At 62.1% G+C, this 56,199-nt stretch carries 52 protein-coding genes and 1 pseudogene (2 of these 53 only partly in view); 37 read left to right on the forward strand and 16 right to left on the reverse strand.

Annotated elements, in window-relative coordinates; all coding sequences use genetic code 11:
• A protein-coding gene (locus HKK54_RS24010) for a monovalent cation:proton antiporter-2 (CPA2) family protein (RefSeq protein ID WP_169388065.1) crosses the window boundary here: on the reverse strand, positions 1–1,290 show its 5' portion. 519 nt of this gene lie to the left of the window's left edge; the window shows 1,290 of its 1,809 coding nt (coding positions 1–1,290); it begins with the start codon at positions 1,288–1,290; the stop codon falls past the left edge of the window.
• Positions 1,291–1,691: 401 nt separating this feature from the next.
• On the opposite strand from HKK54_RS24010, the pseudogene HKK54_RS24015 reads away from it, so the two are divergent.
• The 3 genes and pseudogenes from HKK54_RS24015 to HKK54_RS24025 form a co-directional block, all read left to right on the forward strand.
• A pseudogene (locus HKK54_RS24015) lies at positions 1,692–1,907 on the forward strand (type II toxin-antitoxin system RelE/ParE family toxin); the annotation flags it as partial.
• On the forward strand, positions 1,900–2,205 hold the full coding sequence (locus HKK54_RS24020; RefSeq protein WP_169388066.1) for an XRE family transcriptional regulator: 306 nt from the start codon (positions 1,900–1,902) through the stop codon (positions 2,203–2,205). The pseudogene HKK54_RS24015 and the gene HKK54_RS24020, both read left to right, overlap by 8 nt.
• Positions 2,206–2,321: 116 nt before the next feature.
• Positions 2,322–3,218 (forward strand): LysR family transcriptional regulator, encoded by an 897-nt coding sequence (locus tag HKK54_RS24025; protein ID WP_029616015.1) that lies wholly within the window; start codon positions 2,322–2,324, stop codon positions 3,216–3,218.
• Here HKK54_RS24025 and HKK54_RS24030 read toward each other — a convergent pair.
• Positions 3,208–3,609: a RidA family protein gene (locus HKK54_RS24030; protein WP_169388067.1), complete on the reverse strand. Its 402-nt coding sequence runs from the start codon at positions 3,607–3,609 to the stop codon at positions 3,208–3,210. The two genes, HKK54_RS24025 and HKK54_RS24030, sit on opposite strands and share 11 nt — an antisense overlap.
• 181 nt (positions 3,610–3,790) lie before the next feature.
• Between HKK54_RS24030 and HKK54_RS24035 the strand changes: the two genes are divergently transcribed.
• Positions 3,791–5,344, forward strand: a complete 1,554-nt coding sequence (locus tag HKK54_RS24035; RefSeq protein WP_169388068.1) for a DUF726 domain-containing protein — start codon at positions 3,791–3,793, stop codon at positions 5,342–5,344.
• 41 nt (positions 5,345–5,385) lie between these two features.
• On the forward strand, positions 5,386–6,705 hold the full coding sequence (locus HKK54_RS24040; protein WP_010173255.1) for an Nramp family divalent metal transporter: 1,320 nt from the start codon (positions 5,386–5,388) through the stop codon (positions 6,703–6,705).
• Between the two features lie 10 nt (positions 6,706–6,715).
• Here HKK54_RS24040 and HKK54_RS24045 read toward each other — a convergent pair whose 3' ends face one another.
• The 3 genes from HKK54_RS24045 to HKK54_RS24055 form a co-directional block, all read right to left on the reverse strand.
• Complete coding sequence (locus tag HKK54_RS24045) at positions 6,716–7,093, reverse strand: type II toxin-antitoxin system VapC family toxin (RefSeq protein ID WP_010173254.1); 378 nt, start codon at positions 7,091–7,093, stop codon at positions 6,716–6,718.
• Positions 7,090–7,461, reverse strand: coding sequence for a type II toxin-antitoxin system Phd/YefM family antitoxin (locus HKK54_RS33675; RefSeq protein WP_237150982.1), 372 nt, complete (start codon positions 7,459–7,461; stop codon positions 7,090–7,092). Before HKK54_RS33675 ends, HKK54_RS24045 begins: the two co-directional genes overlap by 4 nt.
• Before the next feature lie 111 nt (positions 7,462–7,572).
• Positions 7,573–8,505 carry a LysR family transcriptional regulator gene (locus HKK54_RS24055; RefSeq protein WP_029616014.1) on the reverse strand — a complete coding sequence of 311 codons (933 nt, stop codon included), beginning with the start codon at positions 8,503–8,505 and terminating at the stop codon, positions 7,573–7,575.
• A gap of 118 nt (positions 8,506–8,623) precedes the next feature.
• Here HKK54_RS24055 and HKK54_RS24060 point away from each other — a divergent pair, with 118 nt between their 5' ends.
• The 3 genes from HKK54_RS24060 to HKK54_RS24070 all read left to right on the forward strand — a co-directional run bounded on the left by HKK54_RS24060 (position 8,624) and on the right by HKK54_RS24070 (position 9,832).
• Complete coding sequence (locus HKK54_RS24060; protein WP_029616013.1) at positions 8,624–9,109, forward strand: DMT family transporter; 486 nt, start codon at positions 8,624–8,626, stop codon at positions 9,107–9,109.
• Positions 9,110–9,113: 4 nt separating this feature from the next.
• Positions 9,114–9,569, forward strand: a complete 456-nt coding sequence (locus tag HKK54_RS24065) for a DMT family transporter (RefSeq protein ID WP_088425290.1) — start codon at positions 9,114–9,116, stop codon at positions 9,567–9,569.
• 92 nt (positions 9,570–9,661) lie between these two features.
• Positions 9,662–9,832 (forward strand): metallothionein, encoded by a 171-nt coding sequence (locus tag HKK54_RS24070; protein ID WP_008437063.1) that lies wholly within the window; start codon positions 9,662–9,664, stop codon positions 9,830–9,832.
• Between the two features lie 117 nt (positions 9,833–9,949).
• Here HKK54_RS24070 and HKK54_RS24075 read toward each other — a convergent pair whose 3' ends face one another.
• Positions 9,950–10,192, reverse strand: a complete 243-nt coding sequence (locus HKK54_RS24075) for a DUF6555 family protein (protein ID WP_003208104.1) — start codon at positions 10,190–10,192, stop codon at positions 9,950–9,952.
• Positions 10,193–10,309: 117 nt separating this feature from the next.
• Between HKK54_RS24075 and HKK54_RS24080 the strand changes: the two genes are divergently transcribed.
• The 3 genes from HKK54_RS24080 to HKK54_RS24090 all read left to right on the forward strand — a co-directional run bounded on the left by HKK54_RS24080 (position 10,310) and on the right by HKK54_RS24090 (position 12,327).
• A complete protein-coding gene (locus HKK54_RS24080; RefSeq protein ID WP_169388069.1) occupies positions 10,310–11,074 on the forward strand; it encodes an AraC family transcriptional regulator in 765 nt (254 codons plus the stop codon).
• An 89-nt stretch (positions 11,075–11,163) separates the two neighbouring features.
• Entirely contained in the window at positions 11,164–11,337 is a 174-nt protein-coding gene (locus tag HKK54_RS24085) for a DUF1427 family protein (RefSeq protein WP_169388070.1), read from the forward strand.
• 30 nt (positions 11,338–11,367) lie between these two features.
• Positions 11,368–12,327 (forward strand): quinone oxidoreductase family protein, encoded by a 960-nt coding sequence (locus HKK54_RS24090; protein WP_010173242.1) that lies wholly within the window; start codon positions 11,368–11,370, stop codon positions 12,325–12,327.
• Positions 12,328–12,453: 126 nt separating this feature from the next.
• Here the strand turns inward: HKK54_RS24090 and HKK54_RS24095 are convergent, their stop codons facing one another.
• A complete protein-coding gene (locus HKK54_RS24095) occupies positions 12,454–13,491 on the reverse strand; it encodes a purine-nucleoside phosphorylase (protein WP_010173240.1) in 1,038 nt (345 codons plus the stop codon).
• 20 nt (positions 13,492–13,511) lie between these two features.
• Complete coding sequence (locus HKK54_RS24100; RefSeq protein WP_029616012.1) at positions 13,512–14,468, reverse strand: nucleoside-specific channel-forming protein Tsx; 957 nt, start codon at positions 14,466–14,468, stop codon at positions 13,512–13,514.
• A 224-nt stretch (positions 14,469–14,692) separates the two neighbouring features.
• On the opposite strand from HKK54_RS24100, the gene HKK54_RS24105 reads away from it, so the two are divergent.
• Positions 14,693–15,502, forward strand: a complete 810-nt coding sequence (locus HKK54_RS24105; RefSeq protein WP_169388071.1) for an aminoglycoside phosphotransferase family protein — start codon at positions 14,693–14,695, stop codon at positions 15,500–15,502.
• On the opposite strand, the gene HKK54_RS24110 is transcribed toward HKK54_RS24105, so the two are convergent.
• Positions 15,472–16,419, reverse strand: a complete 948-nt coding sequence (locus HKK54_RS24110) for a helix-turn-helix domain-containing protein (RefSeq protein ID WP_169388072.1) — start codon at positions 16,417–16,419, stop codon at positions 15,472–15,474. The two genes, HKK54_RS24105 and HKK54_RS24110, sit on opposite strands and share 31 nt — an antisense overlap.
• A gap of 214 nt (positions 16,420–16,633) precedes the next feature.
• On the opposite strand from HKK54_RS24110, the gene HKK54_RS24115 reads away from it, so the two are divergent.
• The 3 genes from HKK54_RS24115 (at position 16,634) to HKK54_RS24125 (ending at position 19,461) form a co-directional block, all read left to right on the forward strand.
• Positions 16,634–17,944, forward strand: coding sequence for an ABC transporter substrate-binding protein (locus tag HKK54_RS24115; RefSeq protein WP_169388073.1), 1,311 nt, complete (start codon positions 16,634–16,636; stop codon positions 17,942–17,944).
• A 22-nt stretch (positions 17,945–17,966) separates the two neighbouring features.
• Positions 17,967–18,740: an L-iditol 2-dehydrogenase gene (locus tag HKK54_RS24120; RefSeq protein ID WP_169388074.1), complete on the forward strand. Its 774-nt coding sequence runs from the start codon at positions 17,967–17,969 to the stop codon at positions 18,738–18,740.
• A gap of 61 nt (positions 18,741–18,801) precedes the next feature.
• On the forward strand, positions 18,802–19,461 hold the full coding sequence (locus HKK54_RS24125) for an isochorismatase family protein (protein WP_010173227.1): 660 nt from the start codon (positions 18,802–18,804) through the stop codon (positions 19,459–19,461).
• Positions 19,462–19,527: 66 nt separating this feature from the next.
• On the opposite strand, the gene HKK54_RS24130 is transcribed toward HKK54_RS24125, so the two are convergent.
• Positions 19,528–20,958 carry a serine hydrolase domain-containing protein gene (locus HKK54_RS24130; protein ID WP_169388075.1) on the reverse strand — a complete coding sequence of 477 codons (1,431 nt, stop codon included), beginning with the start codon at positions 20,956–20,958 and terminating at the stop codon, positions 19,528–19,530.
• 25 nt (positions 20,959–20,983) lie between these two features.
• Positions 20,984–21,898 (reverse strand): LysR substrate-binding domain-containing protein, encoded by a 915-nt coding sequence (locus HKK54_RS24135; RefSeq protein WP_003208132.1) that lies wholly within the window; start codon positions 21,896–21,898, stop codon positions 20,984–20,986.
• Between the two features lie 389 nt (positions 21,899–22,287).
• On the opposite strand from HKK54_RS24135, the gene HKK54_RS24140 reads away from it, so the two are divergent.
• From HKK54_RS24140 to HKK54_RS24180, 9 genes are all read left to right on the forward strand, one after another.
• The gene (locus HKK54_RS24140; protein WP_010173223.1) at positions 22,288–23,847 is read left to right on the forward strand and encodes an ABC transporter substrate-binding protein; all 1,560 of its coding nucleotides are present in this window, start codon (positions 22,288–22,290) and stop codon (positions 23,845–23,847) included.
• Between the two features lie 2 nt (positions 23,848–23,849).
• A complete protein-coding gene (locus HKK54_RS24145) occupies positions 23,850–24,791 on the forward strand; it encodes an ABC transporter permease (protein ID WP_003208135.1) in 942 nt (313 codons plus the stop codon).
• The gene (locus HKK54_RS24150) at positions 24,788–25,666 is read left to right on the forward strand and encodes an ABC transporter permease (RefSeq protein ID WP_003208137.1); all 879 of its coding nucleotides are present in this window, start codon (positions 24,788–24,790) and stop codon (positions 25,664–25,666) included. The genes HKK54_RS24145 and HKK54_RS24150 overlap by 4 nt, the downstream gene beginning before the upstream one ends.
• The gene (locus tag HKK54_RS24155) at positions 25,663–27,306 is read left to right on the forward strand and encodes an ABC transporter ATP-binding protein (RefSeq protein WP_169388076.1); all 1,644 of its coding nucleotides are present in this window, start codon (positions 25,663–25,665) and stop codon (positions 27,304–27,306) included. The genes HKK54_RS24150 and HKK54_RS24155 overlap by 4 nt, the downstream gene beginning before the upstream one ends.
• A 112-nt stretch (positions 27,307–27,418) precedes the next feature.
• Positions 27,419–28,672, forward strand: a complete 1,254-nt coding sequence (locus HKK54_RS24160; RefSeq protein ID WP_010173219.1) for an OprD family porin — start codon at positions 27,419–27,421, stop codon at positions 28,670–28,672.
• 207 nt (positions 28,673–28,879) lie between these two features.
• Positions 28,880–29,998 carry a succinylglutamate desuccinylase/aspartoacylase family protein gene (locus HKK54_RS24165; protein ID WP_169388077.1) on the forward strand — a complete coding sequence of 373 codons (1,119 nt, stop codon included), beginning with the start codon at positions 28,880–28,882 and terminating at the stop codon, positions 29,996–29,998.
• Between the two features lie 149 nt (positions 29,999–30,147).
• Positions 30,148–31,341: an ornithine--oxo-acid transaminase gene (gene rocD, locus HKK54_RS24170; protein WP_169388078.1), complete on the forward strand. Its 1,194-nt coding sequence runs from the start codon at positions 30,148–30,150 to the stop codon at positions 31,339–31,341.
• Positions 31,338–33,989 carry an aconitate hydratase AcnA gene (gene acnA / locus HKK54_RS24175; RefSeq protein ID WP_169388079.1) on the forward strand — a complete coding sequence of 884 codons (2,652 nt, stop codon included), beginning with the start codon at positions 31,338–31,340 and terminating at the stop codon, positions 33,987–33,989. The genes rocD and acnA overlap by 4 nt, the downstream gene beginning before the upstream one ends.
• The gene (locus HKK54_RS24180) at positions 33,982–34,695 is read left to right on the forward strand and encodes a transporter substrate-binding domain-containing protein (protein WP_169388080.1); all 714 of its coding nucleotides are present in this window, start codon (positions 33,982–33,984) and stop codon (positions 34,693–34,695) included. The genes acnA and HKK54_RS24180 overlap by 8 nt, the downstream gene beginning before the upstream one ends.
• Here the strand turns inward: HKK54_RS24180 and HKK54_RS24185 are convergent.
• Entirely contained in the window at positions 34,692–35,054 is a 363-nt protein-coding gene (locus tag HKK54_RS24185) for an NUDIX hydrolase (RefSeq protein ID WP_169388081.1), read from the reverse strand. The two genes, HKK54_RS24180 and HKK54_RS24185, sit on opposite strands and share 4 nt — an antisense overlap.
• Before the next feature lie 141 nt (positions 35,055–35,195).
• On the opposite strand from HKK54_RS24185, the gene HKK54_RS24190 reads away from it, so the two are divergent.
• Both HKK54_RS24190 and HKK54_RS24195 read left to right on the forward strand, forming a co-directional pair.
• Positions 35,196–36,176, forward strand: a complete 981-nt coding sequence (locus HKK54_RS24190) for a Gfo/Idh/MocA family protein (RefSeq protein WP_169388082.1) — start codon at positions 35,196–35,198, stop codon at positions 36,174–36,176.
• Positions 36,177–36,212: 36 nt separating this feature from the next.
• A complete protein-coding gene (locus HKK54_RS24195; RefSeq protein ID WP_169388083.1) occupies positions 36,213–36,851 on the forward strand; it encodes a ribonuclease T2 family protein in 639 nt (212 codons plus the stop codon).
• A gap of 6 nt (positions 36,852–36,857) precedes the next feature.
• Here HKK54_RS24195 and HKK54_RS24200 read toward each other — a convergent pair whose 3' ends face one another.
• The 3 genes from HKK54_RS24200 to HKK54_RS24210 are packed head-to-tail and all read right to left on the reverse strand — an operon-like array spanning position 36,858 to position 40,150.
• Positions 36,858–37,700, reverse strand: coding sequence for a metal-dependent hydrolase (locus HKK54_RS24200; RefSeq protein WP_010173206.1), 843 nt, complete (start codon positions 37,698–37,700; stop codon positions 36,858–36,860).
• Positions 37,701–37,715: 15 nt separating this feature from the next.
• Complete coding sequence (locus HKK54_RS24205; protein ID WP_010173205.1) at positions 37,716–38,615, reverse strand: SDR family NAD(P)-dependent oxidoreductase; 900 nt, start codon at positions 38,613–38,615, stop codon at positions 37,716–37,718.
• Positions 38,612–40,150 (reverse strand): flavin-containing monooxygenase, encoded by a 1,539-nt coding sequence (locus HKK54_RS24210; RefSeq protein WP_169388084.1) that lies wholly within the window; start codon positions 40,148–40,150, stop codon positions 38,612–38,614. Before HKK54_RS24210 ends, HKK54_RS24205 begins: the two co-directional genes overlap by 4 nt.
• A gap of 302 nt (positions 40,151–40,452) precedes the next feature.
• On the opposite strand from HKK54_RS24210, the gene HKK54_RS24215 reads away from it, so the two are divergent.
• From HKK54_RS24215 to HKK54_RS24260, 10 genes are all read left to right on the forward strand, one after another.
• Positions 40,453–41,451 carry an alpha/beta fold hydrolase gene (locus HKK54_RS24215; protein ID WP_169388085.1) on the forward strand — a complete coding sequence of 333 codons (999 nt, stop codon included), beginning with the start codon at positions 40,453–40,455 and terminating at the stop codon, positions 41,449–41,451.
• A 317-nt stretch (positions 41,452–41,768) separates the two neighbouring features.
• On the forward strand, positions 41,769–43,049 hold the full coding sequence (locus tag HKK54_RS24220) for an alkane 1-monooxygenase (RefSeq protein WP_169388086.1): 1,281 nt from the start codon (positions 41,769–41,771) through the stop codon (positions 43,047–43,049).
• A 146-nt stretch (positions 43,050–43,195) separates the two neighbouring features.
• On the forward strand, positions 43,196–43,690 hold the full coding sequence (gene praA / locus HKK54_RS24225) for an alkane oxidation protein activator PraA (protein ID WP_010173198.1): 495 nt from the start codon (positions 43,196–43,198) through the stop codon (positions 43,688–43,690).
• A 131-nt stretch (positions 43,691–43,821) separates the two neighbouring features.
• Positions 43,822–44,325 carry an alkane oxidation protein activator PraB gene (praB, locus tag HKK54_RS24230; protein ID WP_010173196.1) on the forward strand — a complete coding sequence of 168 codons (504 nt, stop codon included), beginning with the start codon at positions 43,822–43,824 and terminating at the stop codon, positions 44,323–44,325.
• Between the two features lie 125 nt (positions 44,326–44,450).
• The gene (locus HKK54_RS24235; protein WP_169388087.1) at positions 44,451–45,857 is read left to right on the forward strand and encodes an outer membrane protein transport protein; all 1,407 of its coding nucleotides are present in this window, start codon (positions 44,451–44,453) and stop codon (positions 45,855–45,857) included.
• 290 nt (positions 45,858–46,147) lie between these two features.
• Positions 46,148–48,685 (forward strand): acyl-CoA dehydrogenase, encoded by a 2,538-nt coding sequence (locus HKK54_RS24240; protein ID WP_169388088.1) that lies wholly within the window; start codon positions 46,148–46,150, stop codon positions 48,683–48,685.
• 158 nt (positions 48,686–48,843) lie between these two features.
• On the forward strand, positions 48,844–50,187 hold the full coding sequence (locus HKK54_RS24245; protein ID WP_169388089.1) for a 3-oxoacyl-ACP reductase: 1,344 nt from the start codon (positions 48,844–48,846) through the stop codon (positions 50,185–50,187).
• A 3-nt stretch (positions 50,188–50,190) separates the two neighbouring features.
• Positions 50,191–51,078, forward strand: a complete 888-nt coding sequence (locus tag HKK54_RS24250; RefSeq protein WP_169388090.1) for a MaoC/PaaZ C-terminal domain-containing protein — start codon at positions 50,191–50,193, stop codon at positions 51,076–51,078.
• On the forward strand, positions 51,078–52,376 hold the full coding sequence (locus HKK54_RS24255) for an acetyl-CoA C-acetyltransferase (RefSeq protein ID WP_169388091.1): 1,299 nt from the start codon (positions 51,078–51,080) through the stop codon (positions 52,374–52,376). The genes HKK54_RS24250 and HKK54_RS24255 overlap by 1 nt, the downstream gene beginning before the upstream one ends.
• A gap of 31 nt (positions 52,377–52,407) precedes the next feature.
• The gene (locus tag HKK54_RS24260) at positions 52,408–54,111 is read left to right on the forward strand and encodes an AMP-binding protein (RefSeq protein ID WP_169388092.1); all 1,704 of its coding nucleotides are present in this window, start codon (positions 52,408–52,410) and stop codon (positions 54,109–54,111) included.
• 154 nt (positions 54,112–54,265) lie between these two features.
• Here HKK54_RS24260 and HKK54_RS24265 read toward each other — a convergent pair whose 3' ends face one another.
• Positions 54,266–55,162, reverse strand: coding sequence for a MurR/RpiR family transcriptional regulator (locus HKK54_RS24265; protein ID WP_010173178.1), 897 nt, complete (start codon positions 55,160–55,162; stop codon positions 54,266–54,268).
• Positions 55,163–55,465: 303 nt separating this feature from the next.
• Between HKK54_RS24265 and HKK54_RS24270 the strand changes: the two genes are divergently transcribed.
• Positions 55,466–56,199 carry the 5' end (the start) of a bifunctional 5-dehydro-2-deoxygluconokinase/5-dehydro-2-deoxyphosphogluconate aldolase gene (locus tag HKK54_RS24270; protein WP_169388093.1) on the forward strand. 1,204 nt of this gene lie beyond the right edge of the window, so only the first 734 of its 1,938 coding nucleotides appear in the window; the start codon lies at positions 55,466–55,468; the stop codon falls past the right edge of the window.

A 56,199-nucleotide genomic window follows, 5' to 3' on the forward strand; every position in this document is an offset into this window, starting at 1 on the left:
GATGTTTTGTGCCCGCAGGATCCGCGCCACGATCTGCCCCATACGGCCCATCCCGGCGATCACCACCCGTGGCGAATCGCTTTCGATGGCGCGGTATTCCTCGGGCACTTCCACAGGCTTGACCTTGGGCTTGAACAGCTTCGGGCAGAGCAACAGCAGCAGTGGCGTAACGGCCATGGACAGGGTGATGGTCAGCACCAGGATGTCGTAGAGGTGCGGCTCGAACAGGCCCTGGTCGCGGCCGATCTTGAACACCACGAAGGCGAACTCACCGCCGGCTGCCAGCACCACGCCCAGGCGCAATGCGCTTTCACGGTTCAGCTCACCGGCCAGGCGCCCCACGCAAAACAGCAGCGGCAGCTTGATGGCGATCAGCAGCAGGGTCAGGCCCAGCACGATCACCGGCGCGCTGAACAACAGGCTGATATTGGCGCCCATGCCCACGCTGATAAAAAACAGGCCCAGCAGCAGGCCCTTGAACGGTTCGATTTGCGACTCCAGCTCATGCCGGTATTCGGAGTCTGCCAGCAGCAGCCCGGCAAGGAACGCGCCGAGGGCCATGGAGACGCCCACCAGTTCCATCAGCCAGGCAGTGCCGATCACTACCAGCAACGCGGTGGCGGTGGACACTTCCCGCAGCCCGGTCTTGGCCACGATGCGAAAGACCGGACGCAACAGATAACGCCCGCCGATGATCACCACCGCGATGCTGGCCAGCACCTGCAGGCCATGCTCCAGCCCCTGGGAGGCGGTGGTGGGGTGATCGCTGCCCGCGAGCAACGGCACCATGGCGATCAGCGGGATGGCCGCGATGTCCTGGAACAACAGAATGGCAAAGGCCAGGCGCCCGTGGGGCTGGTTGAGTTCCTTGCGCTCGGCCAGGCTTTGCAGGCCAAACGCGGTGGAGGAGAGCGCCAGGCCAAGGCCCAGTACAATCGCACTGTTCCAGGATTGGCCAAACACAAACAGCGCCACCACGCCGATCACTGTACCCGTCAGCAACACTTGCGCCAGGCCCACGCCGAACACCGCCTTGCGCATCACCCACAAGCGTTTCGGTGACAACTCAAGGCCAATGATGAACAGCAGCAACACCACCCCAAGCTCGGAAAACTGGCTGACGCTTTGCGGGTTGCCCACCAGGCCCAGCACTGACGGGCCGATGATCACCCCGGCCAGCAAGTAACCCAGCACGGCGCCCAGTTGCAGGCGCTTGGCCAGGGGCACGGTCAGTACGGCGGCGAACAGGAACACAACCGCCGCTTGTAACAGGTTGCCTTCATGGGGCATTGGGGACTCCAGGATCTTTTTGCCGAATCAACAGGTTTTACTGTAGGCGCGAGCCCTACAGGGGTAACACAGGGCGCTATTAGAGCGCTTTTTTACGTTTTGAAATCTGAATTTTTACAGGGGCCAACCCTTTCTCCTGAGCGTTCATTGGAGGGCGCCCGGTTCTTCCGAGGCAATCGGGAAAGTATTAATACCATTTATTTCAATGACTTTTAGGTTCCCTTCAACCGTCCGAAAGGGCGGCTTTTTTGATCGGTCCTACGCGCTACGCAGGAATGCAGCCTGGGATGCTCTGCGTCCCGCTCCGCTCCGCCAATAATCATGCGGGAATAATCTACAAACACTTTCCCGGGAAGAACGGGAGGTTGTGTGCCTCCCAAGCCTCTACAGTTATGTCCTTGAGTTTATATTCCATTCTGCGAGAGCTGCGGGTACAGCACGCGGGGCGACCTTATCGTGTTCTGTATGCATTTGATCCACGCCGGTGTGCCTTATTGTTGATAGGCGGGAACAAAACCGGACGAGGCCGTTGGTACGACGAATACGTCCCTCTGGCTGAGAAGTTGTATGACGAACATTTGGAAACACTGCGTATAGAGGGCCGTAACCATGGCTAAAAAATTTAGCGAGCTCCAGGCTCGCATGACACCGCAAGCCCGGGCCGATGCGGAGCAGATCCTCCAGCAGCATCTGAAAGAAATGCCTCTGCATGAACTGCGCAAGGCGCAACAGATGAGCCAGGACACCTTGGCCAAGGCGCTGAATATCAACCAGGCGGCGGTGTCCAAAATGGAGCGGCGCACAGACATGTATATCAGCACGCTGCGTAATTACATTCGCGCCATGGGAGGGGAACTGGAGATCGTCGCCACGTTTCCTGATTGCCAGGTAAAGATTGAGAACTTTGCCAACTGAATCATTCTTTCCATCAAAGCCCGGCCATGCGCCGGGCTTTTTGTTATTTGATTGGTTGTCGCTATTGTGCAGTTTTATGGACAATGCTCGCCATTCTCGCCCCATCGGACATCACTGTGAACCAACTCCTTGCCATGCGCGCCTTCGTCCGTGTCGTCGAAACCGGCTCCTTCAGCCGCGCATCCGACCAACTGGCGCTGCCACGCTCCACTGTCAGCAAGCTCATCACCGACCTGGAGAAGCACCTTGGCGTCAAGCTGATGCATCGCACCACCCGTGCGCTGGCGGCTACACCGGAAGGGTTGGAGTACTACAATCACGCGCTGTGCCTGGTGGCCGAACTCGACGAACTGGACAACGCCCTGCGCGGGCAGAAGCTCAAACCCGGTGGGCACCTGAAGGTGGATGCTCCGGCGTCCTTCGGCAATTGCCTGCTGATCCCGGCGCTGGTGGATTTTCATCGTGAGTATCCCGATATCACCATTGCCCTGGGCATCAGCGACCGTGCCGTGAATATCGTAGGGGAGGGGGTGGATTGTGTGCTGCGGGTTGGCAAGCTGGATGACATGGCGATGATCGGGCGCAAAGTCGTGGACCTTGAGTACGTCACCTGCGCCGCGCCGGGTTACCTGGAGCGCATGGGCACGCCCGTGTCGCCGGAAGACCTTGAACACAATCACCTCAAGGCCGGCTATTTCTTTGCCGGGTCGGGCAAGCCGGAGCCGTTGATTTTCGAGAAAGGCGCGGTCCGTCATGAAATAGGCAACTGTGCGTTTTCGACCAACGAAGGTAATGGCCTCAAGGAGATGCTGCTCGCCGGCCTGGGCGTCGGGCAGCATTTCAAGACCATCGTCGACTACTACGTGGAGGCCGGCCAGTTAGTCCCGGTACTGGCGGACTGGACCCGGCCGGCAACGCCGTTGCACATCATCTACCCACCCAACCGCCATCAAAATGCCCGGTTGAAGGTGTTTATCGACTGGGTGATCGAGCGGTTTGGCGTCAGGCAATAATTGCCGTCACGCGGATTTCAATGCGCATCGCCGGCAATCCCAGGGCCTCTACCCCCAGTTCGGTCCAGATCGGCGTGTGGTTGGGCATGTAATGGCGGTACCACTTGAGCATCTGCTCGTTCACTTCGGGAGGAAAACCGCCCACGTGGTAGGAGTTGACGTGGATCACGTGCTCCCAGCCGGCGCCGGCGTGTGCCAGGGTGCGGTCCAGGTTTTGAAAGGCCAGGGCGATTTCGTCGCTGAGGGATTCGGGAATCTGGAATTCGTCGTCCCAGCCGCCCTGGCCTGAGGTCTCAACGCGGTTTCCGATTTTGACGGCCTGGGCGTAATGCAGGGTGTCGCGTGCGATGTCGCCATAGCCGGGAGTGATGAAAAATTCGGGCTTGCTCATGGTATTCCTCGGTTTCAGTGGTTGACCGGGCAAAGGCTAATGGACTGAAAGACCGAACAAAATCCGTGTTTTCTGTCATCACTGTGCATCGCTGTGGACAGTCCGGGTATCAGTTTTTCACATTCCCGGGCCTCACCCTTTGTTACTATCGCCCTCCGTCGTCACCAGGAGTCACCGCCACATGCAACACCAGTGGGATGAAATGCACCGCACCCGCAAGCCCACGTTTGTGTTGTGTGGCGAGCCCCAAGGGGATGTGCTCAATCTCTATGTCCATGGTTATTCGGCGTTCTTCAACCAGCAGCAACTGGGCAATTTCTCGCAGCAACTGGCAACCATCGAAGGCTCGACCAACCTGATGCTGTTCTGGCCGGCGGGGCATTTCCTGGAAAACCTGTTTGCGCCGTTCAAGGACGTGATCACCTCAATGCTCGGCGGCGGTAGCCTGGGCGCGGCGACCATTGGGGTGGGCAAGGCGATTGCCTATTTCCTTGACCACTACAAAAGCGTCGAGGCGCGGGTGGATGAAGTTGCCAAAAGCCTGTTGCCCGAATTGGCCAACTACCTGCACGGCGAGTCGATCAAGGTGCGCCAGATCAACCTGATCGGTCACTCCCTGGGCGCGCGGATTCTGGTCAAGAGCGTGCTCGCAAGCCCCGAAGTGGCCCGTGAGCTGCCGCTGAACAACCTGTTGCTGATGGGCGGCGCCATTTGTACGTCCAGCCCGTGGGACCTGGTGTCGGCGCCGCTCAAGGGCCGGGTGATCAACTGCCACTCCAGCAAGGATTGGGCCCTGGCGCTCAAGCCCGACACCGAGCGCTGCATTGGTCGTTATGCCATCCCGCTGACACCCGCGCTCAAGGCCAAGGTTGCCAATGTGCACCTGGCCACGTTCGACCATGCCGCTTACTGGCCGCAGTTGAAAACGGTGGTGCAGTACACCGACTTGCTGCAGGAGCGCCGGGGCATGATCCGCGCCGATCAGCGCAGCAGCGAAGTTCGGTTTGCCGAAGAGGATGTCGACCTGTTCCCGCTGTTGGTTCAGGCGCGCCCGGAAGAGTTGAAGTTCTTCGCCGAATTGATGGCGCAGAAGCGCAGCGCCTCGATCGACGCCACGGTGCGCGAGCCCTTGAAACTGGCCATCGAACTGCAACGCATGGGCGGCGACACCTTCATGAACCTGGCACGCGGCCATGGCGTGAGCTACCGCGAAATCGCCCAGGATGTGGCGCAGCGGGTGGGCATCAAGTTCGATGAGCCGATTGAGCAAGTCGCACTCGCGGATCTGGAACTGCAAGTCGCCGAGCGGCTGATCGAGCAATACAAGGACAAACTCAGCCAGGCCGACCGCCAAGTGTTCGAGGCAGAGTTGAAGGCTGCGGCACAGAAGGAACAGGGTTTTTTCAATCGTTTCGATGTCGGGCGTTCAGCCACTACTGCCCTGAGCGGCACGGCGCTGGCCGGGCTCACCGGGTTTATCCTGCGCCGGGGCGCGGCCACGGCGATTCCGGTGGTAGGGCAGGCGTTGGCGGCGGCGATGCTGCTGGTGACCGGGGTGCGGGCATTTTCCGGCCCTGCGTATTCCATCACCACCCTGGCGGTGCTGGTGATCGGGGTGATTCGCGAACGCATGGAGCGTGAGGCGCTGAACCAGGAGCTGGATCTGGTGGTCCAGGTGGTAGAGGCATTTGATCTGCCTCGGGAGACGGTGATGCGTACCGTGACGTCTGACTGATAAGCTGCGTAAACGTCTTGTGTGAAAGCCTGGTACCCCGCGTGAAATTCAGCCTGCCCAAAATCGCTACCGCCCCGTTCTGCCCGCCGGAAGTCGCCGGCACCATCGCCGTCGACCCCAGGGCTTCGTTTTTCAAGCGCGTGTTGAAATTTGCCGGCCCAGGCTTGCTGATCTCCATCGGTTACATGGACCCGGGCAACTGGGCCACGGCCATCGAAGCCGGCTCGCGGTACGGCTACAACTTGTTGTTTGTGGTGCTGCTGGCCAGCCTGGCGGGGATGGCGGTGCAGTGCCTGTGCTCCCGGCTGGGCATCGCCACCGGCAAGGACCTGGCGCAATTGAGCCGCGAGCGCTACAGCCGGCGCTCGTCGTTGGTGCAGTGGGTTCTCGCGGAAATCTCGATCATCGCCACCGACCTCGCCGAAGTCCTCGGCTGCGCCCTGGCGTTTCACCTGTTGCTGGGCGTGTCCCTGACCACCGGGATTGTCATCACCGCCTTCGATACGTTGTTGATCCTGGCCCTGCAAAACCGCGGTTTCCGCCGACTGGAAGCGATCATGCTGGCGCTGGTGGCAACCATCGGCGTGTGTTTTTTCATCGAACTGGTGCTGATCAAACCTTACTGGCCCGACGTGTTTCGTGGCTTCACGCCGTCGCTGTCGGCCATCAGCGATGCAGCACCGTTGTACCTGGCCATTGGCATCCTGGGCGCCACGGTGATGCCCCATAACCTGTACCTGCATACCTCCATTGTGCAAACCCGGATGTTCGGCAAGGACCTGGCCAGCCGCCAGGACGCGGTCAAGCTGGCACGTATCGACACCATTGGCTCCCTGGCCCTGGCGCTGCTGGTCAACGCGGCCATCCTGATACTGGCCGCCGCGGCGTTCCACCAGACCGGTCACACGGACGTGGTGGAAATCCAGGACGCCTACCACTTGCTGGACCCGCTGGTGGGCGGCGCCTTCGCCAGTGTGCTGTTCGGTGTCGCGCTGCTGGCGTCCGGCCAGAGCTCCACATTCACCGGCACCATCGCCGGGCAAGTGATCATGGAGGGCTACCTCAACCTGCGTATTCCCTGCTGGCAGCGGCGCCTGATCACCCGTGGCCTGGCGCTTATCCCGGCGTTCCTCGGGGTGTGGCTGATGGGGGACGATGCCATCGGCAAGTTGCTGATTCTCAGCCAGGTGGTGTTGAGCCTGCAGTTGCCGTTTGCGCTGTACCCGTTGATCCGCATGACGGGCGACAAGCGCCTGATGGGACCGTTCGTTAACCGTTTGCCGACGCGACTGCTGGCCTGGGGCTTGTTTGTGGTGATCAGCGGGGCGAATGCCTGGCTGATCGGGCAGTGGTTGTTCTGAACGAAGTGGTTTACGCCAACACGGCCAGCGATGTGTATTTCGCCACTATCGGGTCCGCCGTTAACAGCTTCATCGGTTCGATGATGGCCGTCGCGATGATGAGTCGATCAAACGGGTCCCTGTGATGGGCCTCAAGGTCCTTGACCGCGATAGCGTGTTCGGAGGTGATGGGTAATTCCACGTAGCCGCTTTCAAGGCAGTACTCGCGGATTTCCTCCAGGTTTACGTTGAGCTTTCCGAGACCGACCTTTATTGCCAGCTCCCAGAATGTGGCGGCGCTGACGTAGATTTCTGCCGCGTTCTCGATCAGCTTCCTGGCCCTGGCAGACAGTTTCGGATCATCGCTCAGGGCCCAAAGCAGGATATGGGTATCCAGCAATACCCTCATGGGTGATTTCCCTCGAACGCGTCCAGCATGTCGTCTGGCAATGGCGCATCAAAGTCGTCCGGCACCACCAGTTTTCCTTTCATGGCGCCGATACGCCGGCCTGTCGGTTTCCCGACGGGGACAAGGCGAGCCATGGCGCGCCCATGCTTGGCGATGGTGATGATTTGGCCGGAGGCGGCATCATCGACCAGTTTTGACAGGTTATTTTTTGCTTCGCCCAACGGTACGGTAATCATGTGGTCTTCCCCGGATTTTGGCCAAATATAGCCAAAATTTCGTAGGCAGGCAAAGATCAGCCGACTGCTGGTTGAGGGTGATTTTTGCGGGAGTTGTTGTGTGTTTCCGAACGGGTAATGACTGGCATCCATGACGTCTCTCCTGAAGGAAGTTGTCGGAGTCTGCCGGAGTGCAAGTGGAATTGGACCTGTGTTTCATAAAAACAGACAGGCCTTACGGGGAGGGGGATTTTTCCTGACACCTCATCGATCCCAGTACGGCACCGTCCCAAAACACTCGACGAAGTAGTCGATCACCGTGCGCACCTTCAACGACAACCGCCGGCTACCCGGCCAAAGCGCTGCAATCTGTTGCGGCTCCAGCGTCGTCGCCACTTCATAGTCGGTCAGCACCGCCTGCAGCGTGCCGGCGCGCAGGCCTTCGCCGATCAACCACGATGGAAATACCACCAGCCCCAGGCCTTGTTCGGCGGCGTGGGTCAGGGTGTCGGCGTGGTTGCCGGTGATCGGGCCCTTGACGCTGTAGGACGTCCAGTCACCCTGGTCGCGGCGGAAGAACCAGCGCTGCTGGCCCGTCACGCCCTTGTAGGCGAGGCATTGGTGGTTGGCCAGCTCGTCGGGATGTTGAGGGGTACCGAAACGCTTCAGGTAGCCGGGGCTGGCGGCGAGGCGAAAGCGTTGGGGTGCGAAGATTCTCGCCTGCATGCCGGAATCGTTCAGCACGCCAATGCGAAACAGCAGGTCTGTACCGTCCTGCAACGGGTCGACATAGGTGTCAGTTTGCTGGATATCCAGTTGCAGCTTCGGATAACGCCGGCACAACTCCCCCAGCCACGGCGACAGATGGCGCTGGCCGAATACCATCGGCGCATTGATGCGCACCAGGCCACTGGGTTCGCTTTCCTGTTCCTGCAGCGCCTGGCCGGCGGCTTCCAGTTGCTCCAGCATCAGCCGTGCATGGCGGCCCAACAGGCGCCCGGCTTCCGTAGGGCTGACCGCACGGGTATGCCGATACAACAGCTGTTGGCCCAGGGCCTGTTCCATCAACTGGATTTGCCGGGAAATGGAGGAGGGCGCCAGGCCCTCGCGGCGTGCGACCTCAGAGAAACTGCCGTAGTCCAGCACGGCGACAAACAGGCGAAGTGCCTTGAAACTCAGTTCGTTCAAGCCCTGCATCATGACTCCGTTCTGTGCGTATTGCGCAAAGGTGTTGTCGGCATGCTCCCATTTATCGCACAGCAGTGCCACCGGATAATGCGCGCCATTGTTCCTCTCTCTAACGCGCAGGTGATGTATGCAGGCTTCTTCAACGGCGACTGTGGCTCAGGCCCGGCCCAAGACATTTCTTCGATTACTGTTGCTGCCGCTGGTGATTTTCGCCGGCATGGGTTTGTCGGTAGAGGCCGGGTTGCTGGGCCCGCTGGGTGTGCAGGTCGGGCACTTGTGGGCGACCTTGAGCATCTTCGGCGTTGGCTCGGCGATTTTGTTTCTGCTGTTGCTGTTCAGCGGCCCGCAAAAGGGTCCGGCGTTGACCGATCTGCCGCGCTGGCAACTGGTGGGTGGGTTTCTGGGGCCGATGTACGTGGTCGTGCTGACCCTGGCAACGCCGCATATCGGCATCGCGATGACCATGATTGCGATTTTGTCGGGCCAGGTGGGCAAGAGCGTGCTGATTGATCACTTCGGCTGGTTCGGCACCGCCCGCAAGCGGGTCAACGTGGAGCGCTGGATCGCATTGGGGTTGATTGTGGTGGCACTTGTTTTGATTGCGCGGGGTTAAGGCGATGAATCTGATTCTGTTGTTGGTAGTGGTCGTGGCCGCCGGTGCGGTGTTGAGTGTGCAGGCCGCCATCAACGGCCGCCTCGGCCAGGCGGTGGGTGTATTGCGCAGCAGTCTGCTGACGTTCGTGGTGGGGGCGATCAGCACCGGTTTGCTGATTCTTTTCTTCGAACCGGCCCATGCGGTCAGCCTGTTGGACGTGCCGAAATGGCAACTGACCGGGGCGTTGTTCGGCGTGGTGTACATGATGGTGATGGTTGGCGCGGTTCCGATTGTGGGCACTGCGGTGGCCACGGTGGCGGTGATTGTCGGCCAGTTGGGCATGGGCATGCTGATCGACAACTTCGGCTGGCTCGGCAACCCGGCCATCGAGTTATCGGGCAGCCGGATCGTGGCGATGCTCTGCCTGGCGCTGGCCCTGGTGTTCATGTACCGCAGCAACGCTCGTCGGGCTGACTGACGGGTCTTTGAACCTTGCATGATTGCCTATAGTCATTCCTTGAGGTGCCGGCGTTCGCCACACCTGGACGACCACGAAAAAGGAGTCTGACCATGCAAGAGAAAACATGCGCCTGCCCTCACTGCAACTGCCAGTTGGGGAAAAACGCGGTGATGAAGGATGGCAAGGGCTATTGCTGCCAAGGCTGCGCCGAGCACCATGCCCATGGTGAGCCTTGTGCTTCGGCGACCGGGTGCGAGTGTGCCAAGTCGGCGCACGGCTAACGCAGGCTGCCCTCCGTAGGAGCGAGCTTGCTCGCGAAAAAACCGAGAGCGACGCGGGGCACCAGGTGCCCCGCGTCATCGTTAACGAGCTTCGCGAGCAAGCTCGCTCCTACAGTTTCACGCGCTGGGGCGCGCATCCGAGCGGCGCCATTGCACGTTTTCGATGCCGAATTTCTCGGCCTGGGGCTGGCTGGTCTTCTTCACCTGCTCCCGGGCAAAGCGCCCGATACGACCCACGCCCGCGTCGCAGCTCGCCCAATGCCAGGCTTCGGCATTGTCGAGTTTTTCCAGGCGGATGATGAATGACTTGGGCTGGCCATGCAGCGTGTAGTCGATCACGAAAAGTTTTGCGTTAGTCATGGATCCGTTAACCCTCCTTGTGTCTTTAAGTGACCCTCCCCAGGCGGTAAAAATTCACTCGGATTATCCGGCACGGGTCATTACCATAGCTGTCCATCCTTGACCGATGTGCCTTCCATGGCCCTGGCCGCACCCCCCGACCTCAGTGATCACGCCGTCCCCGTGCAACCCTTGGCGCGTACCTACCCGCGTGGGTTGTACGTTGAGCCTCATCAACACGATTGGGGCCAGTTGCTTTATGCGATGAGCGGTGTGATGTGGGTCGAGACGCCGCAGGAGGCGCTGGTGGTGCCGCCCCAGCGCGCGGTGTGGTTGCCGCCGGGTGTCGAGCACGGGATTCGCGTGGTGTCCGACTTGCAGATGCGCAACATCTACCTGCGCCCGGCGCTGGCTGCGACCCTGGACAGCCAGGTGCAAGTGATTGAGGTGGGCGGGCTGCTGCGCGAACTGATCGTGGCGTTGGTCGAGCAGGGCGACCAGGGTGATCAGGCCTACTACGAGGCGGTGGTCGGCCTGGCCCTGCTGGAGCTGCAGCGGGCCCGGCGCTCGCCGATCCGCATTGCCTTGCCGGTCGGTGCCGACCGACGCCTGATGAGTGCCTGCCAGGCAGTCATGGCGTCGCCTTCCCTGGACATTCCCTTCGAGCAGCACGCCGAAGCCTCCGGCGCCAGCGTGCGCACCCTGGCCCGGCTGTTCCAGAACAGCCTGGGCATGGGCTTTGCCGAGTGGCGCCGCCAGGTGCAGTTGGCCACCGCCGTGGCCGAGCTGATCCAGGGCCAGTCGGTCAGCGCCATCGCCCGCTCCCTGGGCTATTCCCCCAGCAGTTTCAGCGACATGTTTCGTCGCGAATTGGGAATGGCACCATCGCAGTACCCCGTCTGAGGCTTGGCCGAAATTCTGAAGCAGTTGGCCGATGCTTCGGATTTGGGGCCCCTACACTGACCGCATCAACCCTTGCTGCGGAGTGTTCCATGAATTACCTGATTTCCTTGGCCATCGGCCTGTTGGTCGGCGTGATTTACGGTGGCCTGGACTTTCGTTCGCCCGCGCCTCCGGCCATTGCCCTGGTAGGGCTGATGGGCATGTTACTGGGGGAAAAGCTCTGGCCTATGGGCCGGCAGCTGGTCAGCGCCTGGTTGTCCTGAAACCCTTTTTAACCTCGATGGATATTGGCCATGAAAGCACTGCAATTTTCCGCCTCCGGCGATCTCGCTGCCCTCGCTTACGTTGACGTCGCCACCCCGGTGCCGGCTGCCGGTGAAGTCCTGGTACACATCAAGGCCGCCGGGCTGAACCCCAGCGACGTAAAGAACGTACTCGGGCGCTTCCCCTACACCACCTTGCCACGCATCCCCGGCCGGGATTTTGCCGGGGTGGTGGTGGAAGGCCCGCAGGAGCTGGTAGGCCAGGAAGTCTGGGGCACCGGCCGCGACCTGGGCTTTTTTGCCGACGGTTCCCACGCCCAGTACCTCACCGTGTCGGCCAAGGGCGTGGCCCACAAGCCGAGCCATCTGAGCTTTGCCCAGGCTGCCAGTCTCGGCGTGCCGTACACCACAGCGTGGGATGCACTTGAGCGCAGCGGTGTCGGCCAAGGCACGCGTTTGCTGGTGATTGGCGCCAATGGAGCCGTAGGCAGTGCGGCCCTGGCCCTGGCGAAAATTCGTGGGGCCCAGGTGCTCGGGGCGGTGCGTCGGCCGGAACAGGTCGAGGCATTGCGCGAGCAGGGTTTCGAGGGGCTGTTACTGGGCCAGCCAGAAGCGCTGGGCGGGCAGGTCAATGCGCTGTTTGGTGCGGGCGCCGATGTGATTTTCGATACCACCGGTTTCTGGCTGCCGGCAGCCGTGGCGGCGCTGGCACCCTTCGGCCGGATCGCGATCATTGCCGCACCGGTGGACGGGCACGTACAACTGCCGGCCCTGGCGTTGTACCGCAAGGGCGGTTCGGTGGTGGGGATCAATTCGTTGCTCTACAACTGCGAGCAATGCGCGGTGATGCTGGAGCAGTTCGGGCGGTTCTTCGATGAAGGCTTGTTGCCGCTGCCGACCGGCTTGCGGGAAGTGTCGCTGGCCGACGGTGTGAAGTGCTTTGAGGAAGTGAACCAGGGCAGTGCAGACAAGATTATCTTCCTGCCCTGATCAATACCCTGTAGGAGCGAGCTTGCTCGCGAAAAACCTGAGAACGACGCGGGGTACCAGATGCCCCGCGTTATCGTTAACCATCGTCGCGAGCAAGCTTGCTCCTACAGACCTGCGGCGTAGTCTTTACTCTTGCGGAACGCCTTTCTCCCACGCCGACCAGTTCTTCAGAATCGCCTGCACCAGCGGGTTACCGGTGCGGTACAGGTTCTCCAGCGCCGGTACAAAACCGCCCTGGTCCGCATACTTCAACAGGTTGTCCACTTCGCTGTAACCCGGGTATGGCCGATCAAAGTCGGAGCCGGCCCGCACGACGGCCAAACGCTTGATATCCACCAAGCCTTCGCGGCTGGCTCGCAGCAACGCCTCATAGGTGGAGTTGTCTTCCTGCTGGGTGGTGCAATACACGCCTTTATTGTCCGTCAGCAACTTGGTCCAGACTTCCGCGCGCTCACTCAGGCGCGTCCCGGAGAACCAGGTATTGCCCGCCAGGGTGTCACACCGGGTAACTTGCGGCGGCTGGTTGGCCGGCGCGTACGGGTAGTGTTTGCGCCAGGCCGTGGACTCCTTGCTTTCGCTGAGTTCGACTTTCTGCGACAGCGCAAACGCCTTGGCCTGCAGCTTGGGATTGAGCTCAAACACTTCGGTCTTGTAGTCCAGCGGCGGCTTCTCGTTCGGCCCTTTGGTGTTGATGCCGATGTAACCGGTCGGCCAATCCTTCGGCGCATCCCGTGAATCCAGTTCCCACTGGGTGCCGAACTCCACCAGGTAATGGGCCCACGCGGCGGTGCCGATGGTGCCGTGGTGCGGGTTGATCCCGGCAATCCCGGCGATCAGGAAGTAGCTCTGGCGCAGGTCGAACTTGGGCGACAACGCCAGCGCCAGGGTCGAGGCCGCTGCGTTGGTCTGGCCCATGCCGGTTACCAGCAGGCACACGTCCTGGGTGTTGCAGCGGATCACCGGGTACTCGGCCGACAAGCCCGGCACGCGTACTTCCTGCTTGAGCTCCAGGCGGTCGATCCAGTTCTGCGCCTCGGGGGCGAACATGGTGATCAGCATCACCTTGGGCTTGATCGGGGCCGGCGTATCGGCCAACGCGACCTGCGGCAACAGCGCCCCGGCGGCCAGGCCGATGGCGATAGAAAGGCGGGTAAAGGTCTTCATCTACTGCTCCTTGTTCACACTCAGAATTGATAGCCCACACCGGCGTAGTAACCCCAGCCGTTGGAGCGGGCGCGGAAATTACCGTCGCCAAAGTTCAGCTCGCTGCCGTCTTCCCAGTTGCCGCCGTTGTGGAAGTAACGGCCGACCAGGGTGAAACGCAAGTGAGTGAACGAATACAACAACACGTTTGTTGCAACCAGGGAGTTGGCGGTGCGCGCGGGGTTGTCTTTGTGCAGGTCCGAGCCGAAATCGTAGTTGGTGAAGCCGATATAGGTCAGCGAGGCACCATTGTCGAAGCTGCCGATGGGCACGATGTACTTCATCTGCGCCCGGTAGCCGTCCCACGAGTATTCGTTGCTGGCGCCGTAGTTTTCCCACTGGTAGCGGCCATAGAAGTTCGCCGACAGGTTCACCCGCGAGTGGGTCTCGATGTCGGTGCCCAGGCCGCTGTACAAGGTGTTGGCGCGGTTGGCCTTGTTGCTGCCGTGGTCGTAGATCCAGTCAAACGCCACGTACCATTCCTTGAACGGCCCGATGGCCAGGCTGCGGCCGGCCAGGTAGTCGATGGAGATACGCGGTTCGTGTTCCATGAACACCGGGGAACCGTGGTCCCAGGCACCTTTGTCATTGCTGTTGCCGATGCCGAAGATCTTCGGGATATCGATGTAGCCATACAGTTCGAACGGGCCCTTGCGGCCGAAATATTCGTACTCCAGGTAAACGTCATCGGCGGGTTTGGGGCCGAAGCTGATGTCTTTGCTGCCGATGACCGTCAGGTCCTGGTTGAACCAGTCCGACAGGTACACGCCTTTTTTCGAGGGGCTGGCTTCCGGGGCCAGGGTTTCGCCCTGTGCTGAGTCATCGGAGGGTTTTTCCTGCGCCAAAATGGGTGCGCTGAGTACTCCCGTAACGGCAGCCAGTAGCAGGGAAACAGCAAAAGGAGTAGCCGACGCGGTTCGTCTGGAAGTGGGGTGCATTGAAAATCCCTGTTCTTACGCGGTTTGGGCCCGATTCTTCGGGTTGAGGTGAACTTGGCTGCCAAGTTCGTTCCGCAAACGTTTGCACAGGTTGTACCAATTTGTGTCAATTGCATGAAGGAATTGAGAAAAGTGGGAAATAGTCGGCCTTTTGGTCAGAAACCGGAGGGGTCGGCTAAACGCGCTTGTGGCATCCTGAAGGGCCTCGCACTGGGAGCCATCCGATGTTCGATCATTATTTGAAACGCTGGAAACTCACCCCCGAGGGTGACGCGATCATCACCCACAGCAGCGATCTGCTGCCGGTACGCTGTGACGGCCAGCCGGCGATGCTCAAGATCGCCCGCGAGCCCGAGGAAAAACTCGGCGGTGCGTTGATGACCTGGTGGGCGGGCGAGGGCGCCGCACGGGTATTTTTCCATGACGACGATGCCGTGGTGATGGAGCGCGCGACCGGCCCGGGTTCACTGATGCACATGGCCCTCAATGGCCACGACGATGAAGCCAGCCGCATTGCCTGTGCCACCGTGGCTTTATTGCATGCCCCACGCCCGTCGCCGCCGGAGGGTTTGCATTCATTGGAGCAATGGTTTGAGTCCCTGTGGCTCGCCGCTGAGCGCAAAGGCGGGCTGATACGCGAGTGCGCCACCACGGCGCGCAACCTGCTGGCGTCGCCCCAGGAACAGGTGGTGCTGCACGGTGACGTGCACCACGACAACATCCTCGACTTCGGCCCACGGGGTTGGCTGGCGATCGACCCCAAGCGGGTGACCGGCGAGCGCGGCTATGACTACGCGAACCTGATCTGCAATCCGGATTTGCCCACGTGCACCGACCCTGTGCGATTTGCACGCCAGGTCGAGGTCATCGCCCGGGCAGCGGGCCTGGAGCGCCAGCGTCTGTTGCAATGGGTGATGGCCCATGCCGGTTTGTCCGCGGCCTGGTTTCTGGAGGATAACGAGCGGCACCGGGCCGATGTAGACCTGGAAGTGGCCCGCCTGGCTCAGTGGGCCTTGGTAAACGGCAGCGCCTGATCACCGTTGCGGTTGAACAGGTACGTCGCGGTTTCCCGGCGATACTCGCTGGGCGTCTGGTTCATCTCGATGCGAAAGTGCCGGTTGAAGTTGGAGAGGTTGGCGTAGCCCACTTCAAAGCAGATATCCGCCACCGACATGTCGCTTTGCAGCAACAGGCGGCACGCGCGCTGCACCCGGAACTTGCGCATCAGGTCGATAAAGCCGTGGCCGGTGACGCGCTTGAAGAAGCGCGAAAACCCCGGCTCGCTCATGTCCAGGCGCTGGGCGATGACCGACAGCCTTAAGTCGCCAGTCAGTTCCGTCATCAAGTATTCGAAGGCCTTGTGGATACGCTCCGAGCTGCGGGCATCCAGGCTTGGCGTGTAGCAGGCGCTGGCCAGGCAGTGGGTTTCCCGGTCGGGCGCCTGCATCAAGGTATGCAGCAACTGGATGAACAGAATCAGGCGCGCCAGCCCTTGGGCAGGGCCGATGGATTCCAGCAGATGCGCAGCCTTCAGGGCGGTCTCGCCGGTGAATTCGAGGCCGCGACGGGCCCGGTCAAACAGGGGTTGCAGGTCACCCAGCTCCGGCAGGGTGCTGCGCAGGGCCAGCAGCGCGGCGCCGTCGAACTGCAGCACCACATCGCGGCCGGTCAGGTATTCGCCGGGCGCCAGGTCGCCGATCCAGTCGTGGGGCAGGTCGGGGCCGATCAGCGCGACGTGGCCGGCGCCAAACGCACCGATATAGTCACCTGCCACCAGCTTGCCGCTGCCCTGGCGGATCAGGTGAATCTCGAATTCCGGGTGATGGTTCCAGCGGGCGAGTTCGAACGGATAGTCATGTTCGTACCAGCGAAAGCCATGCTCGGGCTCGGCCAGAATCACTTCCAGCTCGGCGGGGCGTTGCTCGAAAAGGGCGGAGCGGCTTGCAGGCATGGGCTTGGCCCTTCTGAGCTTTTTGGAATGGGACCAAAATACGCCCTTTGCCCAGGCAGCCGCTACCCCGGGTTTTGCCCGCCACTGATACTTTTTTGATTTCGTGGTGGCGGTTAAAAAAGTATCAGTCAGGCATCCGCCATGCGTTTGTCCAGCCCTGGGCAAGCTGCTGTAATCGGGTCGTCAACAACAAAAACAATAAGTGGAAACCGCCATGTTCAAGATTTCGAAAGCGCTGTTCCTGCTCTCCGGCCTCACGCTGGCAATCGCCGCCCACGCGGCCGAAACCGTGACCATCGCCACGGTCAACAACAGTGACATGATCCGCATGCAACGCCTGTCCAAGGTGTTCGAGCAACAACACCCCGAGGTGAAACTCAATTGGGTGGTGCTCGAAGAAAACGTCCTGCGCCAACGCCTCACCACTGACATCGCCACCGAGGGCGGCCAGTTCGACGTGCTGACCATCGGCACCTACGAAACCCCGTTGTGGGGCGCCAAGCACTGGCTGGAGCCGATCACGCCACTGCCCGCGGACTACGACGTAGACGACATCTTCCCCGCCGTACGTCAGGGCCTGTCGGTGAACAACACCCTCTACGCCTTGCCGTTCTATGGCGAAAGCACCGTCACCTATTACCGCACCGACCTGTTCAAGCAGGCAGGCTTGACGATGCCCGAGCACCCGACCTGGACCCAACTGGGCGAGTTCGCCGCCAAACTCAACCAACCCGCCAAGGATCAATACGGCATGTGCCTGCGGGGCAAGGCTGGCTGGGGTGAAAATATCGCGCTGCTGAGCACCATGGCCAACGCCTTTGGCGCCCGCTGGTTTGACGAACAATGGAAGCCCGAGCTGACGAGCCCCGAGTGGACCGCCGCGGCGAACTTCTACGTCAATACCCTGAAAAACTACGGCCCGCCGGGCGTCTCCAGCAACGGCTTCAACGAAACCCTGGCGCTGTTCAACAGTGGCAAATGCGCGATCTGGGTGGATGCCAGCGTCGCCGGCTCGTTCACCACCGACAAAACCCAAAGCAAGGTCGCCGACAGCGTGGGTTTTGCCGCCGCCCCCACCGAGGTTACCGACAAGGGCTCGTCGTGGCTCTACGCCTGGTCCCTGGCGATCCCGGCCACCTCCAAACACAAGGACGCCGCCAAAGCCTTCATCACCTGGGCCACCTCCAAGGAATACATCCAGTTGGTGGCGGACAAGGACGGCATCACCAACGTGCCGCCGGGCACACGCCAGTCCACCTACAACGCGGCGTACCTGGCTGCGGCGCCGTTCGCCCAGGTGACCTTGCAGATGATGCAACACGCCGACCCGGCGCACCCGTCGGCCAAGCCTGTGCCGTACGTGGGCATCCAATACGTGACCATCCCCGAGTTCCAGGCCATCGGCACCTCGGTGGGCAAGCTGTTTTCGGCAGCGCTCACCGGTGGCATGACTGTCGACAAGGCACTGGCCGAGGCGCAGGCCACCACGACGCGCGAAATGAAACGCGCTGGCTACCCGAAATAATCACCTTAGGGACACTGCATTCATGAAACGACTGGAAGGTAAAAGCGCGCTGGTCACCGGCAGCGCCCGGGGCATTGGCCGGGCGTTTGCCCAGGCCTACATCAACGAAGGCGCCACCGTCGCCATCGCCGACATCAATCTTGCGCGGGCCCGGGCCACCGCCGCCGAATTGGGTCCTAAGGCCTACGCGGTGGCGATGGACGTCACCGACCAGGCCTCCATCGACGCGGCGATTGCTGCCGTGGTGGCGCAGGCCGGCAAGCTCGATATCCTGATCAACAACGCCGCCTTGTTCGACCTGGCACCGATCACCGAGATCACCCGCGACAGCTTTGACCGGCTGTTCTCGATCAACGTCGCCGGTACGCTGTTCACCTTGCAGGCGGCAGCCAAGCAGATGATCAAGCAGGGGCACGGCGGCAAGATCATCAACATGGCCAGCCAGGCCGGGCGTCGGGGGGAGCCGTTGGTGGCGGTGTACTGCGCGACCAAGGCTGCGGTGATCAGCCTCACGCAGTCGGCGGGGTTGAATCTGATCAAGCAGGGCATCAACGTGAATGCCATCGCCCCGGGCGTGGTGGACGGTGAGCATTGGGACGGGGTGGATGCGATGTTCGCCCGGCATGAAGGGCTGCCGCTTGGGGAGAAGAAAAAACGCGTCGGGGCCGAGGTGCCTTACGGGCGGATGGGCACGGCGGAAGACCTCACCGGCATGGCGATTTTCCTCGCTTCAAAAGAGGCCGACTACGTGGTTGCCCAGACCTACAACGTCGACGGCGGGAACTGGATGAACTGACGGCACTTGCTCCTGTACCTGGCCTTGTGCTTTTGTGCGCATGCCAGAGGAGAACGCCAAAATGACCGTCCCGAAAAACGCTGTTGCCTCATTTGATGTCGATGCCCAGAAGAGCTTCACGCCGCTGTGCCCCGCTGAACTGCCGGTGGTCGGCGGCGACCAGATCGGCGCCGAGCTCAACTATATGGCCAGCCTCGCCGGGCGCCGTGTGGGCAGCAAGGACGCCCACACCCCGCACGCGCCCTGGGTGGTCTCGCAGCACAGCGAGATGCTGCAACCCACCGGCCTGGTGCACGCCGATGTCACCTGGGTGGCCCACTGCGTGCCCGGCACCGTGGGTTTCACCCTGCTGGACGAATTGCCTGCGCCCTATGACTACGACTACTTCATCTGGAAAGGTGTCGAGCCCGACCTGCACCCCTACGGCGCCTGCTACCACGACCTTCACGACAAACTCTCCACCGGGGTCATCGAGTACCTCAATGCCCAGGGCATCCGGCGCGTAATCGTCGGCGGCCTGGCGCTGGACTACTGCGTCAAGACTACCGTCTTGCAGCTGTTCAAGGCCGGTTTCGAGGTGATCCTGCACCTGCCGGCGTGCCGTGGCATCAGCGAGGAGGGGGGTGTGGCAGCGGTTGACCACCTTGCACAAATCGGCGTGATGATCAGCCGCAGCCGGGAAGAACTGGCCGCGATGGTGGTGGGCGCTGTCGAGCTTTAGCGAGGATTATCGCGGTGTGACCGAGGTACCGAGTCGCCCGCATTGCGGGCAAGCCCGGCTCTCACACTAGAGCTTCATGCCGACTAAGACTTCCTGCTCCTTCCCCGCACTGTTGACGTTGACCGTACGCGCCACACGCACGCGGTCACCGTCAAACTCACACACCACCCGATCACGAAACGCCGTCTGCGGATAGATCCAGGTCATCTCCAGCGTCCGGGTATCCAGCCAGCGCGCGCCGGCAATAATCTGCGCGTCCTTGAACTCATAACCGTGGTGCAACGCCCGACCCGGCATGCTGGTGGTGCCGCTGACCCAGTGATCAATCCCTATTTCCAGGGCATGCACAGCCTTGCTGTCGGTCAGCTGGAAGCGCAGTACATTGCCCTCAACGGCAAACGCCACTTGCTGCACATCCAGGCCGTTCGGTTCTACCTGATAGACACCGGTGAAATCCGCCGGCCCGGCACACGCTGAAAGCAAATCAGGCCGCAGCGCCATGCTCGCCAACCGCCGCTCCAACCGCGCATCCGCGTCAGGTTTGACGTTGCAATCGCTGCCAAACGCCGCCGGAAAATGCCGCTCTACAAACGGGATCAGCTCCGCCGAATTCTTCATCCCGCCGATCACCACCAGCGTTGCGCCGTATTCGCGGAACACCATCGCCATCTGCACAAACACGCCCACCGCGCTGAAAGCCTGAGCCGGTTTCATCATCCAGTGATAACCGTAACGGCTGTCCGGCCCGCCTTGTGGCTGGGTGGCCGCAGCAACCCAGGCGGCCGGCAGAATCTGCTGGCCATTCCAGACGCCGCCTTGTGCATGCAGCACGGCCAGCTTGAGCATGGCCGACGTCGGTGCTTTCAGACCGTTCCCGCCGGGATTCACCCTATCGGGGCCGATGTCCCAGCGTTCATTATGGATGTCCAGCGGCACAAACAGCCGGGGCTTGAGGTACGCGTGCAAGGTTTGCCCGGTGACCTTGTTGATCAGCGCCGAGAGCATGTAACTCGCCGCACTGGTATAGACGTAGGTGGTGCCCGGCGCATAGGCCAGCGGGATCTTGAAGAATTCGGCAATCCAGCTGGTCTCGATTCCGCGCCACACCGAGCCCGAGGTATTGGCGGCGTGGCCGGTGCGCATGCTCAGCAGGTGTTCCACGGTCATGTCCGCCAGGCGCGGGTCAGCGGCCGCAGGTACGAACTCGGGGAAGAACTCCACCAGCCGGTCGTCCAGTTTCAGCAACCCTTCATCCAGGGCCAGGCCGATGGCGCAGGCGGTAAAGCTCTTGGCCACCGAGTGCAGTACCCGGGGTTCGTTGGGGTCCACCGGCCAGCTCCAGCCTTCGGCGACCACCTGGCCGTGGCGATGCAGCATCAGGCCTTGCAGGTCGAGACCGGCGGCTTTCACCTCATCGAGAAAGGCAATCAGGTGCTCGGGATCAACGCCGACGCTGCTGGCGCTGGCGCGGGACAAACCATCGTAGGACATGGGCATAAACAGGCTCGTGGGGGGAGGAGAGTCAACGGCTGCGGTGCACCAGCCGCGAATAGGAAATCAGCATGCTGGTCAGTTCCTGGCTGACGCTGGTGAGCGGTGATGAGCGGCGGCTGATCAGGCACACATCGCGGGTGGCCAACGGTTCTTCGATAGCGATGGTGGTCAGGGCGCTGGAAAACAGCTTCATCCCCGGCAGCATGCGCGGCTCGATGGTCAGGTAATCGGTTTCCGAGACGATGTGCAGGGTTTCCAGCAACGAATCGGTGGTGATCGCGATCTTCGGCGGCGCCAGGCCCTGGGTGCGGAACAGCTCGATCAAGCGGTTCTCCGCGCCGCCCACCACGCCGGCCGGGCGCACGCTGATCCACTGGCAGTCGGTGAGGGCTTGCACGGATTTTGCGTGGGCCTGGGGGTGGCCCTTGCGCGCAATGATGCCGGCGTTGGAGCTGTAGAGGCGGTCGATGGCCAGGTCGATATCGGCGACGTTGGGCGCCAGCGGGCACAAGACGAAATCCAGGCGGCCATCGCGGACTTTTTCCACCAGGCCCTTGGTGGTGCCGCTGGCCACGTGCACCTGCATGCGCGGGAAGCGCTGGGTGAAGTTGCTCAGTACCGGCAGCAGCAATTCGGCCAAGGGTTCGGAGGTCACACCCAGGGCGATATGGCCTTCGGGTTCGCCTTTCCAGGGTTGCAGGTCAAGCAGGGCGCGTTCGCAGTCGAGGGTGATGGAGCGGGCGCGGGCCAGGAACACTTCGCCGGCCGGCGTCAGGTTGATGCCCTGGTTGGAACGTTGCAGCAGCACCACCCCGAGTTCTTTTTCCAGGGTCTGGATCGACTGGGTCAGGGTGCTTTGCGCCACATCCAATTGACGCGCGGCAGAGCGGAAGCTGCCTTTTTCAACCACGGAGCAGAACGCACGAAGATGGGTGAGGGTCATGGCGGTTGGCTCAGTCAGTGCTGCATTTAAACCATTGAATGTCAGCCAGCTTATCTGATGACTCCAGGTGCGCACAGATCGGTATTGGCGATCACGATCATTATTTTTGATCATTAAAACCGCATCTTTTCCGGCTCAAGGCCCTGATTTCTCGGTACGGTAAGGCCAGGGCAACCCACGGACGGTTGATGATCGGATAAACCGAGCCCGATCACTCGGAGCGTTCTTCTCAAGTTCATCGGGTGGCGAATAAGATCGGTCCAGGAACATTCGCAAACCGTAGTCAGCGACTAAAACAACAACAACTATTCAGGTGTTCGGCCGTGCCTCTTTTTGGGTCCTGCCAGCGTCCGAACCCAAGCGTAAGGATCATTCAAGGTGCATTTATCATGAACAAGACTTTAATCCTGGCTGGCGCCTTGTCCGCCGCGCTGGTGGGCACTGCCCACGCCGAGAATCTGTTGAAGGTCGCGTTGAACGCCGACATTCGCAGCACCGAGCCAGGCGTCAATCGTGACACCAACTCCGACGCCGTCATCTTGCACATTACCGAAGGACTGGTGGCCTTCCGTGAAGATGCCACCGTCGGCCCGCTGCTGGCCAAGGACGTGCAGGTGTCCGACGACGGCCTGCGCTACACCTTCCACTTGCGCAGCGGGGTGAAGTTCCAGAACGGTGCGCCGTTGACCTCCGCCGAAGTGCTGTGGACCTGGAAGCACTACCTCGACCCGAAAACCCAATGGCGCTGCGCCCCGGAATTCGACGGCCATGGCGGCGCCAAAATCGTCGACATGAGCGCCCCGGACCCGCTCACCGTGGTGTTCACCCTGGACAAGCCCAACGGCCTGTTCCTCACCAGTACGGCACTGCCCGAGTGCGGCGGCAGCGGCATCCTGCACCCCGACTCGGTGGTCAACGGCCAATGGAAAGCCCCCATCGGTACCGGCCCGTTCCGCCTGGGCGAGTGGAAGCCCGGCCAGTACGTCGACCTGCTGCGCAACGCCGACTACACCCCGCGTGACGAGAAAGAGCCGGACGGCTACACCGGCAATAAAACCACCACCCTGGACCGCGTGCGCCTGCTGGTGATCCCCGACCCGGCGGCGGCCAAGGCGGCCTTGCTGTCGAAGAACGTCGACCTGCTGATTGACGTCACGCCGCTGGACGCCACCGAACTGGCCGCCAACCCCGGCATCAAGGTCACCTCCAGCGGCACCATGTCGGTCAACGCACTGTTGTTCCAGACCCGCGACCCGTTGCTCAAAGATGTGCGCCTGCGCCAGGCCATCGCCCACTCGCTGGACACCGCACAAATCGTCGCCGCCTTGACCGGTGGCCGCTCCCAGGCCAACAACTCGATGGTCGCCAGCGGCAGCCACTACCACCAGGCCATCGAGAACCAGGGCTTCGACTTCGACCCGGCCAAGACCGCCCAACTGCTGCGCGAAGCCGGCTATAAAGGCCAGCCGATCAAGCTGATCGTCAACAAGCGCTACGCCGCGATCTTCGACATGGGCGTGTTCGTGCAAGCCATGGCCAAGGCCAGTGGCCTCAACCTGGAACTGGAAACCCTGGAGTGGGGCACTCAGCTGGAGCGCTACCAGACCGGCAACTACCAGATGATGGCGTTCCCGTATTCCGAGCGCCTCGACCCGGCCCTGAGTTTCGACTCCATGACCGGCGACAAGGACAAGGAAGCCCGCAAGGTCTGGGACAACCCCCAGGCCCAGGAATGGCTGCGTGAAGCCCAGCGTGAGGGCGACATCACCAAGCGCCAGGCGCTGTTCGATCAATTGCACCAGCAGATGCTCAAGGACGTGCCGCTGATCCCGATGTACAACGGCAACGCCATCGCCGCCAGCCGCGACTACGTGCAGGGGCTGCGAACCTGGCCGGTGTCCAAGCCGCGCTTGTGGACCGTCAGCGTGCCTGCGACCGGGAGTAACTGAGGATGTTGCGTTTCATCTTCCAACGGCTGGCGATGTCGATCCCGACCTTGCTGCTGATCTCGCTGATGGTGTTCGCGATCATCCGGCTGGTGCCCGGCGACCCGGCGCTGCTGATGCTCGGCGACATGGCCGACGCCCACAGCCTGGAGGTCGCGCGTGCGTCCCTGGGCCTGGACCAGCCGTTGCCGCTGCAGTTTGTGATCTGGCTCAAGGCGGTGCTCAGTGGCGACCTTGGGCATTCCATCACCACCAATGAGGCGGTGTTGCCGCTGATCCTCGACCGGTTCCAGGTGAGTGCCGGGATCGTGCTGGTCTCGGTGTTGCTCGCGGCGTTGATTGCGGTACCGGCCGGTTTGCTCTCGGCCTGGAAACAGAACAGCTCCCTGGACTTTGGCGTGGTCTCCACCGCGACCCTGTTGCTGTCGATCCCGAGCTTCTGGCTGGGCCTGCTGTTGCTCTACGCGTTCGGTATCAAGCTGGGCTGGTTGCCGGTGGTGGGGTATGTGTCGTTCGGCCAGTCGCCGTGGCAGGCCTTGAGTTTTATCGTGCTGCCGATTGTCACCCTGACGTTGGTCGAACTTGGCGCGATCACCCGCATGGCCCGGGCCAGTGCGATTGAAGTGCTGCGCCTGGAGTACATCACCCACGCCCGGGCCAAGGGCCTGTCGGAACGGGCGGTGTTGTGGCGGCATGCGCTGCGCAACTCGTTTGCGCCGACCCTGACCCTGATCGGCCTGATCCTCGGCAACCTCCTCAGTGGCATCGCGGTGCTCGAAACCGTGTTCACCCTGCCAGGCATCGGCCGGCTGATGGTCGACGCCATCTACGCCCGGGACTACCCGGTGCTGCAAGGCTGCCTGCTGCTGGTGACCTTTGTTTATGTGCTGGTCAACCTGTTGGTGGACCTGCTGTACCCGCTCTTCGACCCCAGGGTTAAGTTATGAATAAGCCTCTACCTGCCGCACCCGAGGTGCTGTTGCCGGCACCGGCGCGTGCCCCCAGGGCCTGGCGTGTGCCGCCGCTGAACGCGCTGATCGGTGCGCTGCTGCTGGCCTTGTTGTTGATCATGGCCTTGCTGGGCCTGGTCTGGACGCCCCATGACCCGTTGGCCCTGAACCTGTTGGCGCGTTTGCAGGCGCCCACGGCTGCCCACTGGCTGGGCACTGACGAATACGGCCGCGATGTGCTGAGCCGCCTGATGATCGGCGCGCACACCAGCCTGTGGGTGAGTGTGTTGACGGTGACGCTGGCGATCACCGCCGGCACGGTGCTCGGCCTGCTGGCCGGATTCCTGCGGGGCTGGGTCGACCGTGGCCTGATGATGGTCAACGACGCATTGCTGGCGTTCCCCGGCATCCTGCTGGCCCTGGGCTTGATGGCGATCATCGGCCCAAGCCTGTACGGCATTGTCTTCGCCTTGAGCCTGGCCTACACGCCGTCGGTGGTGCGGGTGGTGCGCGGCACGGTGTTGTCGCTGCGCGAGAAAGAGTTTGTCGAGGCCTCGCGGGTGATCGGCAACTCCGAGCTGTACACCATGCTGCGGCACATTGCGCCGAACTGCGTGGCACCGGTGTGCGTACTGGCCACCAGCATGTTCGGCTGGGCGATCCTGGCGGAAAGCTCCCTGAGTTTCCTCGGCCTGGGCGTCCCGCCACCGGCCGCCACCTGGGGCAACATGCTCGCCGCCAGCCGGCCGTATATCGCCACGGCCAGTTGGCTGGGGCTGTTTCCCGGTGTCTGCATCGCCATGGCGTTGCTGGCGTTCAACCTGTGCGGCGATGCCTTGCGCGATCGTCTCGACCCGCGGATGAGTAAATGACCATGACTGACATCCTTCTGGCAGTCGACCAGCTGAAAATCCGCGTGGGGGCCAACGGCCCGCTGGCGGTCAACGACCTGAGCTTCACCATCGCGCCCGGCGAAATCGTGGCGCTGGTGGGCGAGTCCGGCAGCGGCAAGACCATGGCCGCCCGCGCCGCCATCGGCCTGCTGCCACCGCCGCTTGAGCAATGCAGCGGCCAGGTGCGCTTCCAGGGCCATGACCTGGGCAGCCTGGCGCCGGAGCAACTGCGCCAGTTGCGCGGGGCGAAGATCGGCATGGTGTTCCAGGAACCCATGGTGTCCCTCAACCCGTCCATGAGCATCGGCGAGCAAATGGCCGAGGGCCTGCGCCTGCACACCAAGCTGAGCGATGCGCAGATCCGTGAGCGCAGCCTGGAAATGCTCGGGCATATCGGCATCAAGGACGCCGAGCGTTGCCTGGCCGCGTTTCCCCACGAGTTCTCCGGCGGCATGCGCCAGCGCATCATGCTGGCCTCGGTGATGCTGCTGCGCCCGGCGTTGCTGATTGCCGACGAGCCCACCACGGCCCTGGATTGCCTGGCGCAACTGGACGTGTTGAAACTGATGCTCGACCTGACCCGCGAACAGGGCACGGCGATCCTGTTTATCAGCCACGACCTGTCGCTGGTGGCGCGCTACGCCGACAAAGTGGTGGTGATGCGCGAAGGCCGCGCGGTGGAGCAGGGCACCATCGAGCAGATCCTGCTGGCGCCCAAGGCCGAGTACACCCGCCAACTGCTGGAGGCGTTGCCTCGGCGCGGCACCCTGGCGGCCTTGCCCAAGGCAGACCGGCCGTTGCTGACTGTCAAGGACGTGTGCATCGAGCACCCGGGGCCGCGCAGCCTGTGGGGTCGCAGTCAGTTAAAACGGGTGGTGCATTCGGCCAACCTGTCCATCGCTCCCGGGGAAACGCTGGCGCTGGTGGGCGGCAGTGGCTCCGGCAAGACCACCCTGGGCCGGGCGATTGTCGGCCTGAACAGCCCGTGTTCCGGCGCCATCGAATTTGAAGGCGTGGACATTCTCAAGGCCGGCAACCGCGAGCATCGGCTGCAATGCCAGATGATTTTCCAGGACCCGTATTCGTCCCTCGACCCGCGCATGAAAATCGGCGACATCCTCGCCGAACCCCTGCGCCATGTGCCCGGCATGACATCAGCGCAACGGCGTGAGCGGGTGGCGAAAACCCTGCTGGACATCGGCCTGGCCGAGCAGTTTGTCGACCGTTTCCCGCACCAGTTGTCCGGTGGCCAGCGCCAACGGGTGGCCATCGGCCGGGCACTGGTGCGCCACCCGCGACTGGTGATCGCCGATGAGCCGATCTCGGCGTTGGACATGACCATCCAGAAGCAGATCCTTGAGCTGTTCGAACGCCTGCAGGCGCAGTACGGCTTTGCCTGCCTGTTCATCTCCCACGACCTGGCGGCGGTGGAACGCATCGCCCACCGGGTGGCGGTGATGAGCGAGGGCAGGGTGGTGGAAATGGGCGCCCGCGACGAGATTTTCGACCGCCCGCAACACCCTTACACCCGCAAGCTGCTGGCCGCCGCCAGCCCCTTGGAGAAACTTGAAAACGGTGGCTACCGCATCCGCCAGGGCCCCGTACCGCTAGCGCTGTAACCCAGGACTGACGTCACCCGCCGCGCAAATCGCTGATTTGCGCGAACGGCGAAGCCATGCCCGAAGAACAATAAAAACACCAACCCCCACAACACTGCCAGGAGCTAAAAAAATGAAAAAATCCCTGACTCAACTCATCACCGGCGTCGGCGTTGTCAGCAGCGGGCTGGTCCCGTCACTGGCCCATGCAGACTTCATCAAGGACAGCAGCGGTACGCTGGACTTGAAGAACTACTACTTCAACCGTGACTACCGCGAGGCGGCTTCCCAGTCGATGCGCGCCGAGTGGGCCCAAGGTTTTATCCTCGGCATCAAGTCCGGTTTCACCGAAGGCACCGTGGGCTTCGGCCTGGACCTGACCGGCATGCTGGGGGTGAAGCTCGACTCCAGCCCGGGGCTGTCCGGTACCGGCTTGCTGCAGCGTGACAGCGACAAGAATGTCTCCGACGAGTACTCCAAGCTTGGGGTGACCGCCAAGGCCCGCTTCGCCCAAAGCGAGCTGCGTGTGGGCTACCTGGTGCCGGACCTTCCGATCCTGCAACCCAACACCAGCCGTCTGTTCCCGCAATCGTTCAGCGGCACTCAGTTGGTGTCCAACGACATCAGCAACCTGAAAATCACCCTCGGGCAGATCGACCAGGCCAAGGACCGCGACTCCACCAACTACGAAGACATGAAGCTGACCACGGTGAGCAAGGTCTACAAAAGCACCGCCCTGAGCGACCAGTTCCGCTTTGCCGGTGGCGACTATTCGCTGACCCCCAACACCTTGCTCAGCTACCACTTCGCGGCGCTGGACAGCATCTACCAGCAGCAATACGTAGGCTTCAAGAACAACTTCGGCCTGGGGCCGGGCACGTTGAAAACCGACGTGCGCTACTTCAAGTCCGACAAGGACGGCGCGGGCCTGGCGGGCAAAGTCGACAACAGCGCCTTGAGCAGCCGCCTGACTTACCAGTACGGCGGCCACAGCATCGGCGGCGGCTTCCAGCAGCAATACGGCACCACGCCGTTTACCTACCTGGATGGCTCCATCACCTATCTGTTCACCGAGTACCAGTTCAGCAACTTCACCCAGACCAAGGAGCGTGCCTGGCACGCCCGCTATGACTACAACTTCGCCGACCTCGGCTTGCCGGGCCTGCTGTTCGGCATCAAGTACGCCAAGGGTGATTCGGCCGAGGTGCTCGGCTTCAACCGCGAAGGCCGCGAGTGGGAGCGCGACCTGGACCTGGGCTACGTGGTGCAGAACGGGCCTTTCAAGGGCGTGTCGATGCGCTGGCGCAATGCGCTGAGCAAAGGCAACTACTTCAACGACGTTAACGAGAACCGCGTGATGCTGGGCTACACCCTGGCGCTCTGGTAACCACCCACTGTGGGAGCGGGCTTGCCCGCGATGGCGGTGGGTCAGTCACGGAATAGGCTGGCTGACCCACCCCCATCGCAGGCAAGCCAGCTCCCACACTGATCGGATTACCAGATCAAGATAGTGTGGGCCGCCCTTACAGACGATCACGCCGGCTCGTTAATATTTCTTCAGCGTTCATCACTCGAATATCGAGATTTCCGGTTTATGAAACTTAAATCACACCCCTTGCTGCAAGCGACACAAGGCACCCACAGGCACGTGGACAGTGAGCATTACGGTGCAATGGGTGCAGGTCGAAAAATCTATATCCAGGCGGCGCTGCATGCCGACGAAACCCCGGCGCTGCTGGTGGCCGCGCAACTGCGCCGGCACCTGGTGGAACTCGAAAATGCCAACCGCCTGAAGGCTGAAATCGTGCTGGTGGCCGTGGCCAATCCCACCGGGCTGAGCCAGTACATCATGGGCGCCCCTAGCGGACGTTTCGAGCTGGGCAGCGGGCGTAATTACAACCGGGGTTTCCCGGTGCCCTATCAGGCAATCGCCGACAAGATCGAACACCTGCTGGGCCAGGACATTGACGCCAACCGCCAACTGATCCGCCAGGCCTGGGGCGAATGCCTGCTGGACTCGCAACCGCTGGATGAATTCCAGTCGCTGCAACGTACCCTGATGCTGCTGGCCCACGACGCGGATATTGTGCTGGACCTGCATTGCTCCCGTGAGGCCTCGATGCACGTGTACACCGGTGAAGCCGTGTGGGCGACCGTGGAACCGTTGGCGCGCTACATCGGCTCCGAAGTCTCGTTGCTGGCCACCGACTCCCAGGCCAACTCGTTCGATGAGGCGCTGTACCTGCTGTGGGTCAACCTGCGTGAGCGGTTTGGTGCGCGTTTCCCGATCCCGGACAGCAGCGTGGCGGTGACCGTTGAGCATCGCGGCCAGCGGGATGTGTCCTATGAACTGGCGCAGCATGACGCCACGGCGATCATTGATTACCTGACCCACCTGGGCGCGATTGAAGGCACGCCACGGCCATTGCCGGCCCTGCGCAACCCGGCGACGCCGCTGGCCGGCAGCGAACAGTTTTATGCGCCATGCGCCGGGGTGCTGGTACACCGGGCGGCAGTGGGCAGCCGCATCGAGGCGGGGCAGGCGTTGTTCGATATCGTTGATCCCCACAGTGGGCAGGTCACGACGGTCAACAGCTACAACACCGGCGTGCTGTACATGCGCCGCGATGTGCGATTTGTGAAACCGGGTGATCCGCTGGGCCGGGTGTCCGGGGCTACACCGATTCGCAGCGGCAAGCTCCTCAGCGCCTGACGCAGGACAAGTGTGGGAGCTGGCTTGCCTGCGATAGCGGCGGCATATTCGACATCAATGCCGCCTGATACACCGCCATCGCAGGCAAGCCCGATCCCACATTGGCGTTGCGCTGTTCATTCATTATTTATTCGGCAGGACTTCCCACCATGCACTCCAACCCGGCAATCACCCTCGAAAACCAATTCTGCGCCCACAACTATTCCCCTTTGCCGGTGGTGATCGTCAAGGGCGAGGGCGTCTGGGCCATTGGCGATGATGGCAAGCGCTACCTGGACATGATGTCGGCCTATTCCGCCGTCAGCCACGGCCATGTCCACCCGCGCATCCGCGCCGCCGCCGTGGCGCAGATCGACAAGATCAGCGTGGTCTCCCGGGCGTTCTACAGCGAACCCCTGGGCAACTTCCTCAAGACCCTGTGCCGCATCACGGGCTTTGACTCGGCCCTGCCAATGAACAGCGGCGCCGAAGCCGTGGAAACCGCGATCAAGGCCGCCCGACGCTGGGGTTATCGAATCAAGGGCATCCCGGCAAACCAGGCCAACATCGTGGTGGCCGACAACAACTTCCACGGCCGCACCTCGACCATCGTCGGCTTCTCCTCCGAGCCTGACTACAAGGCGGACTTCGGCCCGTTCTGCAACGGTTTCACCGAGGCGCGCTTCGGTGACATCGAGAGTTTTCGCCACGCCATCACCGCCAACACCTGCGCGGTGCTGATCGAACCGATCCAGGGCGAGGCCGGCATACGCGTGCCACCGGCGGGTTTCCTGCGAGAGCTGCGCCAACTCTGCGACGAGACCAACACCTTGTTGATTCTCGACGAGATCCAGTCCGGGCTGGGCCGCACCGGCAAGTGGTTCGCCTTCCAGCACGAAGGCATTCGCCCCGACGCGCTGATCCTTGGCAAAGCCTTGGGCGGCGGGATCATGCCGGTGTCGGCGTTCGTAGCGGATCATTCGATCATGGACCTGTTTGACGCCGGCAGCCACGGCTCGACCTTTGGCGGCAACCCGCTGGCGGCGGCCATTGGCCTGGAAGCATTGAAGGTGCTGGAAGAGGAGGGCTTGATCGATAACAGCGCGCAACTGGGCCAGTACCTGGTGGAGCGCCTGAAGGCGATGAACTCGCCGGCCATTCGCGAGATTCGCGGGCGTGGCTTGTGGGTCGGCGTCGAGCTGGACCGTGATGCACGGCCAATCTGCGAAGCGCTGTTGGCCCAAGGATTGCTGACCAAGGAAACTCACGAAAACGTGCTGCGCATCGCGCCGCCGTTGTCGATTACCCGTGAAGAACTGGACTGGGGCCTTGAGCGTATCGAGCGGGTATTCAAACAGCTATGAGCGCGTATCTCAGTCACCTCGACATCGACGGCCAGCGCTTCGCCTGGATCGACCTGCACAAGCTGCTGACCCCGGCGCAACTCCAGCGGCTGCCGTATTCCGTGCGCATCCTCCTGGAAAACATCGCCCGCTGTGCCCCTGCGTCGCTGCCCCAGGTGTTGGCGCGGGCCCTCGGCGAAGGGCCGGATTGCGAAGTGCCGTTCCAGCCCAACCGGCTGATGTTCCATGACACCACCTGCCTGCCGGCCCTGGCGGATTTCGCCGGGATGCGCGATGTGGTGGCCGAACTGGGCGGCGATCCCCGGGCGGTGAACCCGTCGATCCCGGCGGTGCTGACCATCGACCATTCGGTGATCGTCGAGCACTACGCCGAGGCGAATGCGGTGGACGCCAACCTGGACATCGACTTTCGCCGCAACAGCGAGCGTTACCGCTTTATCAAGTGGGCCCAGGCCAGCCTCGACAACTTCAAGGTGATCCCGCCGGGCACCGGGATCATCCACCAGATGAACATGGAGTCCATCGCCCAGGTGGTGTGGGAAAGCGCGCCACGCAATGGCCACGTGCTGTTGCACCCCGACTGCATGGTCGCCACCGACAGCCACACCCCGATGATCAATGCCATCGGGGTGCTGGGCTGGGGCGTCGGCGGGCTGGAAGGGCAGGCGGCGATGCTCGGTGAGCCGGTGCCGATTCCTTTCCCGCAGGTGGTGGGCATTCGCGTCACCAACGCCTTGCGCGACGGCGTGACCGCCACGGACCTGGCGTTGACGGTGACCGAACTGCTGCGCCGGCGCAGCATGGTCGGCAAGTTTGTCGAGTTCACCGGGCCGGGCCTGGCGTCCCTGAGTTGGGCGGCACGGGGCACCGTGGCCAACATGGCGCCGGAATACGGTGCCACCGTGGTGTTTTTCCCGTTTGATGACGAGACGCTGGCGTACCTGAACCTGAGTGCGCGGCCACAAGCCTTGATCAACAAGGTCTCGGCCTATATGGCGGCGCAGCCGCTGTGGCGCCGGGAGGGCGACCCCGAGCCAGTGTTTGATGAATGGATCGAGCTGGATCTGGCGCGGGTTGAACCCAGTGTCGCCGGCCCTCATCAGCCGCATCAGCGCCAGTCCCTGGCAGACGCCGGGGCTTCGTTTCATCAGCACGTGAGCGCCGACAAACAGGTGTTTTTCGAGCCGTCATTCCAGGTGCCGATTACCCATGGCGCGGTGGTGATGTCGGCCATCACCAGCTGCACCAACACCGCCAACCCGGCGCAGATGGTCCAGGCCGGGCTCTTCGCCCGCAATGCCCGCGCCCGTGGGCTGACGCGCAAACCGTGGGTCAAGACGTCGCTGTCACCGGGCTCGCGGGTGGTGGCCGATTACCTTGAAGCCGCTGGCTTGCTGGAGGATTTTTCCGCACTGGGGTTCGACCTGGCGGGCTTTGGCTGCATGACCTGCATCGGCAACTCCGGCAGCCTTGAACGCCATGTCGAGACCTTCGCCGAACAGGGCTTGAAAGGCGTGGTGGTGCTTTCGGGCAATCGCAATTTCGAAGGCCGGGTCAACCCGAAAGTCCCGGCCGGCTACCTCGCATCGCCCGCGTTGTGCGTGGCCTATGCGATTGCCGGCAGCATCGACATTGACCTGTCGGCCCAACCGCTGGCGATGGACGCTCACGGGCAGCCGGTGTTCCTGCATGAGCTGATGCCCAGCGAAGCCGAGGTGGCCGCGCAAGTGGCGGCAGTGGTGCGCCCGGCGCTGTTCCGGCAGCGCCAGCAACTGCTGTGGCAAGGCACTCACCATTGGCAAGCGCTGGAAGCCGACGGCAGCGTGCAGTTTGCCTGGCACCCCGACTCCACCTACCTGCGCCGCCCGCAGTACCTCGCCGACGTCGCGCCGGTGCCGCCCGGTTCCTTGTCCATCAGCCGTGCGCGGGCCCTGGTGGTGTTGGGTGATAACGTCACCACTGACCATATCTCCCCGGCGGGCACGATTCCGGCCGACAGCCTGGCCGGGCACTGGCTGCAGGAGCGCGGCGAAGCGCTGGCGGACCTCAATCAGTATTCGACCCGGCGCAGTAACCACGAAGTGATGGTGCGCGGCGCGTTCACCAACCCGCGCCTGAACAACCTGCTGACGCCCGACCAACCCCCGCGCCAGGGCGTCTGGGCCTGGAACACCGACCGCAGCGACTACCTGCCGCTGTACCTCGCCGCGCAAAGCTACACCGGGACGCCGACGGTCGTGTTCGCCGGGATCAACTACGGTGCCGGCTCCAGCCGCGACTGGGCGGCAAAGGTCCTGACCTTGCTGGGGATCAAGGTGGTGGTAGCCCGCAGCATCGAGCGGATTCACCGCAGCAACCTGATTGGCATGGGCGTGCTGCCGCTGGTCTTCGATGAAGGCGCGACGGTGCAGGACTTGCACCTCGATGGCCGCGAGTCCCTGAGCTTCCTCGGCCTGGACCATTTGCAGGTCGGCGAGAACCGGATCACCTTGCAGATTGACCGCCCCCACGGTGAAACCACGCGCGCCGCACTGACCTTGCGCCTCGACTCGTTGCAGGAGGTTGGTTACCTTGAACACGGTGGCGTCTTGCCCTTCGTCATTCGCAAGACCGTGCAAAGAACTGTTCAAGGAGCGCGTAATGATTGACCCGCAGGTACTGCAACAACTGGCCCCCGAGGGTGTGCTTCGGGCTGCCATCAACTTTGGCAACCCGGTGCTGGCCCAGCGCGGTGAAGGTGGCGAGCCCCTGGGCGTGTCGGTGGCGCTGGCCAGGGCCCTGGCCGATGAGTTGGGCGTGCGGCTTGAGTTGATCACCTTTGAAGCGGCGGGCAAGGTCTTCGCCGCATTGGCCGATGACCTCTGGCGCGTGGCATTCCTGGCCATCGAACCGGTGCGCGAGCAGGAAATCGCCTTCAGTGCGCCCTACGTGATCATCAAGGGCACGTACCTGGTGGCGGTGGATTCACCCTTGAGCAGCGTGTCGCAACTGGATGCTCCGGGCCAACGCATCGCCGTCGGCCAGGGCGCGGCGTATGACCTGTACCTGAGCCGCACGGTGCAGCACGCCGAACTGGTGCGCGCGCCGACCTCGGCGGGGGCCGTGGACCTGTTTATCGAGCAAGACCTGAATGCGGCGGCCGGGGTTCGGGATTACCTGCGAACCCGTGTGGATGAGCGCTGGCGTCTGCTGGAGGATGACTTCATGAGCATCAGCCAGGCCGTCGCGGTACCGGTGGCGCACGCAGCCGCTGCCGCGTTCGTCAAATCCTTTGTCGAACGGCAGAAAGCCAATGGTTGGGTAAAACAGGCGTTGTCGCGCAGCGGGCAAAGCCCGGAACTGGCGGCGCCTTAGAGCCGGCGCAGGAAGGATTTGACGATTTGCTGGGTGGCCTGGGTCGTGTCCAGGTCTTCCAGGCGGGTGAAGGGATGCCACTGGCATTCCGTGATTTCACTCAGGGGCCGGGCTTCGTCGATATTCACCACCGACGCCTCGAACACATGGTGCAGCGTGTCGCTGGCCTTCAATTCCTGCAATAACAGCAAACCGTCCACGTTCAGCCCGGTTTCTTCTTCCAGTTCCCGCGCGGCGGCGCCTGCCGGGCGCTCGTCGCGCTCGACCTTGCCACCGGGCAGTGCCCATTTCGATCGGGCTTTACGCACGAACAGGATGTGCCCGTCGTGCTCGCAAATCACCGTGGCCCTTATTTTCATCGTCTGTGCCCCTGCAGTTGGATGAATGTCATAAAAGTGTAATGCAATTGTCATGCTCAGTCTTTAACCGGCAGGGTGGAGAGGGCGCAGGAAAACACCGATACTGCCCCATCGAAAAAAACTCACTGCAAGGAGATACAGATGAACACCGTACGCTGGGGCATGATCGGCTGTGGCAGTGTCACTGAACTCAAGAGTGGACCCGCCTTCTACAAAGCGCCAGGTTCCGCGCTGGTGGCCGTGATGGGGCGCCGCGAGGAGGCCGTGCGCGATTATGCGGCACGCCATGGCATCGCCCGGTTCTACACCGACGCCCAGGCGCTGATCGACGACCCTGAAGTGGACGCGGTCTACATCGCCACACCGCCCGACAGTCACCTGGAGTACAGCCTGATGGTGGCCGCCGCGGGCAAGCATTGCTGCGTCGAGAAACCCATGTCGCTGAATGCCGAGCAAAGTGCGCTGATGCAGCGCACCTTTGAACAGGCCGGGCTGCACCTGTTTGTCTCCTATTACCGGCGTTCCCTGCCGCGCTTCCAGCAAGTGCGGGATTGGCTGCAGGACGGGCGCATCGGTGAGTTGCGCCACCTGACCTGGACCTTGTGCAAGCCGCCTTCCGAGGACGACGCCAGCAGCAGCAACTGGCGCACCGACCCGGCGATTGCCGGCGGCGGTTATTTTGCGGACCTGGCCAGCCACGGTTTTGACCTGTTCCAGTACCTGGCCGGGGATATCGTCGATGTGGCCGGGTTTACCGCGCGCCAGGCCGGGCGTTATGCCGCTGAAGACGCCGTGACCGCCTGCTGGACCTTCGCCTCGGGTGCACTGGGCATGGGCTGCTGGAACTTTGTTGCCGACCGTCGCGAGGACTGGGTGGAACTGATCGGCAGCAAGGGCCGCATCACCTTCTCGGTATTCGATGAAGCACCGTTGCGCCTTGAGGCCGAGACCCGCGAGGAAGTGGAGGTGCCCAATCACGCGCATATCCAGTGGCATCACGTGCTGGGGATGAACGCGCACATTCGCGGCGAGAGCAAACACCCGGCGCTGGCGATCGAGGCGTTGAAGACCGACCGGGTCATGGACCGGGTGCTACAGCGTAACCCCAACCTGGCTGTTTAACCGTGCTGGAATGTTCTCTTTTAAAGGAATGAACAGATGAAATGGAACGCAGCCTGGATGGGGTTGTTTCTGGTGCTGGCGGGCGCCGCCACGGCAGCACCGCGGGCGCAGGGGCAGGCGGGGGAGTTTGATTTTTATGTGTTGTCGTTGTCCTGGTCGCCGACCTTCTGCCTGACGCATCCGGACGACCAGCAGTGTTCGGGCAAGGGCTACGGGTTTGTCCTGCATGGCCTGTGGCCGCAGTACGCGAAGGGCGGCTGGCCGGCGTCGTGTGAGCCGCAGTCGCGGTTGTCGGATGCCGACTTCGCCCGGGGCAGGACGATGTTCCCGTCGCCCAGGCTGCTCAGGCATGAGTGGGCCAAGCACGGCACTTGCAGCGGCCTTGAGGCGTCAGCCTATCTGGACAAGACCGATGCCGCGCTGGGCGTGGTCAAGGTCCCGCAGCAGCTTGAGCCCTTCAACGTCCGTGGCGGCCTGGCCGCGCGGGACATCGAAGGGCTGTTTCGCGAGAGCAACCCGGCCATGGGCAACCACGGGATGGCCGTGATCTGCAAGGGCGCAGTGTTGACCGAGGTGCGGGTGTGCCTGACCAAGGACCTGGCGTTTGCCGGCTGCCCGCGCAGCGTCAAGAGCCAGTGCCGGGACGGCGAGATTCGTATCCCGACCCAACGCTGAGCGGATTCACGCGGACCCATAACCGTTATGGGTCTGCTCGATTTCCTCCACCAATCGGTCAATGCCCGCCAGGCGCGCCCGGTTGTCATGGTCCCAGGGATGAAACCCTGGCTTGAAGTAATGCAACCAGGGCAACGCCATGCGCGGGAACACGCCCTTGGGTCCGTAGAGAAACTTGAGCATCCGCCAGAAGCCCTTCAAATGCCCACCCGAACGGCGGTCGGCAAACAGCAGGCGCAGGTGGAAATCAAAGATCACCAGCCAGAAGAGCAGCGTGGTGACGAGCATGGTCCCGGTGCGCAGCAAATACCGCTTGGGCCCGGGCTTGATCACGCGGTTCCACACATCAAACGCCACGGCCTTGTGCTCGGTTTCCTCCAGGGCATGCCAGTACCACATCTGTTGGTATCCCTTGACCGAATCACCAAACCGCGACGGGTCGCTGAGGAGGATTTCCGCGAGCATCGCGGTGTAATGCTCCAGGGCAATGGTCACCGCCAGGTTGAACGAGGCGGGCATGTACTTTTTTTGCGCGTCGAGGATCATCTTCAGTCGGCGATCCAGGGTATGCGCCGGCAGCCCGGCGGCTTGCAGCAGGTCGTTGTAGGCCACGTGCTCGCGGCTGTGCATGGCCTCCTGGCCGATGAACCCCTGGATTTCTTTCTTCAGTTCCGGCTCTTCGATGCGCTGGCGGTAATGGCGCACGCTGTCCATGAAGAACAGTTCGCCCTGGGGAAACAGCAACGACAACGCGTTGAAAAAGTGGGTGATGAACGGGCCTTGTTCATGCCAGTTCTTGATGCGTTCGGCCGGCAGGGCAAAACGAATATCGCGGCGAATCGGCAACATGATCGGTACTCCAGGTCAGAGACGGTGCTCTTCGTTGGTTTCAAGGACGGGTGACGGCGCGCTGCGTTGCTTGGGCGCCATGCGCTTGCTGGCGAACACCACCAGCGCTTGATAGGCCGCCGGCAGGCAGCGGGCGAGCAGGTCCAGAAAGTAAGCATCGCGGCCAATCAGCACGCGGCGTTTGTTGTTGCGTACGCCGTGCAGAATGACCTTGGCGGCCTGGTCGGCGTCGGTGATGAACAGCTTTTCAAAGTCGGCCCGGGCCTGCTGTTCGCTGTGGATCAGGAAGCCGGTCATGTTCGCGTCGATCCGGCTGCTGCGGCAGATGTCGGTACGGATCCCGCCGGGGTGCACGCAAGTGGCCGAGACCCCGCTTTTTTGCAGGTCGAGTTCCTGGCGCAGGGATTCGGTAAAGCCGCGCACGGCGAACTTGGTGGCGTTGTAGCCGCTCATGCCGGGCTGGGCGAACAGGCCGAATACGCTGGAGGTGTTGACCACATGGCCGTCGCCGCTGGCCTTGAGGTATGGCAAAAAGGCTTTGGTGCCGTACACCACGCCCCAGAAATTGATCCCGACGATCCACTCCAGGTCGGCGTAGTCCACGCCCTCGACGGTGCTCGACAGGGCCACCCCGGCGTTGTTGAAGATCAGATTGATTTGGCCATGGTCGATGGCGCACCGGGCGGCCCAGTCCTCCATGGCCTGGCGGTCGGAAACGTCCAGCACCTGCGAGGTGACCAGCACCGGCGCAAGCACCTGGGCCTTGATCAACTCGACCGTCTGCTCCAGGCCCTGGCTGTTTTTATCGGCCAGCGCCAAGTGGCAGCCTTCACGCGCCAACGCCAGTGCCAACGCGCGGCCCATGCCCGAGGCCGCACCGGTAATCGCCGCCACGCGGCCGTTGAATGACTTCATGACAGGCTCCCTTCAGGGGTAGTGTGGGGCGGCGCCTCAGCAGGGCGCGGTGTGGACGGCAGCGGCGCCAGGCTGGCGACGTAGTCCTTGAGGGCAAAATGCCGGGTGACCTGCTTGAAGCGCCAGGTCGAGCCGGGCCACAGCGTGGTGTTCTTGCCGGTGCGCGGGTCGAGGTACCAGCTCTTGCAGCCGCCGGTGGACCAGATGGTGCCCTTGAGTTTGTCCTGCAGCCTGGCGTTGTAGGCCAGCTCCACCGTCGGCTTGACGTCGACCGTGGCGATGCGATGGCGCTGCATGTGCTGCAGGGCGTCGAGGATGTAGGTGACCTGGGCCTCGATCATCAGAATCATCGAGTTATGCCCCAGCCCGGTGTTGGGCCCGACGATCAGGAACAGGTTCGGATAGCCCGGCACTGTGGTGCCCAGGTAGGCGTGGGCGCCGTCTTGCCAGGTGTCCATCAGGTCGATGCCGTGACGGCCGATGATGCAGTTGCGGGGCAGGGGATCGGTGGCCTGGAAGCCAGTGCCGAAAATGATGCAGTCGGCCGGGTGCTTGATGCCGTCGGCGGTGATCACCCCGTCGGCCTCGATGCGCAGCACGTTGTCGGTCACCACCTGCACGTTGCTGCGCGACAGCGCCGGGTAGTAGTCGTTGGAGATCAGCACACGCTTGCAGCCGATGGTGTAGTCGGGCGTCAGGGTCGCGCGCAGGGAAGGGCGGGCCACTTGTTTGTGCAGGTGGCGCAGGGCGATTTTCTGCACCATTTTCATCAGGCCCGGGTGCCGGGCAAAGCCCACCACGCGACCTTCCAATGCCCAGTAGAACGCCCCGCGCACCAGGCGCTGGGTGAAGGGCAGGTGCTTGAAGGCCCAGCGTTCGAGGCGTGAAATCGGCCGGTCGGGCTTGGGCATGATCCACGGCGGCGTGCGTTGGAACAGGTCCAGGTGGGCCACCTGCGGCGCGATCTGCGGCACGAACTGAATGGCACTGGCGCCGGTGCCGATCACCGCCACGCGTTTGCCTTTCAACGAGTACTCGTGGTCCCACTGCTGGGAGTGGAAGCGTTTGCCCTTGAAGCTGTCCAGGCCGGGAATGTCCGGCAGCGCCGGGCGCGACAGGCCGCCCATCCCCGACACCAACACCCGCGCGCTGACCTGGCGGCCATTGCTGAAACTCAGGCTCCAGCGCTGTTGCGCCTCATCAAACACGGCCTTCTGCAGGCCCATGCCAAAGCGCAGGAACGGCGCCAGCCCGAAGCGCTGTGCGCACTGTTCCAGGTAGGCGCGAATCTCCGCCTGGGGCGCGAATTGCCGCGTCCAGTCCGGGTTGGGCGCAAAGGAAAACGAATAGACATGGGATTGCACGTCGCAGGCGCAACCGGGGTAGTGGTTGTCCCGCCAGGTGCCGCCGAGGGAGTCGGCTTGCTCGGCAATAAAGAAGTCGCTGAAGCCGGCTTCCTTGAGTTTGATCGCCATGCACAGCCCGGCAAATCCGGAACCGATGATGGCGATGTCGACGGTGTCATGGGCATTCATAGGCTGTCCCTCGTGGGCTGCTGGCGCCTTACGGGTTTCGACATCGATGTGCTCCTTGTTTTTGTTTTGTCTTTTTAGATAGAACACCATTGCAAAGAAAAATTGAATTATTTATTTTAAAAAAGATTTTAAATAATCTACCTGAAAATATCGTCTAGGCTACGACCCAGTTCCTCAAGTGCGACTTATCCGACGGACGAGAGCTTTACGCACGCAGTTAAGGTCCAGGGGTGGACGATGGCTGAGGTCTTGACCAATACCGGTCGGGCCGCCAGCAACGCAGGGATGCAGAGGACCGAGCTATGGCTGTCGAGTGGGTTGTCGCTGCGGGTGTGTGTGTAGGGCTGAGCGTAGTGTTGTGGGCCTTCAGTGCCCGGATGACACGGCGTATAGAAGCTGCTGTTCCGATCAACGGGCGCTTTCTGGAGATCAATGGCGAGCGCTTTCATTATGTAGCCGAGGGCAAGGGTCCGCCGCTGGTGATGATCCACGGGCTGATGGGCAGCAGTCGTAACCTGACCTATGCCTTGTCTGCCCAATTGCGTGAGCACTTTCGGGTGATCACCCTGGATCGTCCGGGTTCGGGTTATTCCACCCGGCATGCCGGCACCGCCGCCGACCTGCCGGGACAGGCCCGGCAAGTCGCCAGCTTTATCAAGACGCTGGACCTGGATAAGCCGCTGGTGCTGGGACATTCCCTCGGCGGGGCGATTTCCCTGGCCCTGGCGCTGGACCATCCCCACGCGGTGTCCGGATTGATCCTGGTGGCGCCGCTCACCCATCCCCAGCGCATGCTGCCGCTGGTGTTTATGTCGTTGGCGATACGTCCCGGATGGTTGCGGCGCTTCATCTCGCACACCCTGACCATGCCCCTTGGGATGTTGACCAAGGAGGCGACCGTCAAAGGCGTGTTCGCCCCCGACCCGGCCCCGGCAGACTTTGCCACCCGCGGTGGCGGGTTGCTGGGCATGCGGCCCGATAACTTCTATGCCGCCTCCACCGAGATCAACCTGGTCAACGATTTCCTGCCGGACATGGTCAAGCGCTACCCGCAGCTGACCTTGCCGATCGGGCTGATCTATGGCGCTCAGGACAAGGTGCTGGACTTCCGCAAACACGGCCAGGCCCTGGCCAGCCGGGTGCCGGGCCTGAAGCTGCAGTTGGTGGAAGGGCGCGGGCACATGTTGCCGATTACCGCCGCCGAGCGTGTCACCGCGGTGGTCGAGCAGGTGGCCAAGCGCGTCCGGCCTCCCGAAAGCGCCACGGTTTTGCATCCGCCGTTTGCGTTGGCGAGCAAATAATTGTGCTACCGAACTCGCGGTTCGACCCCGTCAATGCTTGCCCTAGACACCTGACCAAACGGCTGAAAAACAGACTGCCCGGTCACGTTCAAAAGGGTTCAAAAATTTAGTTGACGACCTAACGATTCCGCGCTATTTATTTAAAAAAATATTTCAATGTCTAATTTGAAATAATTTTTGAAATGCCTAAGAGCGAATAAAATAATGAAAAAAACGCCTTTTATCGCATGGTTGAATTCTCGGAGCTGTCACCGCTCCGTGTACCTGTTCAGTGTTGATTTTTGCTCCCTGCCCACCTGCCTCGTGCGGAGGCTGCCATGAATCAGACCCTGGCTGCCCCGAATGTCTGGACCGACGGCAAGCGCCACCTGTGGTGGCTCGGCATCATGCCCTTGGCAACCCCATTGCTTTCCGGCGCCCTGGCCATCTCCACAGGCGTACAACAACTGTGGTGGGTCGGCGTACTGGTGATCTTCGGCCTGATCCCGTTGATCGACGGCCTGCTGGGTGAAGACGTCAGCAACCCGCCGGAATCCGCCGTCAGCAACCTCGAATCCCAAAGCTACTACCGCTGGATCGTCTACACCGGCGTGCTGTTCGTCATCTCCTCGGTGGTGATCACCGGGTGGCTGGCGGCAGGCGGCATCGACTGGATCATCAGCGGCGGCCTGTTGAATGCCACCGCCACCCTGGACCCGTCGAGCTGGCTGGCGAAAACCGCCGCCTTCATCACCGCCCGTACCCAGCTGCATGGTGAGATCAGCTGGTTCACCTACCTGGGCATGGCGATGTCCACCGGCGCCGCCACCGGTATCGCCATCAACACCGCCCATGAACTGGGGCACAAGCCGCGCCTGCTGGAAATCGTCCTGGCCAAGATCACCCTGGCGCCGACCTTCTACGGGCACTTCTACACCGAACACAACCGGGGCCACCACGTACGCGTCGCCACCCCGGAAGACCCGGCCAGCTCGCGGTTGGGGGAGAGCTTCTGGGCCTTCCTGCCACGCTCGGTGTGGTTCAGCGCCCGCTCGGCGTGGAACCTGGAACGTGAACGCCTGCGCAAACTCGGCCTGCCGGCCTGGCACTGGAAGAACGCCGTACTCAGCGCGTGGATGTACAGCGTGGTGTTGTGGGGCGCGATGATTGCCTGGCTGGGGGCGGCCGTGATTCCGTTCCTGATCATCCAGGGCATCTACGGCTTCTCGCTGCTGGAAGTGGTGAACTACGTCGAACATTACGGCCTGAAGCGCCAGAAGTTGCCCAACGGTCGTTATGAACGCTGCTCGCCACGCCATTCCTGGAACAGTAATCGGATTGTGACCAATATCTTTCTGTTCCAACTACAGCGTCATTCCGACCATCACGCCAATCCAACCAGAAGTTATCAGTCCCTGCGTCACTTTGATGAATCGCCGCAACTGCCATACGGTTATGCCAGCATGATTGTCTGGGCCTATGTACCGTACTTGTGGCGACGACGCATGGACCATCGGGTCCTTAATCATTATGCCGGGGATATCACCCTGACCAATCTTCAACCTTCACAGCGTTTGAAGTATCTGGAGAAGTACAGCAACACCGCCAGACCCTTCTAATGTAAAGCAGTCAGTTGTAAGGCGTACTCGGGATCTGTGTATCGCGCAGGTTTTTATCGCCCTGAATAACCGGTTTCGAGTACGCCTTAGTTGCAAAAAGTTTGTTTGACCCGAACAAAAATAAAATTAAGGGAAGGACGTACACCATGCAAACCCCTGCCAAATTTACGACGCATATTGTATTGGCCGCCCTGGGCCTGATCGTTTACCACCAGGCCCAGGCTGCCCGTATCGAACCCGCCGGCAGTGCGTTTACTGCCCAGGGGCCCATCAGCTTTTCCAAGGGCGCGCTGATCAGCGCGGACTGCACCATCAAGGTCGCCGGCAAGGTCGCGGCGGATGGCTCGTCGGTGAATGTCGACAAAGTTGAATTCGACGGCGGCCTCAAGTGCAGCCGGGTGGAAGCGATCAACTTGCCGTGGGTATTAGTGGCCAAAGACACCAAGAGCGGCTCGATGTCGAAGATTGCCGTGGATGTGCACGCCTTTGGCCTGGGCGGCAAATGCGGGCCCTCTACCGCCGACGGTACCTGGGATAACGCCACTGGCAAGTTGGAAGCTGTCAATGTGCCGATCGGCGAAGACTGCAAGATCAAGACGGTGTCGATCAAGATGCCGCCAAGTTTCAAAGTAGTTGAGTAACAGTTGGATGTTGTAGCGGTAATTGAATTGAAATTTGGCTGGAAAGGGAAGTTCTGCAGATTCACCGTGACCTCTCGATCATGGCCATTACCCCTGGCGAAATGACTCGCCATAACATGTGAGGAAAAATAATGAAAAGCTTGAAAACCCTCGTTTGTGTAGGTTCGTTTGCGTTGTGCTTCGGCGCAGCCTCGATGGCCAATGCTGCCTATACCATTGCTCCGGCAGGTTCGGCCTTCGGCACTACCGGCAGCATTACCGTGAAGTCGCCGGCGTCGCTGCAGCAGCCTGTAACTTGCAATATTGCTTTCGCCGGGCAAGTGGCGGCTGATGGTTCCTACGCTCAGATCAACAGTGCGACCGTCACGGGCAGCAACCCTCTGTGTGGTGTTCCAAAACTGCTGAACCTGCCATGGAAACTGCAAGTGACCGCCGGTGCCAACCCAAGCTATACCGGTACCGTGTCGGTGAACTTCTCGGTTGTCTCGAGTTGTGCGTCGGCTGCCGTGCCAATCGCAGTGACCTGGAACAACGGCTCCAACCTCCTGAGTATTGCGACACAACAGACAGTAGGGTCTTGCACCATTACCGCGCTGACTGCAACGCCGAACCCAGCATTCGTCATTTCGCCATAAGTACCGCTCTGCGCAAGACGTGATGATCACACGTTGGAACAAGCAGGTGCCTCGTCAGAGGCACCTGTCGAGGTAAGCCCGATCGGGGTTAACGCCCGTGATGGAAAAATAATAAGGAGTGGGGCATGAATAATAAGAAACAACAGGCTCAAGCGTTGCTCAGCCTGGCATTGCTGGGCGGGCTCATGGCAGCGGCAGGGTCGGTCCAGGCCGGCGGCTTCGCGACTCCGACCTATGGTGCCCAAGGGTGGGGGCGTGCCTTCGGGGGTGGTTCGCTGTTTCAGAACGATCCATCAGCGGCGTTCAACAACCCGGCGGCCATGGCCTTTATTGATCGCAACGTTGCCGAACTCACCGTTAACTATGCGCGGATCAACGTCAAGTACAAAGGAACCGAAAAGGACTATGCCGGCAATGCGCCGCAACTGGTTGACCCGGATACTCAGATCGGCACGCCCAATGACAACACAGGCGGGCAGGGCGGCTTCACGGCTTGGGTACCGACCGGATTTGCGGTGATGCCGATTGGCGATCGCTTCGCCTTTGGTCTGAGCCAGGTGGTGCCCATGGGTGCACGTACTACATGGGATTCCGACTGGATCGGACGAGATTTTGCAGTCGACACGCGCATTGAAACGGTTGGCCTGACGGGCGCGCTGTCGTTCAAGGTGAATGATCAGTTTTCCATTGGTGGTGGTGCAATTGTTCAGCACACCAAAGGCTTCGTCAGTCAGAACATAGACCTTTATGCCGCGGCGGCCGTGTCTCCGATCGGCATTCCGTTTCCTTCCGGCGTCGGCCATTCGTTGATGCGCGTCAAGGTCGACAATACCTCCGTCGGCTGGTTTGGCGGCCTGGCCTGGAAGCCTACAGACAAAGACACCTTGGGCCTGGCCTACCACGCCAAGATCAAGAACAAGCTGGAGGGCAAATACAATATCTACGCTGACCCCTTGAGCCAGTCGCTGATTGAAGGCGGTCTCCCAGGTCTTGCCTACCCGGGTCTGGACCTTAAGCTCAATGGTGCCAACGCCACCACACAACTGGATATCCCGGCCAACGCCACCATCGACTGGGTCCACCAGTTCAATGACCGTCTCAGCCTGGGTGCCAGTGTCATGTGGACCCAATGGTCGTCGTTCAAGGCGCTGACCTTGAAGTCTGACGGTAACCAGATTGTGTCGATTCCTTACAACTACAAGGACGCCTGGATGGTCTCCCTCGGCGGCGACTACAAACTCACCAACGACCTAACACTGCGCGCCGGTGTCGCCACCGACCAGACGCCAACCCGCAACTCCACCCGTGACCCACGTATCCCGGATGGTGACCGGATCTTCACTTCCCTGGGCTTTGGTTACAAAGTGCGCGCGATTCCGGGGTTGGGTATCGACGGTTCCTACTCCCACCAATTTGTGGAAAAAGCCAAGCTGCAAACCCACAACCAGGACCGCCTGGGCGCTGCGACCCTGGATGGCAAGGCAGACGCGTATGGGGACGTGGTTAGCATGGCGATCTCCTACGAGTTCTGATCCACCGTTGTGACGGGTGTCGGTGTAAGCCTGCAGTCAGCGCATCTTTCTGCCACGTCTCACACTGACATTGCATCGACGGGTCGCCCACGCGACCCGCTCCGATCCCTTTCCCACTGACCCGGCCGGCTGATCCATTCAGCCGTTGATTTTTTCGCCCAAGCATTAAATAAAAATTTCAAAACAAAATTTGAATTTATCTTTTCAAGTTTGTAGTGTGGCTTTACGTCACAGGTCATTCCGATCTGCTTGGGCGTTGGCCGTACCCTGAATTGAGTAGAGGTATCCCCATGGTTATCTGGTTATTGGCGGGACTCGCAGCAGCGATTGCCCTGGCGTATAGACAAGCCGCCGCCACCCTCTGGCTGGGTGTCGGCCTGGCCTGGCTGGCGGTCGGTTACCTGTTCAACGTGGTCGCCGGTTTCGGCGCCAGTGTGGTGGCGGTGCTGGTGCTGTTGCCCGCGCTGCTGCTGACGATCAAACCCCTGCGCCGCGCCCTGTTGACCAGCAAGGCCCTGGGCCTTTTCCGCAGCATCATGCCGGCGATGTCCGACACCGAGCGCGCCGCGATCGAGTCCGGCACCGTGTGGTGGGACGCCGAGCTGTTCAGCGGCAAACCCCGCTGGGAACGCCTGCTGCAAGCCGCGCCGGCAAGCCTCAGCGCTGAAGAACAGGCGTTCCTCGACAATGAAGTCGAGACCTTGTGCGACATGTCCAACGACTGGGAAACCACCCAGATCTGGCAAGACATGTCCCCCGAAGGCTGGCAGTACACCAAGGACGCCGGTTTCCTCGGCATGATCATTCCCAAGGAATACGGCGGCAAAGGCTTCTCCCACTATGCCCATTCCCAGGTGGTGATGAAGCTGTCTACCCGTTGCTCGGCGGCGGCGATTTCGGTGATGGTCCCCAACTCCCTGGGCCCGGCCGAACTGTTGCTGCACTACGGCACCGACGCCCAGCGCAACTATTACCTGCCACGCCTGGCCCGTGGAGAAGACATCCCGTGCTTCGCCCTGACCAGCCCGTATGCCGGCTCCGATGCGGGGGCGATTCCGGATCTGGGCATCGTCTGCAAAGGCCAGCATGAAGGCGAGGAAGTGCTGGGTTTTCGCGTGACCTGGGACAAGCGCTACATCACTCTCGGCCCGATTGCCACGGTGCTCGGCCTGGCCTTCCGCGCCGAAGACCCGGATGGTTTGCTCGGCCAGCCTGGCTCCCTGGGCATCACCTGTGCGTTGATCCCCACGTCCCATCCGGGGGTAAACAGCGGCCGGCGTCACTGGCCACTCAACGCCGTGTTCCAGAACGGCCCGACCACCGGCAAGGACGTGTTTATCCCGCTGGAATGGGTGATCGGTGGCCGCGAGCAAGTCGGCAACGGCTGGCGCATGCTGATGGAATGCCTGGCAGCCGGCCGGGCGATTTCCCTGCCATCGGCCAACGTCGGCCTGGGCAAGGTGGCCGTGCGCGGCACTACGGCGTATGCGGCAATGCGCAAGCAGTTCGGCCTGCCCATCGGCAAGTTCGAAGGCGTACAGGCGCCCCTGGCGCGCATGGCCGGGCATCTGTATGCCTGCGACGCGGTGCGCAAGGTCTCGGTGGCTTCACTGGATGCCGGTGAAAAACCGTCGGTGATTTCGGCCATTGCCAAATATCACGTCACCGAGCGGGCACGCATCATCGTCAACGACGGCATGGATATCGTCGCCGGCAAGGGCATCTGCATGGGCCCCAACAACTTCCTCGCGCGGGCCTACCAGCAAAGCCCCATCGCGATCACGGTGGAGGGTGCGAACATCATGACCCGCTGCCTGATCATCTACGGCCAGGGCCTGATCCGTTGCCATCCCTATGTGTTCCGCGAGATGGAAGCGGCGCGCAACACGGACCGGCGCAAGGCCCTGGTGGACTTCGACAGCGCGATGTTCGGTCACCTGAGCTTTGTGCTGGCCAATACCGTACGTGCAGCGGTGCATTCGCTGACGGGCGGACGGCTGATTTCCGTGCCGGGCAAGACCGACCCGGCGCTGGCGTCCTACTACCGCCAGGCCAATCGGCTGTCGGTGGTGCTGGCCCTGATCTCGGACATTTCCATGGGCGTGCTGGGCGGTGCCCTCAAGCGCAAGGAAAGTATCACCGGGCGGCTGGGGGACATTCTGTCCCAGCTGTACATCCTGTCCTGCGTGCTCAAGCGTTTTGAGGATGATGGCCGGCCCCAGGCCGATTTGCCGCTGGTGCATTGGGCGGCGCAGGACGCGTTGCTGCGTGCTCATGAAGCCCTGGCTGAAGTGCTCGATAACTACCCGTCGAAAACCGCCTCGGCCGTGGTGCGTGGCCTGACGTTCCCGTTCGGTATCCCGCAGCGCAAACCATCGGATCGCCTGCTGGCCCAAGTGGCAGAGCTGGTGCAGATCCCGGGCGAGACTCGTGACCGCTTGCTGGGCAACTCCTATATCCCGCGGCCGGAAATCGACAAGCTCGCCTATGGTGAATTGGCTTTGCGCCTGCTGCCGCAGGTGGAGCTGATCGAGGCGCGGCTCAAGGGCGCGATCAAGCAAGGCCTGATCGAACCGATGCCGATTTCCGGCGCGGCGTTTACTCCGTGGCGGGTCAAGGCGCGGGCGCTGGACCTGATCAGCGAGGACGACGACAGCTTGCTGGCGCGCTACGTGGAATACGGCGATCACGCGATTCAGGTGGACGACTTCCCGCAGGACTTCGGTTTGCTGGAAGCCTTGCAACAGCGCCAGCAGGCGCTGGAACAGGCCGCCAAACCGAGCGCAAGACGCCGCGCCAGCCAAGGCGAAAACGCGCCGGTCAACTGACTGGAACTGGAGGAATACGGTCAATGTGGGAGCTGGCTTGCCTGCGATGCAGACGCCGCGGTGTATCCGTTACACCGAGGCGATGCCATCGCAGGCAAGCCAGCTCCCACAGGGGGTCGGGTTTCCATGGCAACACCGTGTTGTGAGTGAGTTTACCCATGAGTGACAGCTACCTTTCTTTCGTCAATTCCCCCTGGGGAGCCTGGCTGGCCCGCACTGCCGGGCTGCCCCAACCCCTGGCATTGCAACGTCACCGCAGCGGCCAACAAGGCCTGGCCAACCCGGTTATCGTCGCCGGGGCAGGGCGCCTGGGGGCGCAAATCCAGCGCATCTTCACCGCCACCGATACAGTGACCGCCACCGCTGCGACCCTCAAGGCGCCTTCCACGGTCAAGGTCCAGGGCGCGGTGTTCGACGCCAGCGACATCGCCGACCTCAAGCAACTGGACGAGCTCTACGAGTTCTTCCACATCAATGGCAAGCGTCTGGGGCAACACGCCCGGGTGGTGGTGCTCGGCACCGCGCCGGAGTTGTGCAAGGACCTGCCCCAGGCCATCGCCCAGCGCGCCCTTGAAGGTTTGGTGCGCTCACTGGCCAAGGAACTGCGCCGGGCGATCACGGTGCAGTTGATCTACGTCGCACCGGGTGCCGAAGGCGCGCTGGAGAGCAGCCTGCGGTTCTTCCTGTCGCGGCGCTCGGCCTATGTCTCGGGGCAGGTGGTGCGTCTGGAAAACCCGGTGGACACCCAAGCCGAGATCAACTGGGACAAACCCCTCAGCGGCCGCCGCGCCCTGGTCACCGGCGCTTCCCGTGGCATCGGGCTGGCGATCGCTCAGGTGCTGGCCCGCGACGGTGCGCAAGTGGTCTGCGTGGACGTGCCCCAGGCCCAGGACTCGCTGCAACAAGCCGCCAGCAGTGTCGGCGGCACTGCGCTGGCGCTGGACATCACCGCCACTGATGCCGCGCAACAGTTGCAAGCCCATATCAGTCAACACGGTGCCTTCGATGTGGTGGTGCACAACGCCGGGATCACCCGCGACAAAACCATCGCCAAGATGACCGAAGCCGCATGGCGCAGCGTACTGGCGGTGAATCTCGAAGCGCCGTTGCACCTGAGCACCGCGCTGCTGGAAAGCCAGGGCCTGAAGCCGGGTGGGCGGATTGTGTGTGTCTCGTCGATTTCCGGCATCGCCGGCAACCTCGGCCAAAGCAATTACGCCACCTCCAAGGCCGGGGTAATCGGCCTGGTACAAGGCCTGGCACCGCAGGCGGCGGCGCAGCAGGTGACGGTGAATGCGGTGGCACCGGGCTTTATCGAAACCCAGATGACCGCAAAGATCCCGCTGATGATTCGCGAAGCGGGGCGGCGGATGAATTCCATGTCCCAGGGCGGGCAGCCCATCGACGTGGCGGAAACCATCGCCTGGCTGGCGCATCCGGCTTCGGGCGGGGTCAATGGCCAGGTGGTGCGGGTCTGCGGCCAAAGCCTGTTGGGAGCCTGACACATGGACTATGTGACGCAGATTATTGACCCGCCACCCTCGCGTTCGCGCCTGCTGCTGGACGGCGTATTGGCAATGCGCAAACCCAAGGTGGAAGGCGCACCGACGCTGCCGAAAGAACGCCTGGTGCGTTCGGCGGTCGAGCTGTCTGCCCAGGGCATTGCGGCCTACGGCCGGGCTTGTGGTTTTCGCCGTGAGCAAGGCGTGCCACTGTCCTATCCCCATGTGCTGGCGTTCCCGTTGCACCTGATGCTGCTGACCCGCCCGAGCTTCCCGTACCCGGCCAGCGGCATGGTGCACCTGGCCAACCGTATCCGTCAGCATCAGCGCCTGGAGGAAGGCCAGGCCCTGCGCCTGGAGGTGTATTGCGAGCGCTGGGTGGCCCATCCCAAGGGCCAGGCCCTGAGCATCGCCACCCGGGCCTACAGCGCCGGCACCCTGGTGTGGGAGAGCGACAGCCTGTACCTGCGCCGTGACGTAAACGCCCCGGTCGGCGAGCCCTGGAGCGACGTGCTGCCGTTGCAGGAAGACGGTTTGCTGCGTACCCAGCGCTGGGTGCTGCCGGCGGATCTGGGGCGGCGTTTTGCCAAGGTCTCGGGGGATTTCAACCCGATTCATACCTCGATGATTGGCGCCAGACTGTTCGGTTTTCGCCGGGCCATCGCCCACGGCATGTGGACCCTGGGCCGCGCCCTGGCGGCCCAGCAACCGCCCGGCGGACTCGACCAGGCCGAAGCCCATTGCGACTTCAAGCTGCCGATCTTCCTGCCCGGCCAGGTCGCCCTGTGGAACGCCCCGCCGACCGGCCCGCGCCGTGAGTTTGAAGTGCGCAATGTCACCGGTGACAAACCCCATATGCGTGGGCTGTTTATCTGGAAAGAGAGCCATTGATGAGTGACTACAGTTTCAGCCCGGCACCGACCCGCCGCGTGGCGATTATCGGCGGCAACCGTATTCCGTTCGCCCGCTCCAACACCGTGTACGCCCATGACAGTAATCAGGATTTGCTGGTCGCTGCTTTGCAAGGTTTAGTGGACCGCTACAACCTCCACGGCCTGCGCCTGGGGGAGTTTGCCGCCGGTGCGGTGATCAAGCATTCCCGGGATTTCAACCTGGCCCGGGAAAGCTTGCTGTCCACCACGCTGTCGCCCGAAACCCCGGCCTACGACCTGCAACAAGCCTGCGGCACCGGCCTCGAAGCGGCATTGTTGGTGGCGAATAAAATCGCCCTTGGGCAAATTGAAGTGGGCATTGCCGGTGGCGCCGACACCACGTCCGACGCGCCCATTGGCATTAACGAATCCCTGCGCCGAACCTTGCTGTCAGCCAACCGCGCCAAGGGCACCGGCGCAAAGTTAAAAGCCTTGATGGGCGTGCGCCCGTCGATGTTTTTCAAGCCGCTGCTGCCGCGCAATGGTGAGCCGCGCACCGGCTTGTCCATGGGCGAGCACTGCGAAGAAATGGCCAAGCGTTGGCAGATCAAGCGCCTGGCCCAGGACGAACTTACCCTCACCAGCCACCAGCGGCTGGACGCGGCCTACAAGCGGGGGTTTTTCGACGATTTGATCAGCCCGTATCGTGGCCTGGCCCGGGACAACAACCTGCGGGCTGACGCCAGCCTGGAGAAACTCGCCGGCCTGTCGCCGGCCTACGATCGCCAGAACGGCACGCTCACCGCCGGCAACTCCACGCCCCTGACCGATGGCGCTTCAGTGGTGCTGCTGGCCAGCGAAGCGTGGGCCGCCGAACGTGGCCTGCCCGTATTGGCCTATTTAAGAACCGGCGAAACCGCGGCGGTGAATTTCGTCGACGGCACCGAAGGCCTGCTGATGGCCCCGGCCTACGCCGTGCCGCGCATGCTCCAGCGCGAAGGCCTGACGTTCGCCGACTTCGATCTGTTCGAAATCCACGAAGCCTTCGCCGCCCAGGTGCTGTGCACCCTCAAGGCCTGGGAAGACCCGGATTACTGCCGCGACCGCCTGGGCCTCGATGCGCCGCTGGGCAGCATCGACCGCGCCAAAATGAACATCAACGGTGGTTCCCTCGGCTGCGGTCACCCGTTCGCCGCCACCGGTGGCCGGCAACTGGCGGCGCTGGCCAAGGCCATCCACCAGCGGGGCGGCGGGCGCGGCTTGATTTCGATTTGCGCGGCCGGTGGGCTGGGCATTACCGCTATCGTCGAAAAGTAGTTCCCGCCATAAAAACAACAAGGAGACTGCCATGAACGCTGTAAGCCTGGAACAGACCGAACGCCTCTGGTTGAACGCTTACCTGCCCGGCGTGCCGGCCGACATCGACGCCGGCATCGAGGATTACCCGTCGTTGCGCGAGGTGTTCCTGGAGCACCTGCACAAGTTCCGCGACCGCGTGGCCTACGTCAGCATCGGCACCGAAATGACCTACGCTGACTGGGAGATCCAGGGCATTGCCTTTGCCGCCTGGCTGCAAGCCCAGGGCGTGAAGAAGGGCGACCGGGTGGCGCTGATGATGCCCAACTGCTTGCAGTACCCGATCTGCCTGCTGGGCACGATCCTGGCGGGCGCGGTGGTGGTCAACGTCAACCCGTTGTACACCGCCCGGGAGCTGCAGCATTTGCTCAAGGACAGCGGAGCGGAGACCCTCGTGATCTTCGAAAACTTCGCCCACACCCTGGAGAAGGTGGTTGCCGCCAGTACCGTCAAACGCGTGGTGATTGCGGCCATCGGCGACTTGCTTGGTACGTTCAAGGGCGCGGCGATGAACTTCATCCTGCGCAGCGTGCAGAAGCAGGTGCCGCGTTTCAATTTGCCGGGGGCCGTGCGTTTCAACCAGGTCTTGAAACAGGGACGCGGGCAAACCCATCTGGCCGTGCCGATGAACCGCGAAGACCTGGCCTTCCTGCAATACACCGGTGGCACCACCGGCGATGCCAAAGGCGTGATGCTCAGCCATCGCAACATCATCGCCAACCTGTTGCAGGCCAAGGCGTGGGTCGGAGATCAACTGGATCAGAACCAGCAGGAAACCAACGTCACCTTGCTGCCGCTGTACCACATCTTTTCCCTCACGGTGAACTGCCTGATGTTCATGTGCCTGGGCGGGCGCAACATCCTGATCGCCAACCCGCGGGACGTGAAACGGGTGCAGATGATCCTGCGCAAGGAGCGTTTCAACGGGATTGCCGGGGTGAATACGCTGTTCAACGGCTTGCTGGAAAACAAGGAATTCTGCGCCCGGGATTTCTCCGACCTGCGCATGGTGATCGCCGGCGGCATGGCCACCCACACCGCCGTGGCCAAGCGCTGGAAGGAAGTCACCGGCTTGCCGATCATAGAAGGCTACGGCCTCACCGAGTGCTCGCCGGTAGTCAGCATCAGCCCCATCGACATCTCACGCATGCGCGAAATGGAATTCACCGGCAGCATCGGCGTGCCGCTGCCGTCCACCTGGGTGCGGTTTATCCGCGAGGACGGAGAGCTGGCGGAACTGGGCGAGCAGGGCGAACTGCAAGTGCGCGGGCCGCAGGTGATGCAGGGTTACTGGAAACGCCCGGCGGAAACGGCCGAGGTGCTGGATGCTGAAGGCTGGCTGTCGACCGGGGATATCGGGGTGATGAATGAGCAGGGCTTCATTCGCCTGGTGGACCGCAAGAAGGACATGATCCTGGTGTCGGGGTTCAACGTGTACCCCAACGAGATCGAAGACGTGGTGGCGCTGCACCCCGGCGTGGCGGAAGTGGCGGCGATTGGGGTGGAGGATGGCGTGACCGGCGAGCGGGTGAAAATCATCGTGGTGCGCAAGGACCCGGGTCTGACCCAGGAGCAGATTCTGGCGCATTGCCGGGAATACCTGACGGGGTACAAGGTGCCGCGGTTTGTGGAGTTTCGTACCGAGGAGTTGCCCAAGACGACGGTGGGCAAGGTGTTGCGCCGAGCGTTGCGCTAATCCCGAGTGCACTCGGTCAAAATGTAGGAGTTGGCTTGCTGTGGTGAGCGGGCTTGCCCCGCGTTGGGCTGCGAAGCAGCCCCATCAATCTATGGTGAACCCGACGGGGGACAAGCCCCCTCACCACAGCAAGCCAGCTCCTACATGCTCGCCGTCAGTCGTCGAATCCCACCTGCTCATGAATCTCATCGACCTTCAACTCCAGCCGATACGCCACGGCAATAAACAACGCCTGGCACAGGCAAAGCGTCGCACTCAGTGACCTGAACGCAAACGACGAGCCTTCATTCACCAGCAACACCGTGCTCGCCCGCTTGGCCAGGGGCGACAGGTTGCTGTCGGTAATGATCAGCGTCTTGGCCTGATGATGCTGGGCAATCCGCAGGCAGTGCTGGGTTTCCTTGCCGTACGGCGTAAAGCTGATGGCGATCACCAAATCATTCGCCCGCACACTGCGCATCTGCTCGCGATAACTGCCGCCCAACCCCGAGACCAGGTGAATGCGCTTGTTGGTGTGCTGCAGGTTGTACACCAGGTAGTCCGCCACGGCGAACGAGCGGCGCACGCCGACCACGTAGATGTTGTCGGCATTCACCACCAGGTCCACGGCCTTGTCGAAGGCCACGTCGTCCAGTTCCAGGCCCAGGCGCTCGATCCCGGACAGCGTGGCATTCACGCACTCACGCGCCAGGTCGCCGCCGCTGGCTTTCTGCGACTTGTTGGCGATCATGCTGCGGATGCGCTGCTGGTAGTTCTGCACCGGCGTGGTCTTGTGGGTGTAGGCCTCGCGGAACAACGCCTGCATCTCACTGAAACCACTGAAACCGAAACGCTGGGAAAACCGCACGATGGCCGACGGGTGCACTTCGCATTCACGGGCGATGTCGCTGATGCGGTCGACCATGATCCGGTCGCTCTGCTGGCTCATGTAGCTGGCGATGCGCTTGAGCTGGCGCGGCAGGCTCTCGTATTCATCGGTGATCAGCTGCAACAGCCGCTCGGCGTTGATCGGCGGGCTGGCGAGTGCGTCTTCCGGGGCGCTCTGGGACATAGGGAATCCTTCTGGCTTGTTCTTATAGGGCGCGGTGAGCCGCCCCTGACAATAAGTCGATGTGCGCAAGTCTACAGGGTAGGCGCAAAAAAATACCTCGGCATCCCGCCACACGGTGCGGCTGAAACGATGCACCGTGGCTGGAACACACCGATGATGGCGTATTGGAAAATATATTCCACAAAAAATATTTATAGAATAAATATTGATTGGCGCCCCCAGACGTTCTAGTCTGCTTGCACCAAGAGCGTATGCCGCCACCACGACGGCAGACGCAGGCTGATAAAAATAACAGGAGCCAGCATGGGCCAGACTCGTTTTGCCAGTGGGCGTCAATTGGATCTGATTTGCCTGGGACGCCTGGGCGTCGACCTTTACGCACAACAAGTGGGTGCACGGCTGGAGGATGTCTCAAGCTTCGCCAAGTACCTCGGCGGTTCCTCCGCCAACATCGCGTTCGGCACCGCGCGGCTGGGGCTCAAGTCGGCGATGTTGAGCCGGGTGGGTGACGACCATATGGGGCGTTTCCTGCTGGAGTCCCTGGCCCGCGAAGGCTGCGACGTCAGCGGCATCAAGGTCGACCCGGAACGCCTCACCGCCATGGTGCTGCTGGGCCTCAAGGACCGTGAAACCTTCCCGCTGGTGTTCTACCGCGAGAACTGCGCCGACATGGCCCTGCGCGCCGAAGACATCAGCGAAGCGTTTATTGCTTCCAGCAAGGCGCTGCTGATCACCGGCACTCACTTCTCCACCGACGGCGTGTACAAGGCCAGCATCCAGGCGCTGGACTATGCCGAGAAGCACAACGTCAAGCGCGTGCTCGACATCGACTACCGCCCGGTGCTCTGGGGCCTGGCCGGCAAGGCCGACGGTGAAACCCGGTTTGTGGCCGACCAGAATGTCAGCCAGCACGTGCAAAAAATCCTCCCGCGGTTTGACCTGATCGTCGGCACCGAAGAAGAATTCCTGATTGCCGGCGGCAGCGAAGACTTGCTGACGGCGTTGCGTACCGTGCGCGGCCTGACCTCGGCCACCCT

The sequence above is a fragment of the Pseudomonas sp. ADAK13 genome (assembly GCF_012935715.1).
Lineage (GTDB): Bacteria > Pseudomonadota > Gammaproteobacteria > Pseudomonadales > Pseudomonadaceae > Aquipseudomonas.

Excerpts from the sequence above, each read along its gene's own strand:
- HKK54_RS24020 (WP_169388066.1), top strand. The coding sequence starts at position 1,900 with ATGGCTAAAAAATTTAGCGAGCTCCAGGCTCGCATGACACCGCAAGCC.
- HKK54_RS24030 (WP_169388067.1), bottom strand. The coding sequence starts at position 3,609 with ATGAGCAAGCCCGAATTTTTCATCACTCCCGGCTATGGCGACATCGCA.
- HKK54_RS24035 (WP_169388068.1), top strand. The coding sequence starts at position 3,791 with ATGCAACACCAGTGGGATGAAATGCACCGCACCCGCAAGCCCACGTTT.
- HKK54_RS24045 (WP_010173254.1), bottom strand. The coding sequence starts at position 7,093 with ATGAGGGTATTGCTGGATACCCATATCCTGCTTTGGGCCCTGAGCGAT.
- HKK54_RS33675 (WP_237150982.1), bottom strand. The coding sequence starts at position 7,461 with ATGGATGCCAGTCATTACCCGTTCGGAAACACACAACAACTCCCGCAA.
- HKK54_RS24055 (WP_029616014.1), bottom strand. The coding sequence starts at position 8,505 with ATGCAGGGCTTGAACGAACTGAGTTTCAAGGCACTTCGCCTGTTTGTC.
- HKK54_RS24060 (WP_029616013.1), top strand. The coding sequence starts at position 8,624 with ATGCAGGCTTCTTCAACGGCGACTGTGGCTCAGGCCCGGCCCAAGACA.
- HKK54_RS24065 (WP_088425290.1), top strand. The coding sequence starts at position 9,114 with ATGAATCTGATTCTGTTGTTGGTAGTGGTCGTGGCCGCCGGTGCGGTG.
- HKK54_RS24070 (WP_008437063.1), top strand. The coding sequence starts at position 9,662 with ATGCAAGAGAAAACATGCGCCTGCCCTCACTGCAACTGCCAGTTGGGG.
- HKK54_RS24075 (WP_003208104.1), bottom strand. The coding sequence starts at position 10,192 with ATGACTAACGCAAAACTTTTCGTGATCGACTACACGCTGCATGGCCAG.
- HKK54_RS24080 (WP_169388069.1), top strand. The coding sequence starts at position 10,310 with ATGGCCCTGGCCGCACCCCCCGACCTCAGTGATCACGCCGTCCCCGTG.
- HKK54_RS24085 (WP_169388070.1), top strand. The coding sequence starts at position 11,164 with ATGAATTACCTGATTTCCTTGGCCATCGGCCTGTTGGTCGGCGTGATT.
- HKK54_RS24090 (WP_010173242.1), top strand. The coding sequence starts at position 11,368 with ATGAAAGCACTGCAATTTTCCGCCTCCGGCGATCTCGCTGCCCTCGCT.
- HKK54_RS24095 (WP_010173240.1), bottom strand. The coding sequence starts at position 13,491 with ATGAAGACCTTTACCCGCCTTTCTATCGCCATCGGCCTGGCCGCCGGG.
- HKK54_RS24100 (WP_029616012.1), bottom strand. The coding sequence starts at position 14,468 with ATGCACCCCACTTCCAGACGAACCGCGTCGGCTACTCCTTTTGCTGTT.
- HKK54_RS24105 (WP_169388071.1), top strand. The coding sequence starts at position 14,693 with ATGTTCGATCATTATTTGAAACGCTGGAAACTCACCCCCGAGGGTGAC.
- HKK54_RS24110 (WP_169388072.1), bottom strand. The coding sequence starts at position 16,419 with ATGCCTGCAAGCCGCTCCGCCCTTTTCGAGCAACGCCCCGCCGAGCTG.
- HKK54_RS24115 (WP_169388073.1), top strand. The coding sequence starts at position 16,634 with ATGTTCAAGATTTCGAAAGCGCTGTTCCTGCTCTCCGGCCTCACGCTG.
- HKK54_RS24120 (WP_169388074.1), top strand. The coding sequence starts at position 17,967 with ATGAAACGACTGGAAGGTAAAAGCGCGCTGGTCACCGGCAGCGCCCGG.
- HKK54_RS24125 (WP_010173227.1), top strand. The coding sequence starts at position 18,802 with ATGACCGTCCCGAAAAACGCTGTTGCCTCATTTGATGTCGATGCCCAG.
- HKK54_RS24130 (WP_169388075.1), bottom strand. The coding sequence starts at position 20,958 with ATGCCCATGTCCTACGATGGTTTGTCCCGCGCCAGCGCCAGCAGCGTC.
- HKK54_RS24135 (WP_003208132.1), bottom strand. The coding sequence starts at position 21,898 with ATGACCCTCACCCATCTTCGTGCGTTCTGCTCCGTGGTTGAAAAAGGC.
- HKK54_RS24140 (WP_010173223.1), top strand. The coding sequence starts at position 22,288 with ATGAACAAGACTTTAATCCTGGCTGGCGCCTTGTCCGCCGCGCTGGTG.
- HKK54_RS24145 (WP_003208135.1), top strand. The coding sequence starts at position 23,850 with ATGTTGCGTTTCATCTTCCAACGGCTGGCGATGTCGATCCCGACCTTG.
- HKK54_RS24150 (WP_003208137.1), top strand. The coding sequence starts at position 24,788 with ATGAATAAGCCTCTACCTGCCGCACCCGAGGTGCTGTTGCCGGCACCG.
- HKK54_RS24155 (WP_169388076.1), top strand. The coding sequence starts at position 25,663 with ATGACCATGACTGACATCCTTCTGGCAGTCGACCAGCTGAAAATCCGC.
- HKK54_RS24160 (WP_010173219.1), top strand. The coding sequence starts at position 27,419 with ATGAAAAAATCCCTGACTCAACTCATCACCGGCGTCGGCGTTGTCAGC.
- HKK54_RS24165 (WP_169388077.1), top strand. The coding sequence starts at position 28,880 with ATGAAACTTAAATCACACCCCTTGCTGCAAGCGACACAAGGCACCCAC.
- rocD (WP_169388078.1), top strand. The coding sequence starts at position 30,148 with ATGCACTCCAACCCGGCAATCACCCTCGAAAACCAATTCTGCGCCCAC.
- acnA (WP_169388079.1), top strand. The coding sequence starts at position 31,338 with ATGAGCGCGTATCTCAGTCACCTCGACATCGACGGCCAGCGCTTCGCC.
- HKK54_RS24180 (WP_169388080.1), top strand. The coding sequence starts at position 33,982 with ATGATTGACCCGCAGGTACTGCAACAACTGGCCCCCGAGGGTGTGCTT.
- HKK54_RS24185 (WP_169388081.1), bottom strand. The coding sequence starts at position 35,054 with ATGAAAATAAGGGCCACGGTGATTTGCGAGCACGACGGGCACATCCTG.
- HKK54_RS24190 (WP_169388082.1), top strand. The coding sequence starts at position 35,196 with ATGAACACCGTACGCTGGGGCATGATCGGCTGTGGCAGTGTCACTGAA.
- HKK54_RS24195 (WP_169388083.1), top strand. The coding sequence starts at position 36,213 with ATGAAATGGAACGCAGCCTGGATGGGGTTGTTTCTGGTGCTGGCGGGC.
- HKK54_RS24200 (WP_010173206.1), bottom strand. The coding sequence starts at position 37,700 with ATGTTGCCGATTCGCCGCGATATTCGTTTTGCCCTGCCGGCCGAACGC.
- HKK54_RS24205 (WP_010173205.1), bottom strand. The coding sequence starts at position 38,615 with ATGAAGTCATTCAACGGCCGCGTGGCGGCGATTACCGGTGCGGCCTCG.
- HKK54_RS24210 (WP_169388084.1), bottom strand. The coding sequence starts at position 40,150 with ATGAATGCCCATGACACCGTCGACATCGCCATCATCGGTTCCGGATTT.
- HKK54_RS24215 (WP_169388085.1), top strand. The coding sequence starts at position 40,453 with ATGGCTGTCGAGTGGGTTGTCGCTGCGGGTGTGTGTGTAGGGCTGAGC.
- HKK54_RS24220 (WP_169388086.1), top strand. The coding sequence starts at position 41,769 with ATGAATCAGACCCTGGCTGCCCCGAATGTCTGGACCGACGGCAAGCGC.
- praA (WP_010173198.1), top strand. The coding sequence starts at position 43,196 with ATGCAAACCCCTGCCAAATTTACGACGCATATTGTATTGGCCGCCCTG.
- praB (WP_010173196.1), top strand. The coding sequence starts at position 43,822 with ATGAAAAGCTTGAAAACCCTCGTTTGTGTAGGTTCGTTTGCGTTGTGC.
- HKK54_RS24235 (WP_169388087.1), top strand. The coding sequence starts at position 44,451 with ATGAATAATAAGAAACAACAGGCTCAAGCGTTGCTCAGCCTGGCATTG.
- HKK54_RS24240 (WP_169388088.1), top strand. The coding sequence starts at position 46,148 with ATGGTTATCTGGTTATTGGCGGGACTCGCAGCAGCGATTGCCCTGGCG.
- HKK54_RS24245 (WP_169388089.1), top strand. The coding sequence starts at position 48,844 with ATGAGTGACAGCTACCTTTCTTTCGTCAATTCCCCCTGGGGAGCCTGG.
- HKK54_RS24250 (WP_169388090.1), top strand. The coding sequence starts at position 50,191 with ATGGACTATGTGACGCAGATTATTGACCCGCCACCCTCGCGTTCGCGC.
- HKK54_RS24255 (WP_169388091.1), top strand. The coding sequence starts at position 51,078 with ATGAGTGACTACAGTTTCAGCCCGGCACCGACCCGCCGCGTGGCGATT.
- HKK54_RS24260 (WP_169388092.1), top strand. The coding sequence starts at position 52,408 with ATGAACGCTGTAAGCCTGGAACAGACCGAACGCCTCTGGTTGAACGCT.
- HKK54_RS24265 (WP_010173178.1), bottom strand. The coding sequence starts at position 55,162 with ATGTCCCAGAGCGCCCCGGAAGACGCACTCGCCAGCCCGCCGATCAAC.